Source organism: Stenotrophomonas sp. SAM-B (genome assembly GCF_013387485.1).
In the GTDB taxonomy this organism is placed as follows: Bacteria; Pseudomonadota; Gammaproteobacteria; order Xanthomonadales; family Xanthomonadaceae; genus Stenotrophomonas; species Stenotrophomonas maltophilia_AA.
In genome coordinates, this window is sequence record NZ_JABBXB010000015.1 from 1 (window position 1) to 56,228 (window position 56,228).

Sequence of the window (56,228 nt, forward strand, 5' to 3'; positions counted from 1 at the left end):
CCGTGTGGTAGTGCCGGCCGCTGGCCGGCAACCGGGCGGCCCTTCCCGGGCGGGCAACCGGAGGAGCCGGCCAGCGGCCGGCACTACCTGCGACCCGGGCGCGCGTGCATCGCTTGAGGCACACATGGTGTGGCTCTACCCGTCACGCACCGCACACAAAAAAGCCCCGGCTCGCGCCGGGGCTTTTGCATTTCAGTGTGACCACCAACGGTGGTCACCTACCGATCAGCGTGACCACCCACGATGGTCACCTGGCGGGGCGGGGCAGCCGTGGCTGCCCCTGTGCATCAACGATCCGGACGGTGGGCCGTATTGGCTTCGCCCTGGCGCTCCAGGAACTCCTTGGACGGTTCGTCCAGCTTGTCGCCCAGCATGCGGCGGACCACCACGAAGAACACCGGGATCATCAGCAGGCCCAGGAAGGTGGCGAACACCATGCCGCCGATCACGCCGGTACCGATCGCGTGGCGCGCGTTGGCGCCGGCACCGGTGGAGATGGCCATCGGCACCACGCCCATGATGAAGGCGAACGAGGTCATCAGGATCGGACGGAAGCGCAGGCGCGAGGCTTCGATGGTTGCTTCGCGCAGGTTCTTGCCCGCGGCCCGCTGTTCCACCGCGAACTCCACGATCAGGATCGCGTTCTTCGCGGCCAGGCCGATCACCGTGATCAGGCCGATCTTGAAGTACAGATCGTTCGGCAGGCCACGTGCCAGCGAGAAGGCCAGGGCGCCGAGGACGCCCAGCGGCACCACCAGCAGCACCGCCACCGGGATCGACCAGCTTTCATACAGCGCGGCCAGGCAGAGGAACACCACCACGATGGACAGCACCAGCAGCAGGGTCGCGGCGTTGCCGGCCAGGATTTCCTGGTAGGACATGCCCGACCAGTCGTAGCCGAAGCCTGCCGGCAGGTCGTCGTTGACGATCCGCTCCATCGCCTGCATCGCCTCGCCCGAGCTGCGCCCGGCCGCCTGCGAACCGACGATGTTGACCGCCGAGTAGCCGTTGTAGCGGCTCAGCGATGGCGGTGCGGACACCCATTCGGACTTCACCACGGTGCTCAGCGGAATCATCGCCTGCGTGCCGTCGGGATTGGTCTGCAGCGTGCTCGGCGTGTAGAAGCTGTTCAACGACTCCGCGCCGGTGCGGTACGGGCCATCGGCCTGCAGGGTCACGCGCTTGATGCGGCCTTCATAGAAGAAGTCGTTGACGTACACCGGGGCCAGCATCAGCTGAATGGTGCTGTACACGTCCGAGACCGACAGGCCCATGGTCTGCGCCTGCACGCGATCCACGTGCAACTGCAGCTGCGGCGCGTTTTCCAGGCCGTTCGGGCGTACGCCGGTCAGCAGATCGCTTTCCTGCGCGGCCTTGCCGAGCAGGATGTTGCGCGCCTGCGTCAGCTGCTCATAGCCCACGCCGCCACGGTCCTGCAGCCACATGTCGAAGCCGCCGAACTGACCCAGGCCCTGCACGGTCGGCAGGTTGACCACGAAGATCTGCGCCTCCTTGATGCCGAAGAACGCGCCGTTCATGTTGTTGATGAACTCGGGCACCGTGATGTCGCGGTCCGCCCAGGGCTTGAGGCGGATGAAGCCCATGCCCACGTTTTCACCGGAACCGACGAAGCTGAAACCGGCGACCTGCAGCATGCCTTCGAAGCCATCCTGCTTTTCCAGGATGCCGCGCATCTGGGCGAACGCGTGGTTGGTCTGCGACTTGGTCGAGCCCGGCGGCAGCTGCACGATCGCCAGCGCATAGCCCTGGTCTTCTTCCGGCAGGAAGCTGCCCGGCATGCGCGTGAACAGGAAACCGCACAGCGCGGTCAGCACCACGAACAGGATCATCCAGCGCGGGGCATGCTTCACCGCCGAGGTGATGTGGCCCACGTAGGTGTTGCTGACCTTGTCGTAGTACTTGTTGAAGGTGCGGTAGACGATGTTCGGCTTGTCGTTGTGCGTCGGTTTGAGGAACGTCGCGCACAGCGCCGGGGTGAAGCCCAGTGCCAGGAACGCCGAGAAGGCCATCGCGATGGCGATGGTCAGCGCGAACTGCTTGTAGATCTCACCGGCGGCACCGCCCTGCAGGGCCGACGGAATGAACACCGCGGCCAGCACGACCGTGATCGCGACCACCGCACCGGTGATCTGGGTCATGGCCTTCTGGGTGGCGGCCTTGGGCGGCAGCTTCTCCTCGGTCATGATGCGTTCGACGTTCTCGATGACCACGATGGCGTCATCGACCACGATGCCGATCGCCAGCACCATCGCAAACAGCGTCAGCTGGTTGATGGTGAAGCCGATGATGCTCATGCCCAGGAACGTACCCAGCAGCGCGACCGGGATGACCAGGGTCGGGATCAGGGTGGCGCGGAAGTTCTGCAGGAAGATCAGCATCACCAGGAAGACCAGCGCGACCGCTTCGATCAGGGTCTTGACCACTTCCTCGATCGAGATCTTCACGAAGGTGGTGCTGTCGTACGGCGAGAACCAGCTGACACCGGCCGGGAAGCTCGGCGACAGCTCGTCCATCTTGGCGGTGACCGCGTTGGCCACGTTCAGGGCGTTGGCACCCGGCAGCAGCTGGATCGCGAAGGCGCCGGTCGGCTTGCCGTTGTACTGCGTGTCAAAGCCGTAGTTGTTCGCACCGAAGGCGATCCGGGCGATGTCCTTGAGCAGCACGCGCGAGCCGTCGGTGTTGGCGCGCAGGATGATGTTCTCGAACTCTTCCGGCGAGCTGAAGCGGCCTTCGGCCGAGACCGTCGCGGTGAAGTAATGCCCTTCCGGCGAGGGATCCGAGCCCAGCGAACCAGCCGCGAACTGCACGTTCTGGTCCTTGATCGCGGCCAGCACCTGCGTGGCGGACAGGCCATAACCCTGCATCTTTTCCGGGTTGAGCCAGATGTTCATGGCGTACTCGGAACCGAACTGCTGGGTGCTGCCCACGCCAGGGATGCGCGAGATCTGGTCGAGCACGCGCGAACCGACGATGTCGTTGAGGGCATCGCGGTCGATTGAGGCGCTGTCGGACTGCAGGGCCACCACCATCAGGAAGCCGGCGTTGGCCTTGGCCACCACCACACCCTGCTGGGTCACTTCGGTCGGCAGGCGAGGGGTCGCCAGCGAGACCTTGTTCTGCACCTGCACCTGGGCGATATCGGCATCGGTGCCGGTCTCGAAGGTCAGGGTGATGGTGACGCGGCCGTTGGAGGCCGAGGAGGAGCTGAAGTACAGCAGGTGATCGATACCGGTCAGCTGCTGCTCGATCACCTGGGTGACCGACTTTTCGGCGGTGTCGGCGCTGGCGCCGGGGTAGGTGGCGCTCACCGTCACCTGGGGAGGTGCGATGCTCGGGTAGGACTCCACGCCCAGACCCAGGATCGAGATCACGCCTGCAAGCGAGATCAGGATCGCGACCACCCAGGCGAATACCGGGTGTTCAATGAAAAATTTAGGCATGACGGAGGATTCCCGTTATTGCTTGTTCGGTTCGGCAGCCGGAGCGGCGTCGGAGGTGTCGGCGGCGGCGTCGGCCGGCGCGGCAGCGGCATCGGGCTTGGCGGCCGCCGCCGGAGCGGCCCCTGCCGGAGCGGCCCCTGCCGGAGCAGCACCCGCCGGGGCCTGGCCATTGCCGTTGCCGGCGGCGGGATTCCACGGGGCGGCCTTGGCGGGCGCGCCTTCCTTGACCTTCTGCACGCCGGCCACGATCACCTGGTCGCCGGCATCCAGCCCGCCACTGACCAGCCAGTTGCTGCCCTGCTGGCCTTCACTCTTCACGTTCTTGCGGATGACCTTGCCGTCCTTGCCCACGACCAGCACATAGCCGCCGGTGGTGTCGCGCTGCAGCGCCTGCAGCGGCACCAGGTAGGCGTTGTTGCGCTCACCCAGGGTCGCCTGGAAGCTGACGAAGGCGCCCGGCAGCAGGATCTGCTGCGGGTTCGGCAGCACCGCGCGCAGCGAGACCGCGCCGGTGGCCGGATCGACCGTGGTCGAGGAGAAGTCCAGCGTTCCCGGCTGGTCGTAGACCGTGCCGTCGGCCAGCTTCACCTGCACGGTGGATTTGCCGTCCCCGCTCAGGGCCAGTGCGCCCTTGGCCTGGGCCGCGCGCATCTGGGTCAGCTCATCCACGCTCATCGAGAAGTTCACGTACAGCGGGTCGAGCTGGTCCACGGTGGTCAGCAGGGTCACATCGCCCTGGCCGACCAGCGCGCCTTCGGTGACCTGCTGCTTGCCGGCGCGGCCGCTGATCGGCGAACGCACTTCGGCATACCCGAGGTTGATCCGCGCGCTGGCCAGCGAGGCCTGGGCCTGCTGCACGGCGGCGGCTGCGGTGCGCTCGGTGGCTTCGGCCGCATCCAGGTCGGACTTGGAGACGTAGGCCTGCGGCGCCAGCGAGCGGGCGCGGTTGGCGGCGGCCTTGGCATTGGCGGCGGTGGCCTGCGCCGAAGCCAGTTCGGCCTGCGAGGCATTGAGGGCAGCCTGCAGCGGTGCCGGGTCGATCAGGAACAGCACCTGGCCTTCCTTCACGTCCGAGCCTTCCTGATACACGCGCTTGAGCAGCACGCCCGGGACGCGGGCACGCACGTCGGCGCTGCGGAACGGCGACAGGCGGCCGACCAGCTCGCGCTGCAGCGGCAGGGTCTGCGGCTTGGCCTCGATCACGCCCACCTCCGGCGGCGGCGGGGCCTGCTGCTCTTCCTTCTTGCAGGCGGTCAACGCAAAGGCGACTGCGCACGTCAGGGCAAGGGTGCGGAGTGGGGCGATCATCAGGAGAAGCTCCGGTGTTGGTTTGAATGCGAAGCCGTGGCGGCTTCGGGCGCAGCGAAGGCGCGCAGGAAGCTGTCGACGGAGAATTCTGCCCAGCGGCGGCGCACGGCGGCGTCATCGCGGTGGGGGATGTGGAAACGCTGTTTCTCGAAATCCAATCCGGCGATCATGCTCAATAGCAGTTCAGCCATGAAGTGCGGGTCGTCATGCCTCAATTGGCCCCGGGCGGCCCGTGTTGCCAGCCATTCAGAAACATGAAGCGCCAGTGCCCCGGCGCCGTCCTGGTAAAGGGTACGGGCTTCCTGGGGGAACTGGCTGGATTCGGTTGCGATCAGCCGCCGGGCCTGGACCACGTGCGGTTGATTGAAATGGTCCAGGTAGTCGTTGGCGAACTGCAGCAGGCTGCCACGCAGGTCATCACCGTCGAGTGAGCGCAGCCCGGCGGTGGCGCGGCAGACATGCCGCTGCATCACCCGCTTGAGCAGTTCCTGCTTGCTGCCGTAGCGGCTGTAGAGCGTCTGCTTGGAGCAGCCCGCATGCTGGGCCACCGCGTCCATGCTCAATTGCATGCCCTGGCTGGCCAGCAGTTCGCGCACGGCATCGAACACGCGGTGATCGCGCGCGTCCAGGGTGCTGGCGGCGGGGTGTGGGGGAGTCACGGGGTGGACTATACCGTCCAGTTCAGAATTGTAGAAGCCTTGTTTTTCCGCGGCGTTTGATACCCGACGTCACGTTGCAATGGAAGCGGTCGATGCTGCGCTACACCAGACGCCGACCCACATGTCCGTACCCGGCCGAATTGGCATCGCCGATGTAAACGCCACCCAACCCGAAAGACCTTATTCCGTCCTGCAGCAAGGTATTTCTGTGCGGTAGGCCTACAATTTCATTTTCCCAACTGAGCATCACGCACCGCTCCGTCATGAAACCGCAAAAACCAGCAGCCAAGACCGTGAAAAACAAATCCAAACCAGCCGATACGCAGACTGTTTCGCCAGTGGGCTTCTCGCTGGAGCCGGTGTACACGGCCTTGCGCAAGCGCTACCCGTCGGCCGGGCAGGCCGAGGCAGTGGCTTTTGCCGCCGACTTCTACAAGCGCATGGAGGCGGACGAGTTCCCGCACCACAGCGCGGAGGAGTGGGCCGCACTGGCAGCGGACACGCTGGAATTCGCGCGTGTGCGCAAGTCCGGCAAGGCCAACGTCCGCGTGTTCAACCCGACGCTGAAGAGCAACGGGTGGGAGTCGCCGCATACGGTGCTGCAGATCGTCAACGACGATATGCCGTTCCTGGTGGACACCGTCACGATGTCGCTGGCCGAGCATGGCGTCGGCGTGCACGTGCTGGGTCACCCGGTGATCCGCTTCGCGCGTGACAAGGCCGGCAAGCTGACCGGCGTCAGCGACGGCACCGCCGAATCGGTGATGCTGCTGGAGATCGACCGCCAGCCGGCCGAAGCCATGGCCGACGTCGAGAAGGCGATCATCAAGGCGCTGGACGAGGTGCGTGCCATCGTCCGCGATTGGGACGCGATGCGTGCCAAGGCGCAGAGCCTGGCCGACGACCTGGGCAGCCGCCAGCTGCCGGTCGACGCCGCGTCGCGGGCCGAAGCACAGGAGTTCCTGCGCTGGGCCGCCGACAACCACTTCACCTTCTTCGGCTACCGCGAATACCGCGTGGAGAAGCAGGGCAAGGAAGACGTGCTGGCGCCGCTCAACGACACCGGCCTGGGCCTGATGCGCGGGCAGGACAAGTCCGCCGCGCGCCCGGTCAAGACGCTCGCCGCGCAGGGCCTCAATGCCACCACCGGCTTGAAGGACGCGCTGATCCTGACCAAGACCAATGCCCGTTCGCGCGTGCATCGCTCCGGTTACATGGATTACATCGGCGTGCTGGAATTCGACGCCAAGGGCAAGATCATCGGTGAGCAGCGCTTCCTGGGCCTGTTCACCTCCAGCGCCTACAATCGCCGCCCGTGGGAAATCCCGCTGGTGCGTCAGCGCCACGAATACGTGATGAGCAAGTCCGGCCTCGCGCCGAGCAGCCACAGCGGCAAGGCCCTGCGCCACATCCTGGAAACCCTGCCGCGCGAAGAACTGTTCCAGTCCAGCGAGGACGAACTGTTCCGCACCGCCATGGGCGTGCTGGGCCTGCAGGAGCGCGTGCGCAGCCGCCTGTTCCTGCGCCGCGACAAGTACAGCCGTTTCATCTCCGCGTTGGTGTACCTGCCGCGCGAACGCTTCAACACCGATGTGCGCCTGCGCATCGAAGCAATGCTCAAGGACGCCCTGCAGGGCGAGTATGTGGACAGCTCGGTGGTGCTCGGTGAGTCGCCGCTGGCCCAGGTGCACCTGATCGTGCGTCCGAAAGCAGGCCAGACCCTGGAAGTGGACACCAGCGAACTGGAGCAGAAGCTCGCCCAGGTGCTGCGCAACTGGCAGGACGATCTGCGCGAAGCGCTGGTCGCCCGCCACGGTGAAGCCGAAGGCCTGCGCATCGCCGCGCGTATCGGCAAGGCGCTGCCGGCCGGTTACATCGAAGACTCCAGCACCGAGATCGCCGCCAACGACGTCAGCCAGCTGGATGCGCTGACCGGTCCGGACGATCTGCGCCTGAGCCTGCAGGCCGTGCATCGCGAAGAAGGCGATGGCCTGCGCCTGAAGCTGTATCGCCAGCTGGACGACATTCCGTTGTCCGATGCGCTGCCGATGATGGAGAACATGGGCCTGCGCGTGATCTCCGAGCGTCCGTACCGTCTCACGGTCGATAACGCCCCGGTGTACGTGCAGGACTTCGAAGCGGAATCGGTGGCCGGTGCGATCGATGCGCCGAGCGTCGATGCCGCCTTCGGTGAAACCTTCGCCCGCGTGTGGCACGGCGATGCCGAGAACGATGGCTTCAACCGCCTCGTGCTCGCCGCCGGCCTGCACTGGCGCCAGGTCGCGATGCTGCGTGGCTACTGCAAGTACCTGCTGCAGACCGGCGTGCCGTTCTCGCAGGCCTACGTGGAAGGCACCTTCACCCGCTACCCACTGCTGGCCCGCCTGCTGGTGGAGCTGTTCGAAGCCCGCTTCGATCCGGCCACCGGCCATGAGAGCAAGGACGCGATCGCCGAGGGCCAGGCCCAGCTGCGCGCGCACCTGACCGTGCTCGCCGGCGGCGACGAAGCCACCCTGAAAGTGCTCAAGACCGTGGTCGATGCGCGCAAGGGCGACCGTACCGTGCAGATGGATGCCGCGCGCGATGCGCTGCTGAAGCTGATGGACCGCGTCTCCAGCCTCGATGAGGACCGCATCCTGCGCAGCTTCATGGGCGTGATCGATGCGACCCTGCGCACCAGCTACTACCAGACCGATGCCGAGGGCCGTCCGGGCCACGTCATCAGCTTCAAGTTTGATTCGGCGCTGGTGCCGGACCTGCCCAAGCCGCGCCCGTACCGCGAAATCTTCGTGTACGGCCCGCGCGTGGAAGGTACTCACCTGCGCTTCGGTGCCGTCGCCCGTGGCGGCCTGCGCTGGTCGGACCGTCGCGAAGACTTCCGTACCGAGGTGCTGGGCCTGGTCAAGGCACAGATGGTCAAGAACACCGTGATCGTGCCGGTCGGTGCGAAGGGCGGCTTCTTCGCCAAGATGCCGCCGGTCAACGGCGACCGTGATGCGGTGTTCGCCAACGGCGTGGCCTGCTACAAGCTGTTCATCCAGGGCCTGCTGGACATCACCGACAACATCGTCAACAACAAGATCGTGCCGCCGGTGGACGTGGTCCGCCACGACATGGACGACCCGTACCTGGTGGTGGCGGCCGACAAGGGCACCGCGACGTTCTCCGACATCGCCAACGGCCTGGCCGTGGCGCACGGCTTCTGGATGGGCGATGCGTTCGCCTCCGGTGGCTCGGTCGGTTACGACCACAAGGGCATGGGCATCACCGCCCGCGGTGCGTGGGAGTCGGTCAAGCGCCACTTCCGTGCGCTGGGCCGTGACAGCCAGAGCCAGGATTTCACCGCGGTCGGCGTGGGCGACATGTCCGGCGACGTGTTCGGCAACGGCATGCTGCTGTCGCGCCACATCCGCCTGGTTGCTGCGTTCGATCACCGCCACATCTTCCTGGACCCGAACCCGGATGCGGCCACGACCTTCGTCGAGCGCGAGCGTCTGTTCACCGTGCCGCGTTCCAGCTGGGCCGATTACGATGCCAAGCTGATCAGCAAGGGCGGCGGCGTGTACCCGCGTACGCTGAAGTCGATCGAGATCACCCCGCAGGTCCGTGAGGTACTCGGCCTGGACGAGGGCATCAAGTCGATGACCCCGAACGACCTGATGAGCGCGATCCTGAAGTCGCCGGTGGACCTGCTGTGGAACGGCGGCATCGGCACCTACGTCAAGGCGGCCAGCGAGCAGCACAGCGATGTCGGCGATCGCGCCAACAATGCGCTGCGCGTCAATGGCGGCGAGCTGCGCTGCAAGGTGGTGGGCGAGGGCGGCAACCTGGGCATGACCCAGCTGGGCCGCATCGAAGCCGCCCAGGCCGGCGTGCTGCTCAACACCGACTTCATCGACAACTCGGCCGGTGTGGACACCTCCGATCACGAAGTCAACATCAAGATCCTGCTCAACGATGTGGTGCGGGCCAAGAAGTTGACTGTCGAACAGCGCAACAAGCTGCTGGCCTCGATGACCGACGAAGTGGCCGCGCTGGTGCTGATGGACAACTACCGTCAGAACCAGGCGCTGAGCCTGATGGAACGCATGGCGGTCAAGCGCCTGGGGTCCAAGCAGCACTTCATCCGCACGCTGGAACAGCAGGGCCTGCTGGACCGCCAGATCGAGTACCTGCCCTCCGATGCGGAACTGTCCGCACGCAAGGCGCGTGGCCAGGGCCTGACCCGTCCGGAACTCTCGGTGCTGTTGTCCTACTCCAAGCTGGTGGCCTTCCAGCAGCTGCTCGAGTCGGACATTCCGGAAGATCCGTACCTGTCCAAGGAACTGCAGCGCTACTTCCCGACGCCGCTGCAGAAGAAGTACGCCGATGCGATGGAGCGTCACCGCCTGAAGCGCGAGATCATCGCCACGGCCGTGACCAACCAGACCATCAACCGTATGGGCGCTACCTTCCTGATGCGCATGCAGGAAGACACCGGCCGCACCGTGGCCGAGGTCGCCAAGGCGTACACGATCAGCCGTGAAACGCTGGACGCACGCGCGCTGTGGGCACAGATCGACGCCCTCGACGGCACCCTGCCGGAGTCGGTGCAGATCGACGCGCTGGAAGTGATCTGGAAGCTGCAGCGTTCGTTCGTACGTTGGCTGCTCTCGCGTCCGGGCGTCATGCCGGGCATCACGGAGGCCGTCAACCGCTACCAGGCCGCGTTCAACGACATCCGCGACGCCTCGGGCGTGCTGCCGGATTCGCAGCGCCCGGCCTACGAGGCAAGCGTGCAGGAGTGGAAGGACAAGGGCCTGCCGCCGGCGTTGTCGCAGCAGCTCTCGGAACTGCAGTTCCTGGAGCCGGCGTTCGACATCATCGAACTGGCCCGGACCCGGAAGCTCAAGCCGGTGGACGTCTCCAAGGTCCACTTCCGCCTGGGCGACGCCCTGCAGCTGCCGTGGCTGTTCGAGCAGATCGACGCGCTGGAGGTCAACGGCCGCTGGCACGCCGTGGCCCGTGGCGTGCTGCGCGACGAGCTGGCCGCCCACCATCGCAACCTGGCTGCCCAGGTCCTGTCGATGAAGGGCAGCAGCGCCGAAGCCAAGGTCGCCGCCTGGATGGGCCGCGACGACAGCAGCCTGCGCTTCACCCTGGCGATGCTGGCCGAGCTGGCCGAACAGAAGACCCTGGACTACCCGACCGTCTCGGTCGCGGTCCAGCGCCTCGGTCAGCTGGCCTCGCACGGCGCGTAAGCATGGTGCGTGAGCGCATTCGCGCTGACGCCCCACGGTTTGCCCTGCAAACCGTGGGCCCCATGCAAACGATGCCTCCAGACCCCCGCGCCTTCGGCGCGCCCCCCTGACTCAGGGGGCTTTGCTCCAGAGGGATGGGCGGGGTCTGGTAACTGCATTGCATGAGAAACACACGGCTCCGCTTCGGCGGGGCCGTTTCTTTATGACGGTTGCCGGCATGTCGGTTGCCGGTATCCGGTAGGAACCGACCGTTGGTCGGTGCGGACGCCGACATGACCGGCGCCCCACGCCACGACCAACGGTCGTGGCCTACCGGGGACGTGGCGGGTATGCTCTGGCGAACCCGCCCCACCGGATGTTTGATGAGCGCTTCCCCCCGTATCGCCTTCCTGGCCAGTTCCACCGAAGCGGCGCAGCTCGCCCTGGCACAGATGCGGGCCCGCTATGGCGACTACACGCCCGAGCAGGCCGAGGTGCTGTGCCCGCTGGGGGGCGATGGCTTCCTGCTGCAGGCGCTGCATCGCTACGGCGCGCTGGGCAAGCCGGTGTTCGGGATGAAGCTGGGCACGGTGGGGTTCCTGATGAACCAGTTCCGTGATGACGACCTGCCGGCGCGCCTGGCCGCGGCCGAGCCGGCCAACCTGCGCCCGCTGGAGATGCTGGCGCTGACCGAATCCGGCACGACCACCGGCTCGCTGGCCTACAACGACGTCTCGCTGCTGCGCCAGACCCGCCAGGCCGCGCACATCGGCATCGACCTCAATGGACAGGAACGCGTGGCCGAGCTGATCGGTGACGGCGTGCTGGTCGCCACCCCGGCCGGCAGCACCGCCTACAACTACTCCGCACACGGCCCGATCCTGCCGCTGGGCTCGCACACCATCGCGCTGACCCCGTTGGCTCCGTACCGTCCGCGCCGCTGGCGCGGGGCGATCCTCAAGGCCGACACCGAAGTGCGGTTCCGCGTGCTCGACCCCTACAAGCGCCCGGTCAGTGTCACCGCCGATTCGCATGAAACCCGCGATGTGGTGGAAGTGACCATCCGCGAATCGCGCGAGCGCCGCGTCACCATGCTGTTCGACCCGGAGCACAATCTGGAAGACCGGATCCTGAGCGAGCAGTTCATGTTCTGACGGGGCACGGCCGTGGTGGCCATGCTCTGTGGGAGAATGGCTGGCCGGCCGCTGCGGCCGCATTGGATTGCTGATTGCCATGGGCGACAACACCCCCCGCTTGCTGACCGTTGCCGTGACTTCGCGGGCCCTGTTCGATCTGGAAGAGGGCCACGCGCTGTTCGAGGCCGAAGGCGTCGATGCCTATGCCGAGTACCAGCGCAAGCACGAAGACGATGTGCTGCGCCCCGGCGTGGCCTTCCCGGTGGTGCGCAAGCTGCTCGCGCTCAACCAGGGCCAGTCGCCGGAACAGCCGCGGGTGGAAGTGATCCTGCTCTCGCGCAATTCGGCCGATACCGGCCTGCGCATCTTCAATTCGATCCAGCACTACGACCTGGGCATCATCCGCGCGACGTTCACCGCGGGCGAGCCGACCTGGCCGTATGTGAAGCCGTTCGGCACCGATCTGTTCCTGTCGGCCAACCCGGAGTCGGTGCGCCGCGCGCTGCTGCACGGCATCGCCGCCGCGACCATCCTGCCCAAGCCACCGGGCGAGACCATCGCTGCGGCCGAACAGGTCGATCTGGGCCGTCCGCTGGGCCAGCTGCGCATCGCCTTCGATGGTGATGCGGTGATCTTTGGTGACGAGAGCGAGCGCATTTCGCGCGAGCAGGGGGTGGAAGCGTTCGGGCGCCATGAGCGCGAGAACGCCCGCGAACCGCTGAGCGGCGGTCCTTTCCGCAACTTCCTCTCGGCCCTGCACACCCTGCAGGCGGTGTTCCCGTCGGGCGAGGATGCGCCGATCCGCACCGCTCTGGTGACCGCGCGCTCGGCGCCGGCACACGAGCGCGTGATCCGCACCCTGCGCGAATGGGGCGTGCGCCTGGATGAAGCGCTGTTCCTCGGCGGCCGCCACAAGGGGCCGTTCCTGGAAGCTTTCGGCGCGGACATCTTCTTTGACGATTCGCAGCACAACATCGACAGCGCGCTGCAGCACCAGAGCGTGGCGGCCGGACATGTGCCGCATGGCGTCGCCAACGACGGTTGATGCGCCACCCGGAGGTGCGTGGGCCCATGTCCCACCAACGGTGGCGCCCATGTACCCACCAACGGTGGCGCCGATGTACCCACCAACGGTGGGTACCTACCGGATCGGCAGGACCGACGGGGCGGTGGTGTCGGGGTTCAATGGCAGCCGGATGTCGACGAGTCGCCAGCGCAGGCCCGAACGCTGCAGGACGAACACCACTGGCGCGCCCTGCGGGGTGTGGGTGGTAGCGGTAAAGCGCGACAGCGACTCGAAACGATGGGTGGCACCGTTCAGCGGCCGCGCCGGTCGTGGCGCCGCGTAGGCATCGTTGCTGGGGCTGTCCAGGTCGTTGCTGGCGCGCTTCCACAGGGTGTGGCCCTCGAGCAGGGCGCCGATGCCGGTCGGGGTCACCAGTGCATCCACGGCGGTCGCGCTGAGGCGGTCACCGGCCGAGAGCAGCAGCGCACCGAACAGGCTGGACTGCAGGTCCGGCCCGGCGCGGCGCACCACGTAGTCGCTCAGCTGCGCGCGCAGGTTGGCGCGCAGCATCGGGAAGTCCACGTAGCGGTCGAGCGTGGCGGTATCGCGCTGTTCGATCGCGCGGCTGAGGCCATGCACGGTCACATAGGGGCCGCTGAACACGATGCCCGCCAGCACCACCAGCAGGATGACCGTCAGCCAGAGCAGTTTCTTCATCGGATCTGCCTTGCAGTGTTGGCGCCCAGCTTGCCGCAGCCGGCGTCAGCGCACGTGAAGCTCAGAATTCCAGGTCCAGCGCCGCGCACAGGTAATCCACGAACGGGGCCAGCGTGACCAGGTCGGCTGCGATCGTCTGGCGCAGTCGCGGCCCGGTCATCGTGGCGTCGTCCAGCGAGCGCCAGAACACCCAGTTGCGGTGCTTGAGATCGTCGATGAACTCGAAATCCGGTTCGAACCCGCGCGGGGCGCGCACCAGCTTCTCGCTTTCCTCGAAATCGAATTTCTTCCGCAGCACCGGCGAATGCGCGGCGGCCTTCCAGCTGCCCGGGTTGTCGACGATGAAATGCCGCACCTTGCGCTGCGTGGCCGGCTCGGGATGCCACAGGCCGGCACCCACGAAGCTCTCGCCCGGCTGCAGGTGGATGTAGAACGACGGCGCCGGCACCTGCTTGCGCCGCTCATGGAACAGGCGTGCACCCTGCCAGCTCTTGTAGGGCGACTTGTCGTTGGAGAAGCGCGCATCGCGGTAGATGCGGAACAGCGAGCCGCCCACGGTGCGCGGATCGGCACGGAAGTGCTCGCTGACCGCGGCCAGGTCCGGCTGCAGATCGGTGATCAGGCGCAGGAACGGCTGGCGGACGTGCTCTTCGTACTTCGGCTTGTGCTCGTTGAACCAGGTCTTGTCGTTGTTGCGGGCCAGGCCACGCAGGAAGGTGAAGGTGGCCGGGCTGAAATACGTGCTCATAGGCTGCTCTGCAGGTGGGTGCCCCAGTCACGCAGCTGCTGGAGCAGGGCGAGCTTGCCGGCATCGTCGGCGTGCTCCGCGGCCAGTGCATCCAGCTGCGCGGTGAACTGCGGCAGGGTCTGTTCGCCCAGCGATGCATCGCCGAGCAGGCGCTGGCGACGATAATCGTTCCAGCGTGAGCGCTCGGTGGTGTCCAGGGTGTCGAGGTAGTTTCGGGCGCGGTAGCGGAACAACAGCTCGGGCATGCGCGGGTCGCGCAGGCGCTCGGCGAAGCTGGCCAGTTCCGCGGGCGGGCTGGTGCGGATGCGCGACATCAGGGATTTGTCGCCGTCGGCGAGGAAGCCGTCGTACAGCGAGGCGTCCACATCGCTGGGGGCCAGCGTGCGCTCGCCCGAGTACACCTGGCGGGCCTTCTCGGCCAGCGCGGGGCCGATCTGGCGCAGACGCTCGGCCTTGGCCTCGATCGCGGCCGGGTCGATGCCCAGGCGGGCATGGTCCGCCGGGCGCAGGTGGTTCCAGGCGACCAACGCCGGCACCTTGTTGAGGTGCACTTCCTTGAGGGGCACGCGCTGCTCGCCTTCGGCCATGTCGGCGGCACGGGTGTACAGGCGCGCGGCGATGGTTTCCGGGGGCAGATCGAGCAGCGGCTCGATATCGCCGTCCAGGTCCAGCGCGATGATGCGGTTGTTGATGAAGGGATGGCGCGCCAGTGGCAGCACCGGCGCGGCGCACATGCGCTGTGCCGGGTAGCGCATCGAGATGTGCAGTACCGGCTGCATCGCGTCCGCATCCAGCAGGCTGCCGACGAATCGCTTGTCGCGCAGTTTCAGCGCGTAGTCCCACAGGCGTGGCTGGGCCTGCTTGAACAGCTTCGCCAGACCGATCGTCGCGTACACGTCGGACAACGCTTCATGCGCATCGCCTTGGCGGACGTTGTTAGCCGTGGCCAGGTGCTCGAGCTTGAACGAGGTCGCGCCGTCCTCACGCTGCGGCCAGACAATGCCGTCCGGGCGCAGCGCGTGGAGCAGCCGCATCATGTCCAGCAGGTCCCAGCGTGAGTTGCCGTTGCGCCACTCGCGCTCGTACGGATCGTAGAAGTTGCGGAACAGCCCGTGGCGGACGAACTCATCGTCGAAGCGCAGCGTGTTGTAGCCCAGCGAGCAGGTGCCCGGCCGCGCCATCAGATCGTTGATGCGCGAGAACGCCTCGGCTTCGGTGACGCCGGCGCTGAGTGCGTGCTGCGGGGTGATCCCGGTGATCAGGGTGGCGATCGGCGAGGGCAGCAGGTCGTCGGCCGGTTTGACGTAGAAGCTGACCGGCTCATCGATGATGTTCAGATCGGCATCGGTGCGGATACCGGCGAACTGCGCGATGCGCGTGCGGCGCGGGTCCTGGCCGAAGGTCTCCAGGTCATAGAACAGGAAGCTGTCGGCCATCAGTGCGCACCCTCCAGGACGGGCAGTTGTTCATGGACCAGGCGCTCGAGCGCGGCCCAGTCGATATGCGCCAGGCTGTCGTGCCCGGCGGTGGCGTCTTCGAGCATGCGTCGCTGCAGCTCGGTGCGCGCCAGCGCAACGGCATACGGCGTACGCAGGAAGGTGACCATCGTGTAATGCGGCACGAAGCGGGTTGGCCAGCGCGCCTGCAGCGCCTGTTCCAGTTCGCGCTGCAGCAGGAACTGCGGATCGGCCACGCGGTCGCGCATCTCCAGGTAGTTCTCCAGCGCCATCTGCTGGATCGCTTCGGCATTCGGCTTGCGGTCGGCCTCGAATGCGGCGAACGCCTCGCCCAGCGAGTCCTGCTCCAGCAGGTGCGCGGCCAGGGCGATGCAGTCTTCGAACGCGCAGTTCATGCCTTGGCCGTGGAACGGCACCATCGCGTGCGCGGCATCGCCGATCAGGACCGCGCGGCCCTTCATGTGCCAATGCTTGAGGTGCAGCGTGCCGAGCAGGCCGGGCGGGTGCTGCTCCCAATCGCGGCGCAGGTTCGGGATCAGCGCCAGCGCATCGGGGAAGTCGCGCGCGAACAGCGCTTCGGCCTCGGCGCCACTGTTGGTGGTGGCAAAACTCGGGTCGCCCTCGTTCGGCAGGAACAGCGTGACCGTGAACGTGCCTTCGTCGTTCGGCAGCGCGATGCACATGTAGTGCCCACGCGGCCAGATGTGCAGTGCATTGGCCTCGATCCGGAAACCACCGTCATCGGTCGGCGGGATTTCCAGTTCCTTGTAAGAGTGGTCCAGGAAGTCGATGCGCTCATCCAGCGGCTGCTTGCGGTTCATCGCCGCGCGCAGCGCCGAGCCGGCCCCGTCGGCACCGATCAGGGTATCGAAGCGGATGTCGTGCGGCTGGTCGTCGCGGTCATCGATGAAACGCGCGTAGCCGGCATCGAAATCCACGGTGTGCAGGCGGCGGTGGAAGTGCACGGTCGCGCCTGCATCCTCGGCCAGCTGCAGCAGGGTGGTGTTGAGGTCCTTGCGGTGGATCGACCAGATCACTTCGCTGTCATCGCGCCCGTAGCGCTGCAGCTGCGGTTCGCCCTCGCGCGGGTGGATCATGCGCCCGCGCATCATCACCGCCTTGGCCATGACCGCGTCTTCGACACCGGCCTGGCGCAGCGCGTGGCGGCCACGCTCGGCCAGGGCCAGATTGATCGAACGGCCGGACTCGTAATCGCTCACGCGCGGGTCGCCGCGGCGCTCATACAAGGTGATCTGCCAGCCCTGGCGGGACAGCAGGATGGCCAGCAGTGAACCGGCCAGACCTGCGCCGATGATGCTGAGCGAGCGGGAGGGGGTAGCGATCAAGGCGATATCCGTGGGGGCGGGGAGGGCGGTCGGATCAGAGACCGGCCCAGGCTTCCACTTCCTCGACGAAGTGGTGCAGGTCGAGGTAGCGGTTGTACAGCGGTGTCGGCGAGATGCGGATCACGTCGGGCTCGCGCCAGTCACCGAGCACGCCCACGGTCTGCAGGTACTCGAACAGGCTGCGGCCACGTTCGCGGCCACCGGCCACGCGCAGCGAGAGCTGGCAGCCACGGCGCTCGGGTTCGGACGGGGTCAGCACCTCGAGCACGCCGGACAGGCGGGCACGCACGAGGGCATCGAGCATGCCGGTCAGGCGCAGCGACTTGGTGCGCAGCGCCTCGATGCCGCCGGCTTTGTCGACGACGTCCAGCGCGGCGCGCAACGGTGCCAGGCCCAGCACCGGCGGATTGCTGAGCTGCCAGCCTTCGGCACCGACGGCGGGCACGAACTGCGGCGCCATCTTGAAGCGGGTGGCTTCCTCATGGCCCCACCAGCCGGCGAAACGCGGCAGCGTGGCATCGCGATGATGGCGTTCGTGCACGAAGCAGCCGGCGACGGCGCCTGGGCCGGCGTTGAGATATTTGTAATGGCACCACACGGCGAAATCCGGAGCGATGTCGTGCAGCGCGAGCGGCACGTTGCCGACGGAGTGCGCAAGATCGAAACCGATCCGTGCACCCTGCAGGCGGGCCATGCGGGTGATGGCCTCCAGATCGAAGACCTGGCCGCTGCGGTACTGCACGCCGGGCCACAGCACCAGCGCCAGACGCGGACCGTGTTCGGTGATGGCGCGTTCGATGGCCTGCAGCGAGATCGTGCCGTTGGGCTCGTCGGGCTGCACTTCGATCAGGTCGGTATCCGGATTAAAGCCGTGGAAGCGGATCTGCGATTCCACCGCGTGCCGATCGGTCGGGAAGGCGCCGGCTTCCATGAGGATGGCGGGGCGTTCGGACGTAGGCCGGTAGAAACTGACCATCATCAGGTGCAGGTTGACGCTGAGGGTGTTCATCGCCACGACTTCGCTGGGCAGGGCACCGACGACGCGGGCGAGCTGTTCGCTGACCAGGCGGTGGTAGTGCAGCCACTGGGTGTCGCCGGTGAAGTGGCCTTCCACGGCCAGCGCGGCCCATTTGTCCATGACTTCCTGGACGGCAGTCCGGGCGCCGCGCGGCTGCAGGCCCAGCGAGTTGCCGACGAAGTAGGTCTGGTCGCGGTGGTTGTGCTGCGGGAAGACGAATTCATTGCGCAGGGCGCGCAGCGGATCGGCGGCGTCCAGGGCAACGGCATGGGTGCGGCTGAGGATCTCGGACATGGTGCAACCGGCGGTGTCAGTGAGCCGACAGTTTATCCGGGTGGTGGGGGTGTGGGCTGAATCTGGCTTGCGGTGCTGCTTTGGCTGGGTCTGGAAACCCACCCCCGCCGGCCCACTTCCAGGCAATTCAAGCGCCGCTTGGCTTTCAGTTCGCAGGCAACGGATCCACATGCCCACACGCATCGCACGTGCGCAGCTCCAGCGAAGAGTGATAGCGATCGAACACCGTCGGCAGATCCGTCTCGATGTTCTCCAGCGCGAAAAACTCCTCATACAACTTGTGATTGCACCGCTCGCAGAACCACATCAACCCATCGCGCTCATGCGCCAGCCGCTTGCGCTCCACCACCAGGCCGACACCGCCCGGTGGACGGCGTGGCGAATGCGGCACGCCACCCGGCAACAGGAAAATCTCGCCCGCGCGGATCGGAATGTCGCGTACCGCGCCATCCTCCTGCACCTTCAGCGTCATCTCCCCTTCCAGCTGATAGAACCACTCCGGGCCCTCGTCGTAATGGAAGTCCGTCCGGCTGTTCGGGCCGCCGACCACCATCACGATGAAATCGCCGTTCTCGATCATCTTGTTGCCCACCGGCGGCTTCAACAGATGCCGGTGTTCCTCGATCCAGCCGAGCAGATTGATGGGGGAGGCAAGCATGGTCGCTGTCCGAAGAAAGGAAGGATCAGTCGCGCCGACCGTGGCGCGGAACGTAGGACAGTGCCTTCTCGTAGGCCGGCTGCAGGTCTTCCGGCGCGCCTACGTCGATGCCCATCTCGCGCACGCGGCCGTCCTTCAGGCTGTATACCCAGCCGTGCACCATCAGCTTTTGGCCGCGTGCCCATGCGTCCTGCACGATCGTCGAACGGCAGGCGTTGACCACCTGCTCGATGACGTTCAACTCGCACAGGCGGGCATGCTTCAGCTCCGGCTCCTCGATCGCTTCCATGATCGCCGCATGCTTCTGCGCCACATCGCCTACGTGGCGCAGCCAGTTGTCGGCCAGGCCGACGCGCGTGTTGTTCAAGCTGGCGTGCACGCCGCCGCAGCCGTAGTGGCCCACGATCAGGATGTGCTTCACCTTCAGCTGGTCCACGGCGTACTGGATCACGCTCAGGCAGTTCAGGTCGGTGTGCACCACCACATTGGCCACGTTGCGGTGCACGAACACCTCACCCGGTGCCATGCCGATGATCTGGTTGGCCGGCACGCGCGAGTCGGAACAACCGATCCACAGGTATTCCGGGTGCTGCTGCTTGGCCAGCTGGTGGAAGAAATCCGGGTCTTCTTTCTCGATCCGGTCCGCCCATTCGCGGTTGTTCTGCAGCAGCTTGTGGATGTCTTTCATCGTGCGGGGTCCCTGACGTCGGGTGGGGGCAAGGCGTGGCCATCATGGCCGCGTCGTCGCAGGAGTGGGGAAGGTCAGTCGGCGGCGGTGCCGCCCTCGCGGCGCGAGCGCATCCACTGCGCCAGCTCGCGGGATGCCGGGGCGCCCAGTGCCGACAGCGCGTCGATCACGCTGGACTGGTTGGCTTCGGGGTGGTTCTGGCTGAGCTTGAGTTTGATCTGCACCTGCGCCGGCCGGAACCGGAAACCGACGATGCCGCCGAGCATGCGCTGCTGGCGGGGCTCGATCGGCAGCAGGTCCCAGTCGCCGCCGACCTGCGCCTCGTAGTGCGCGCTCAGGCCGTCGAGCATGGCGATCAAGGCATCGGGATCGGTCACCGGCTCCAGCACGCCACGCAGTTCCGCAGCGGCGTAGTTCCAGGTCGGGACGCGCGCCTGCGCGGCTTTATCCGGATACCAGCTTGGCGATATGTAGGCGTGCGGGCCATGCACCAGCATCAACGCAGGGCCGGCGTGTCCCGCCTGCGGATTGGGCCTGGCCCAGTGGCCTTCGATCAGGATGCCGTCGGCATCGCGCTTGTACAGCACCGGCAGGCGGGTGGCCTGCGGCAGACCGTCGGCCCCGGTGGTGACCAGGGTGACGAATGCATCACGCGCCAGCAGCCGGTCCAGCCAGATCAGGTCGGTCTCGACGAAGGCGGACGGGATGAACATCGGCGGTTACGCGCGGGCGCCCAGGCTCTGGACCATGCGGCCGTGGAGGGCGTCGTCACTGTCGGCCTGCGGCGGCTGCACTTCATGCAGCGAGAAGCCGCGGACCAGGGCGTCCTCTTCGTCCAGACCATCGTAGGCGACGAACTCGGCGTCGAACAGCTGCGAGCGCGCGGTGTCTTCACTGTCGTAGCTCAGCGTGTTGCCGTCGCTGTCCAGCACCTCGGCGGTGCCGGCCGGGCGGACCCGCAGGCGGGCCCAGATCAGCGTGTTGCCAAGGCTGGCCAGGAACCACTCGTCGTGGTGGGAAGTGTCGTCGTTCATGTCAGTACCATCGAAAGCAGCCAGAGCAGGGCAGCCATGCCCAGTCCGGCAAGAAGAGTAAGCAGCGAGAGCCAGGCCGGCGTGGCCAGGCCGGTCAGCGAGCGGTCACTGCTCTGGCGATAGTCGCGGCCGAGCAGCCAGCGCAGCGCATCCGGGCGCAGGAATGCGCCCGTACCGAAGCGATCCGCCAGCGCCGGATGGCGGTCGCGGATGTGGACCAGGGTCAGCGGCCAGAAGATCACGAAGGCACTGAACCCGGCGATCGCCACGCCGACGAAGCACAGCGCGAAGAACAGGGTCATGGGCTTGGTGCCTCCGTGGTCGGGATCAGAATTCGGCGCTGCCCGGTGCGCGCGGGTAGGGGATCGCGTCGCGGATGTTGCTCAGCCCGCAGACGTAGACCACCAGGCGCTCGAAGCCCAGGCCGAAACCGGCGTGCGGCACCGAACCGTAGCGGCGGAAATCCCGGTACCAGCCGTAATGCTCCGGGTCCAGACCGAACTGCGCCATGCGCGCATCGAGCACGTCCAGGCGCTCTTCACGCTGGCTGCCGCCGATGATCTCGCCAATGCCCGGGGCCAGCACGTCCATCGCGGCGACGGTCTTGCCGTCGTCGTTCAGGCGCATGTAGAAGGCCTTGATGTGCTCGGGGTAGTTGGTCACCACCACCGGGCGGCCGATGTGTTCTTCGGTCAGCCAGCGCTCGTGCTCGGTCTGCAGGTCCAGGCCCCATTCGACCGGGAAGTCGAACTTCTTGTCGGCCTTCTGCAGCAGCTTCACCGCTTCGGTGTAGTCGATCTGCTCGAACGGGGCATTGATGAAGCCTTCCAGCTTGGTGATCGCGTTCTTGTCCACGCGCTCGGCCAGGAAGGCCAGGTCATCGCCGCGCTCATCGAGCACCGCGCGGAACAGGTACTTCAGGAACTGCTCGGCCAGGCGCGCGTCTTCGGCCAGATCGGCGAAGGCGATTTCCGGCTCGATCATCCAGAACTCCGCCAGGTGGCGGGTGGTGTTGGAGTTCTCGGCACGGAAGGTCGGGCCGAAGGTGTAGACCTTGCTCAGCGCCAGGCAGTACGCCTCGACGTTCAGCTGGCCGGACACGGTCAGGAAGGTTTCCTTGCCGAAGAAGTCGCGGCTGAAATCCACCTCGCCCTTCTCGTTGCGCGGCAGGTTGGCCATGTCCAGGGTCGAGACCCGGAACATCTGGCCGGCACCTTCGGCGTCGGACGTGGTCACGATCGGGGTGCTGATCCAGTTGAAGCCGTTCTGGTGGAAGAACCGGTGCACGGCCTGGGCCAGGCAGTTGCGGATGCGGGTGACCGCACCGAACAGGTTCGTGCGCGGGCGCAGGTGCGCCACTTCGCGCAGGAACTCCGGGCTCATCGGCTTGGGCTGGATCGGGTAGGTCAGCGGATCTTCGACCAGGCCGACGATCTCGATGTCGCTGGCCTGGATCTCGAAGGACTGGCCCTTGCCCTGGGACTTGACCAGGGTGCCGCGGGCGATCACCGAGCAGCCCGGGGTCAGGCTCTTGATGTCGTCGAAATTGGCCAGGGTGTCATTGGCCACCACCTGGATCGGGGCGAAGCAGGAGCCATCGGTGACATTGACGAAGGCAAGCGCCGCAGAGCCGCGCACCGTGCGGACCCATCCGCGTACTGTTGCCTCGCCGCCTTCCGGGATCTTCCCGGCAAGCGCATGTTCAACGCTGACCACCGTCATGACTTGAATCCTCTGTTGATCGACTCGATCTCTGAACACGGAGTTTAACGGGTGCGGTGTTCGGCTTGCGAGGCATTTCTTGCGGGCTTCGGGGCCGCCGGCCGTGTGAACCGCAGCTGCGGCCGCCGAGGCCGGGCCGCGCCATACCCTCTATACTGATCACGATCCGCTGGAGTTGCCTGTCATGTCCGTAAGCCTTACCCCTGTTGCCTTTGCCCGTGTGCAGAAGTTCGTCGAACAGACCCCCGGCGCGCTGGGCCTGCGTTTCGGCGTGACCCGCACCGGCTGTTCCGGCTGGGGCCACATCACCGATCTGGCCCGCGATGAGCGCGAGGGCGACACCGTCTTCGAGCAGGACGGGGTCCGCATCTATGTGGATGCCACCAGCCTGGACCTGGTCGACGGCACTGAAATCGACTTCGGCAAGCATGGGCTGAGCGAGACCTTCACGTTCAGGAACCCGAACGCGACCGCCGAATGTGGCTGCGGCGAGAGCTTCACGACCGAGTCCGACAAGGCCTGATCGCCCGCGCGCCGGGCCTGTTGCGCCCTCCTGGCTTGCCTGAAACCCCTTCTGCTGCCACAATGCGCGGCTTCCTGCCTGATTCCGGGCAGGACCCTTGCCCCACCGCGTTCACCTGCGGGGGGCTGTCCGGCCCTCAAAGGGCCACATCCGAAAGGTAAAAACACATGAGTCGTCATTACGAAGTCGTGTTCCTGGTCCATCCGGACCAGAGCGAACAGGTCCCGGCCATGATCGAGCGCTACAAGGCGCTGGTCGAGAACGGCAATGGCACCATCCACCGTCTGGAAGATTGGGGCCGTCGTCAGCTGGCTTACCCGATCCAGAACCTGGTGAAGGCCCACTACGTCATGCTCAACATCGAGTGCGACCAGGCCGTGCTGAGCGAGCTGGTGGAAAGCTTCCGCTTCAACGACGCCGTTCTGCGCAACCTCGTCATCAAGCGTGACGAAGCTGACACCGAGCAGTCGCTGATCATGAAGAGCAAGGACGAGAAGGGTGACAAGCCCGAGCGTGGCGAGCGTCGTCGTCGTGATGACGAAGAAGGTGAAACCACCCCCGCCGCCGCTGACACCGATGCCGGCGAAGACGCCGCTTCGGCCGCTTAAGGAGCACTGACATGTCCAAGTTCTTCCGTCGTCGCAAGTTCTGCAAGTTCACGGCCGAAGGTGTCAAGGAGATCGATTACAAGGATCTCAACACCCTGCGCCAGTACCTCACCGAGAACGGCAAGATCGTGCCGAGCCGCGTGACCGGTACCAAGTCGAAGTACCAGCGCCAGCTGGCAACGGCCGTCAAGCGCGCCCGTTTCCTGGCCCTGATTCCGTACACCGACAACCACGACGTCTGATGAAGGCAGGCGGCCTTGCGGTCGCCGCTTTCGCGGATCTGGCCGCCCGCGCTGCATGGCGTCGGGCGGTTTCCAGGTCTGCCGTTCGGATATTCGGACAGCCATCCGCTGCGGGGCCTGAGCCTCGCTAACGAATACATATTTGGAGCTACACCATGAAGCTGATTCTTCTTCAGAAGGTCACCAACCTCGGCGGTCTGGGCGATCTGGTCGACGTGAAGCCGGGCTACGGCCGCAACTTCCTCGTCCCGACCGGCAAGGCCGTTCCGGCCACCGCGACCAACGTGGCGGAGTTCGAAGCCAAGCGCGCTGATTACGAAGCCAAGGCCCAGTCGATCCACGCTGACGCCGAAGCCCGCAAGGCGCAGCTGGAAGGCAAGAGCGTCACGATCGCTGCGAACGCTTCGACCGAAGGCAAGCTGTACGGTTCGGTTGGCCCGCGCGATATCGCCGAAGCCTTCACCGCTGCCGGCCTGCCGCTGGAAAAGAGCGAAGTGATCCTGGGCGAAGGCGCGTTCCGCAACGTGGGCGAGTACGAGGTGACTGTTCACCTGCACGCCGACGTCGAAACCACCGTCAAGGTGGTTGTGGAAGCCGAAAAGGCCTGATCCCTGCCGAAAGGCTGGAGTCACTGAAACGGGCGCCCGCGAGGGTGCCCGTTTTTGTTTGTGGCAACGGCAACGGCTTGGCGCCTTGGTTGCCTCGGTGGGAGGGCAGGGAAGGGCAACCTCAGCGTTCCAGGGCGCGCGGGGTCTGCGCCATTGGAGGGATGGCGTGGGTGGGGTTGGCGGGACCGTAAGGCGCCATGGATGGCGCATTACGAGCCCCCATGGACGGGTTCACGGCGGGTCCCGCGACCCCACCCACGCCGTCCCGCCTCGCGCCACCCTGAAATGCGGGCTTTGGCTTTGGCTCCGCCCCGCAGCCCGCTGAACACCCGCCCCGTTATACTCAGGCTATCGCGTCGCCCCCGGGGCCATTGAAACCCTGCAACATCAATGGCTTGAAGGGTAAATCCGCTCCGTAATCCACCATGGTGGGGGTCGCTTCAGGCCTTCGCCCGGAAAACCATCACGCCATGCGTCTGTCCACGATCAAGCTGTCCGGATTCAAATCCTTCGTCGATCCGACCACGCTGCACCTGCCGACCAACATGACCGGCGTGGTGGGCCCCAATGGCTGTGGCAAATCGAACATCATCGACGCCGTGCGCTGGGTCATGGGCGAAAGCTCCGCCAGCCGCCTCCGCGGCGACTCGCTGACCGACGTCATCTTCTCCGGCTCCTCCGCCCGCAAGCCCGTCTCGCAGGCCGTCGTCGAACTGATCTTCGACAACACCGACCACACCATCACCGGCGAGTACGCCTCGTTCAACGAGATTTCGGTCAAGCGTACCGTCAGCCGCGACGGCAGCAGCAACTACTACCTCAACGGCACCAAGTGCCGCCGGCGCGACATCACCGATCTGTTCCTGGGTACCGGCCTGGGGCCGCGCAGCTACTCGATCATCGAGCAGGGCATGATCAGCAAGATCATCGAGGCCCGCCCCGAAGACCTGCGTGTGTACCTCGAAGAAGCTGCCGGCATCTCCAAGTACAAAGAACGCCGCAAGGAAACCGAGACCCGCATCCGGCATACCCGCGAGAACCTGGATCGTCTCGGCGACCTGCGCGAGGAAATCGGCAAGCAGCTCGAGCACCTCAAGCGCCAGGCCCGCCAGGCCGAGCAGTACCAGGCGCTGCAGGAAGAGCGCAAGGTCAAGGATGCCGAGTGGAAGGCGCTGGAATACCGCGGTCTGGACGGCCGCCTCGGCGGACTGCGCGAAGCGCTGTCGCGCGAAGAAACCCGCCTGCAGCAGCTGATCGCCGAGCAGCGCGATGCCGAGGCACGGATCGAAACCAGCCGGCTGCGCCGCGAAGAAGCGTCCGATGCGCTCAACACCGCGCAGGCCGAGGTCTACCAGGTCGGCAGCACGCTGGCGCGCCTGGAGCAGCAGATCCAGCACCAGCGCGAAATGTCGCAGCGACTCAACAAGGCGCGCGATGAAGCACAGCAGGCGCTGGCCGATCTGGGTCAGCACATCAGCGGCGATGAGGCCAAGCTGATGGTGCTGCGCGAGGCGGTGGACGATGCCGAGCCGCGCCTGGAGCAGCTGCAGGAAGAAAACGAAATCAAGCAGGAAGCCCTGCGCGATGCCGAGGCCCGTCTGGCCGATTGGCAGCAGCGGTGGGAAAGCCATACCCGCAGCACCTCCGAGGCCTCGCGTGCCGGCGAAGTCGAACGCACCCGCGTGGACTATCTGGACCGCCAGGTGCTTGAGGCGGACCGTCGCCGCGAATCGCTGCAGGCCGAACGCGCCGGGCTGGACCTGGACGCGCTCGCCGAGGTGTTCGAGGAGCTGCATATCCAGCACGAGACCCAGAAAGCCTCGCTGGATGTGCTCAACGAGCAGGTCGAAGAACGAAAAATTGCCGTGGCCGGGCTGCAGGATCGCCAGCGCACCGGGCAGACCGAGCTGGCCGAGATCCGCAAGCAGGCCCAGGCCGCACGCGGCCGGCTGTCGTCGCTGGAAACCCTGCAGCAGGCCGCACTCGGCCAGGAGCAGGGCGCTGCCGTGGCGTGGCTGAAGGCACGCGGGCTGGATTCGGGCGCGCGCGTCGGCGAACGTCTGACCGTGGAAAGTGGGTGGGAAAACGCCGTGGAAAGCGCGCTCGGTCAGCTGATCGAAGGCGTGCTGGTCGATGCCCCCGAATCGCTGGTGGACGCGCTGGGCGAACTCGGCGAAGGCCGTATCGCGCTGGTCTCGGCCGAGCAGGACGCGCTGACCGTCGCGCCGACCTCGCTGGCCGCGAAAGTGCAGGGCCCGACCGCGATCCGTCGCCTGCTCGCGCGCCTGCATGCCGCTGAGGATCTCGAGGCGGCGCGTGCGCTGCAGGCAACGCTGGGCGAAGGCGATTCGGTGATCACCCGTGGCGGTGAGCGCCTGGGCGAGGGCTGGGTGCGGGTGTCGCGCTCCGGCGCGGCCAAGCAGGGCGCGCTGCTGCGTGAGCGCGAGATCGTCACCCTGCGCGAGCAGATTGAAACCCTGCAGGACCGCGAAGCCGCGCTGGAGCAGCAGTTGGCCGGCTTCCGCGACCAGTTGCTGGCCGGCGAGCAGCAGCGCGAAGACGCGCAGCGCCAGTTGTATCTGGCCCACCGCAGCGTCTCCGAACTGGGTGGGCAGCTGCAGAGCCAGCAGGGCAAGGTGGAAGCCGCGCGCACCCGCATTGATCGCATCGAAGGCGAACTGGTGCAGCTGCTGGAAACACTGGATGCCGGTCGTGAGCAGGTGCGCGAAGCACGCTCGCGCCTGGACGACGCGGTCACCAGCATGGGCGATCTGGAATCGGTCCGGGCCGCGCTGGAAGGCGAGCGGCGCCAGCTCACCGATGCCCGCGACCAGGCCCGCGACCAGGCGCGCAACGTGCGCGAAGCGGCGCATTCGCTGGCCCTGACCCTGGAATCGCAACGCGCGCAGATGGCCTCGCTCGGCCAGGCGCTGGAGCGCATGAGCACGCAGCGCGGGCAGCTGGATACCCGCCTGGGCGAACTGCATTCGCAGCTCGACGAAGGCGATTCCCCGGTCAAGACGCTGGAAGCCGAACACCAGAACGCACTGGGCGAGCGCGTGCGCGCCGACCGCGTGCTCGGTGAGGCCCGCACCCTGCTGGACGGCATCGATGCCGAACTGCGTACGTTCGAACAGACCCGTCACCAGCGCGACGAACAGGCGCTGGCGCAGCGCGAGCGGATTTCCCAGCGCAAGCTGGACCAGCAGGCGCTGGTGCTCAGTGCCGACCAGCTGTCGGCCTCGGTGGAGAAAGCCGGCTTCGTGCTGCAGGACGTGATCAACGGCCTCCCTGAGGATGCGCGCGTCACTGACTGGGAGCAGGCCGTGCACCAGATCGATGGCCGCATGCGCCGCCTGGAGCCGGTCAACCTGGCCGCCATCCAGGAATACGGCGAGGCCTCGCAGCGTTCGGAGTATCTGGACGCGCAGAACACAGACCTCACCACCGCGCTGGAAACGCTGGAAGACGCGATCCGCAAGATCGACCGCGAGACCCGCGGCCGCTTCAAGGACACCTTCGATCGCGTCAACGCCGGCGTGCAGCAGCTGTATCCGCGCCTGTTCGGTGGTGGCCACGCGTACCTGGAACTGACAGGTGAAGACCTGCTCGACACCGGTGTTGCGATCATGGCGCGGCCGCCGGGCAAGCGGGTTTCGAGCATCTCGCTGCTGTCCGGTGGCGAGAAGGCGATGACCGCGGTGGCGCTGGTGTTTGCGATCTTCCAGCTCAACCCGGCCCCGTTCTGCCTGCTGGACGAGGTGGACGCGCCGTTGGACGAAGCCAACGTCGGTCGCCTGGCCAACATGGTCAAAGAAATGAGCGAGAAGGTTCAGTTCCTGTTTGTGAGCCACAACAAGGCCACGATGGAAGCTGCGCACCAGCTGTCCGGCGTGACCATGCGCGAACCGGGCGTCAGCCGACTGGTCAGTGTCGACCTGGAGGAAGCCGCACGATTGGCGGGCGCGGCGTGACGTGCCATCCTTAAGTACCTGAATGATTTAGCCGGAGAACCTCCCGAATGTCCGACATGGCACTGCTCCGCATCGGCATCCTGGCCGCCGGCCTGCTGTTGATCGCTGCGATCTTCCTGTTTGGCCGTCCGAAAAAGAAAGTGCAGGGCCGCCGCGTCGAGGGTGCCGAAGGCGCCAACGGCCAGCGCCGCGAGCCCGTGCTGGGTGACGGCGAGAGCCCGGTCGACGGCGCTGCGCCCGTGGTGGGCGAAGACGGCGTGACCCAGCCCGAACTCGGCCTGCCCGAGGTGGATGCCGGTCCGGCCAGCGACCTGGGCAAGCGCACCACCCAGGATTTCGACAAGATCGTCTCGCTGTTCGTTGCCGCCCGCGCAGGCGAGCAGCTGCGGGGCGAAGACATCGTGGTCGCGGCCGAAAAGACCGGCCTGGTATTCGGCCATATGAATGTCTTCCACCGCCTGGTCGAAGGCCACCCCGAGCGCGGCCCGATCTTCTCGATGGCCAGCATCATGAAGCCGGGCAGTTTCGACATGGCCAACATCCGCGAGATGGAAACGCCGGCGATCGCCTTCTTCCTGACCCTGCCGGCGCCGCTGACCGCGCTGGATGCCTGGGAAAAGATGCTGCCGACCGTGCAGCGCATGGGCGAACTGCTCGATGGCGTGGTGCTCGATGACAGCCGCAACGCCTTGGGCCGCCAGCGCATCGCGCACATCCGCGACGAGCTGCGTGCCTACGACCGCCAGCACCAGGCCCCGCCGCTGACCAAAGCCCCGCGTTGGTGAACCCAGCGCGGTTTGGCGGGGACGTGGAACAACACGGGTAGGTATCGACCGTTGGTCGATACGCACACGCCGGCCGCCGGCCGCCGGCCGACCAACGGTCGGCTCTAGCCGTTCTCGCTGACCACCGCCTCGAACGCCTCACGGAACCGCGCCATCTCGGCCTCGGTCCCCACCGTCACCCGCACCCGCTGCGGCCAGATCGGCCAGCTGCGCCCGATCACCACGCCGCGCGCGGCCATGGCAGCGGAGAACGCGGCGCCGTCGCGCTGCACGTCGACCACGAAACAGTTCGCCTCCGAAGGCACGCATGCGAAGCCGCGCTGGCCCAGCCAGCCGACGGTGTTATGCCGCACCCGCGCATTGTCCGCCTTGCGCTGCGCGACCAGCACGGGATCGCGCAGGCTCGCCAGCCCTGCCGCCATCGCGGTCACCGGCAGCGGGTTGTCGCCCAGGCTGGCCAGTTCCTTCAAGCGGTCCGGATGCGCCGCGGCCACGCCCAGGCGCAGGCCGGCCATGCCGTAGAGCTTGGAGAAGGTGCGCAGCACGATCACATCGTCGCGCTGCATCACCTGGTCGATCACCGAGCGCTGCTCGCTGTACTGCAGGTAGGCCTCATCCACCAGCACCCGGGTCTTCGCCGGCTTGTGGGCGAGCAGCCAGGCGATGTCGGCCGCCGGAGTGATCGAGCCGGTGGGATTGTTGGGGTTGCACAGGTACAGCAGGCCGGCATCGACCTTCGCGGCTGCCGCCGCCATCGCCCGCACATCGTGTGCACCATCGGCGCGCAACGGAACCTTGGCCACGGTCGCGCCCCGCGCGGCGGCGAGATCGCCCAGTGCCTCGAAGGTGGGATCGGCAACGACCAGCCCCGCAGCGGGCGAGGTCCACAGCACCGCCGCCCGGTTCAGCGGCTCGCTCGAGCCCGGATACAGCCGCACGTGATCCTTGCCAAGGCCTTCCTGCTGGGCGAACAGGTCGCGCAGTTCGCCGGCCAGGCCGAACAGATAGCGCCCGCTGCTGGCGACGATGTCGCGTGCCGCTGCCTGCGCGGCAGGCGATGGCCCGTACGGGTATTCGTTGAAGTTGAGCAGCACCGGTCCGCCGGCGTGCGGAAGGGCGCGCGCAGGTGCGGCCGACGTGGGCGCCATGCCGAGGCCGGACAACGCCAGGCCGGTACCGGCCAGCTGCAGGAAGGAGCGACGGGACGCGGCGAGGGCAGGGGTCACGGGACACCGGAAACGAGGGGTTCGGCGCACGCTAGCGCCCCTGCGGAGCGGCGGCAAGCGTTCTTCACCGCGCGCAGGCGCGGGGGGAGGGGTAAAATTGAATGCCCCACCAGGATCGCCTTCCGCATGACCCCCAGTCCCGCCGCACGTGCCGACGTCCTGCGCCGCCAGATCGAGGATGCCGGCAAGGCATACCACGAGCGCGACGAGCAGCTGATCCCCGACGTCGAGTACGACCTGATGGTGCGTGAGCTGGAAGCGATCGAGCAGGCCCACCCGGAACTCGCCCGCGCCGATTCTCCGACCCGGCAGGTCGGTGGCAAGGCGTCCTCGCGCTTCGCCGAGGTCCGCCATGCGGTGCCGATGCTGTCGCTGGGCAACGCCTTCAGCGATGAGGAGGTGCAGGATTTCGTGCGCCGCATCGGCGAGCGCCTGCGCCGCAGCACGCTGTATTTCTCCGCCGAACCCAAACTCGACGGCCTGGCGATCAGCCTGCGCTACGAGAACGGCCGGTTCGTGCAGGGCGCGACGCGGGGCGATGGCGCCACCGGCGAAGACGTCAGTGCGAACCTGCGCCAGATCGCCGTGATCCCGCAGACCTTGAAAGGCGCCGGTTGGCCCGACGTGCTGGAAGTGCGTGGCGAGGTCTACATGGCCCGTGCCGATTTCGAGGCCTACAACGCCGATGCACGCCTGCATGACGGCAAGGTGCTGGCCAATCCGCGCAACGCCGCTGCCGGGTCGCTGCGCCAGCTTGATCCGAAGATGAGCGCCAAGCGGAAGCTCAGTTTCTACGCCTATGGCATCGGCCAGGTCGACGGCGGGGAACTGCCGGCCACGCATTCGGCCACGCTGGCCCAGCTGCGCGAGTGGGGCTTCCCGGTCAGCGATCTGTGCCAGGTGGTGGAAGGCGCGGACGGACTGCTCGCCTATTACCGTGACATCGGTGAGCGCCGCGATGGGTTGGCGTTCGATATCGACGGCGTGGTCTACAAGCTCGACGATCGCGCCGGCCAGGAACAGATGGGCTTCGTCGCCCGTGCGCCGCGCTGGGCGATCGCGCACAAGTTCCCGGCGCAGGAACAGACCACCACGGTGGAGGCGATTGAAATCCAGATCGGGCGCACCGGCGCGGCGACGCCGGTCGCGCGCCTCGCGCCGGTCGCGGTGGCGGGCGTGATCGTCTCCAACGCGACGCTGCACAATGCCGACCAGATCGCGCGCCTGGATGTCCGCGTGGGCGACACGGTGATCGTGCGTCGCGCCGGCGATGTGATCCCCGAAGTGGTCAGCGTGATCGCCGACCGCCGCCCTGCCGGGACCCGGCCGTGGCAGATGCCGTCGCAGTGCCCGGTGTGCGGTTCGGAGATCGTCCGCGAAGAGGGCGAGGCTGCCTGGCGCTGCTCGGGTGAGCTGAGCTGCCCGGCGCAGCGCAAGGAAGCCATCGCGCACTTTGCCTCGCGCCGCGCGATGGATATCGACGGCCTGGGCGGCAAGTACATCGAGACGCTGGTCGACGCCGGCATCGTGCGCGGTGTGGCCGATCTGTATCGTCTGCAGCGCGACCAGCTGCTGCAGCTCAAGCTGGTGCTGGATGCCGAGTCGCCCGAGGCGCTGGCCAGCCAGGTCGGCCTGCACCTGCCGCCGGAAGGCAGTGGCGAATACCTCCGCAGCCTGCTCAAGCTGGACGGCAGCGACGAGGCGTGGCGCGCGCAGGCGCTGGCGATGCCGGCCACGTTCACCTGGAACACGAAGAAGATCGCGACCAAGTGGGCCGACAACCTGATCGCCGCGATCGATGCCAGCCGCACCACCACGCTGGAACGCCTGCTGTTCGCGCTGGGCATCGAGCACGTCGGCGAGAGCACCGCCAAGGCCCTGGCGACCTGGTTCGGTGATCTCGAGCTGATCCGCCATCTGCCGTGGCCGCTGTTCAAGCGCGTGCCGGACATCGGCGGCGAAGTTGCGCGCTCGCTCGGCCACTTCTTCGAGCAGGCCGGCAACCAGGAGGCGATCGATGCGCTGCTGCAGGTCGGTCAGGTCCGCATCAGCGATGTGCATCCGCCGATCGCCAAGCTGCGCGAGGGGCTGGATTTCGCGCAGCTGCTGGTCGAAGCCGAGATTCCGGGCATAACCCGCCTGCGCGCCGAGAAGCTGGTCGCCATGCTGCCGGATGCGGCCTCGGTGCTGGATGCCGAGCCGGTGCGTTTCGTGGCGGCCGGATTGCCCAACGAGGTGGCGCTCGGCCTGGCCGACTGGTTGGACAGCGACGGCCATGGCCCGATGCTGCTCAAGGCCGAGGACTACCGCCGGAAGCTGCTGGCCCTGGCGCCGGAACAGGCCGAGCAGGACGCGGGCCCGCTGGAGGGTCAGACCGCCGTGCTGACCGGCACGCTGGCGCAGATGAATCGCGATGAGGCCAAGGCGCGCCTGGAAGCGCTGGGCGCCAAGGTGGCCGGCAGTGTGTCGAAGAAGACCTCCTTCGTGGTCGCCGGTGCCGAGGCGGGCTCCAAACTGACCAAGGCGCAGGAACTGGGCGTGCCGGTCTGGGACGAAGACCAGCTGGTGGCCTTCCTCGCGCAGCACTGAATCTGTCGCGGGGCCGTCGTGCCCCGCGATCCGTCCTTCAAAGAGAACCCGCATGCATACCGTCCCCCTCGATTTCCGCCTGGCCACCGTGGCCGACACCGAGCTGCTGATCGGGCTGATGCGTGATTTCTACGCGGAAGACAGACTCGATTTCGACGACACCCGCGTGCGCAGGGCCCTGGCGTCGCTGCTGGAAGATCCGCGCAACGGCGAAGTGCTGTTGTGGCTGGACGAGGCGGGCAGCGTGGTCGGCTACGGCGCGCTGGCGATGGGCTTCAGCCTGGAGCAGGGCGGCCACTTCGCGCTGCTGGACGAGCTGTACCTGAGCCATGCGGCACGCGGCCGCGGCCGCGGCAAGCAGGCGCTGGCCATCCTGGAACAGCGTGCGAACGCACGTGGCGTGGAGCGCATGCGGCTGGAAGTGAACCACCACAACGAACTCGCGCGCCGGTTGTACCTTGCGACCGGGTATGTCGATGACACCCGCGACCTGCTGACCCTGCCGCTTGCGCAGCGCCTGAAGGACGCGCGCGCATGATCGCTGCGCTGCGCCAGCGTGCCGCGCTCAACGCGCTGATCCGCAGCTTCTTCGCCTCGCGTGACGTACTGGAGGTGGAAACGCCGATCCTCTCCGCCGCCGGCAACACCGAGCCGAACATCGACAGCTTCCATACCCGTTTCAGCGGGCATGTCGATGCAGGCACGCCGCAGCGCTGGCTGCGCACTTCGCCGGAGTTCCCGCTCAAGCGCCTGCTCGCCGCCGGGGTGGGCGACTGCTACGAACTGGGCCGCGTGTTCCGCAACGGCGAGGCCGGTGGTCGCCACAATCCCGAGTTCACCATGCTGGAGTGGTATCGGGTGGGCTGGAACCATCACCGTCTGATCGACGAGACCGCCACCCTGGTACGCGACGCACTCCGGCTGGTCCAGCGCGAGGCCACGCTGCACGTGATCGATTACCGTGCGCTCTACCAGCAACATGTCGGGCTGGACCCGTTCGAGGCGACGCTGGAACAGCTGCAGGCGCCCTTGTCCGCCGTGCGCATCGACGCCGAGGGATTGACCCGCGATGACTGGCTCGATCTGCTGATGACCCACTGCATCCAGCCGCACTTCCGTGACGACACAATGACGGTGGTCCATGACTGGCCGGCGACCCAGGCGGCGTTGGCGAGGATCCGCCCGGGCACGCCGCCGCTGGCGGAACGCTTCGAGCTCTACCTGGGCAGCGTGGAGCTGGCCAACGGCTATCACGAGCTGAACGATGCGGCTGAACAACGTGCCCGCTTCGAGCGCGACCATGCGATCCGCACGGCACGTGGCGATGTACTGCCGCCGCTGGATGAACACCTGCTGGCGGCCTTGCCGGCACTGCCCGATTGCGCGGGCGTCGCGGTCGGCGTGGATCGTCTGTTGATGGCGATGAACCGCACCGGCCGGATCGCCGATGTGCTGGCCTTCGATTTCGCCCGGGCCTGAGGTGTATTTGACGCATCCGCGTCTTGCACGGGGTGCATGATGATGCTCTGATCACACGGGATGTCCGAAGGTGGTCATGTGATCGTTCAGGCGTGGCGGGGATCGTGTTGATGAAGCTGTTGGTAGGCGCGGGCATGCCCCTGTGGCCGGTGTTGCTGTGGACTGCGCTGATGCCCGAAACGGCCTTGGCGCAGGCGGGCGGGTATGCCGGCCAGGTCGTGCGTTGCGAATCCCGTGACATGGAGTGGGTGCATTGCGATGTGCCGACCGAAGGGGGCGTGGATCTGATCCGCCAGCTGTCCGACAACAGCTGCGTGCGTGGCTCGGAGTGGGGCACCGATCGCTCCGGCGTGTGGGTCACCCTGGGCTGCCGTGCCGAGTTCCGCGCGCGGACCGCGGCGTCTGCGCCGCGCGCCGACGGCGAACGCCGCACCCGCCGCGTGGTCCGCTGCGAATCCAATGGCCGTCCGCAGAACTGTCCGGTCGTGCTGCAGGGGGCGCCGGTCCGACTGCTTCGCCAGCTCACCTCGTTGCCCTGCCGCGAAGGCCACAGCTGGGGCTACCGCCGCAACGAAATCTGGGTGACCCGTGGCTGCCAGGGCGAGTTCGAAGTCGGCGCCGCCGATGGCACTGGCTTCCTCAACGTGCCGCGCATCCTCGTCTGTGAATCCAAGTCGCGCCAGCGACGCTTCTGCGGAGCAGGCATCACCCACGGCGTCACCCTCAACAAGCAGCTCTCCGGCACCCCGTGCGAGCAGGGCAGCAGCTGGGGTTGGGACAGCCGCGGCGTGTGGGTGGACAAGGGCTGCCGCGCCGAATTCGCGGTCAACTGAGCGCCCGATTCCGCGTGCAATGGTGCGCCGTTACAATGGCCGCATGAACGCATCCACCGACATCGATTACGCCCGCTACGACCATATCCGTCCGATCCTGTGGACCGGCGAGAGCCTGCAGCTGCTCGACCAGCGAAAACTGCCGTTCATCGTCGAACACGTGGAGTGCCGCGACAGCGACGCGGTCGCCGAGGCCATCCACGCGCTGACCGTGCGCGGCGCGCCCGCGATCGGCATTGCTGCCGCCTGGGGCGTGGTGCTGGCGGCCAACGAGGTCCAGGCCGATGACGGTACCGAGGCCCTGCTGAAGCTCGAGCCGGCCCTGCAGCGCCTCAATGCCTCCCGCCCGACCGCGGTGAACCTGGCCTGGGCGCTGGCCCGCATGCGCCGCGCACTGGCCCCGGCCGGTGCCGACTGGCGCCAGGTGCTGGCCGCCGAGGCCCAGGCCATCGCCGAAGAAGACCTTGCCGCCAACCGCCACATGGGCGCACTGGGCGCCGGCCTGATCGACGCAGGCAGCGGGGTGCTCACCCATTGCAACACCGGCTCGCTGGCCACGGCCGGTTTCGGTACCGCCCTGGGCGTGATCCGCGCGGGCATGGCCCAGCACCGCATCGCGCGCGTGTTCGCCGGCGAGACCCGGCCGTGGCTGCAGGGCGCGCGCCTGACCGTCTGGGAGCTGCAGCAGGACGGCATCGACGCCACCCTGATCGCCGACTCGGCGGCCTCGCACCTGATGAAGACCGGGGCGGTGCAGTGGGTCATCGTCGGTGCGGATCGCATCTGCGCCAACGGCGATACCGCCAACAAGATCGGCACCTACCAGCTGGCCATCGCCGCCCGCCACCACGGGGTGAAGTTCATGGTCGTGGCGCCGTCCTCGACGGTGGACATGGACACCGCCGATGGCGAGCAGATCGAGATCGAACAGCGCGACCCGGGCGAGCTCTACGGCGTGGGCGGCACCCGCACCGTCGCCGAGGGCATCGCGGCCTGGAACCCGGTCTTCGACGTCACCCCGGGCAGCCTGATCGATGCCATCGTGACCGAGCGCGGGGTGATCCTGAACCCGACGGTGGCCAATATGCAGGCCGCGTTCGGCTGAGGCCTGGCGCGTCGCGTGCCACGACCAACGGTCGTGGCCTACCCGGCGTGCGTCGCGCGGGTCGCCTCCCGGCAACGCCCCCGTAAGTTCCTGATTCTTGCCGGTAAAACCCCCGTAAAAGCAGGCGGAGAACGGCCCGCTGTGGTAGAATCCAACGGTTAATCGAGATTCCGGCGCAACCGCCCCGAAAGGGCGGCCGCGACGGACTGGACCGCTACCAGACAACGGAACCCGAATGGCAGAAACCGCCAAGGAAATCATCCAGGTCAACCTGGAAGACGAGATGCGCAAGAGTTACCTCGATTACGCGATGAGCGTGATCGTGGGGCGCGCACTCCCGGATGCGCGCGATGGCCTCAAGCCGGTGCATCGCCGCGTGCTGTTCGCGATGAGTGAGTTGAACGCGCACAGCAACAAGCCTTACTTCAAGTCGGCCCGTATCGTCGGTGACGTCATCGGTAAGTACCACCCGCATGGCGATCAGTCGGTGTACGACACGCTGGTGCGTCTGGCGCAGCCGTTCTCGCTGCGCTACATGCTGGTCGATGGCCAGGGTAACTTCGGCTCGGTCGACGGCGATTCCGCCGCTGCGATGCGATACACCGAAGCGCGCATGTCGCGGCTCACCCATGAGCTGATGGCGGACATCGACAAGGAAACCGTCGATTTCCAGCCGAACTACGACGAAAAGGAACTGGAGCCGACGGTCATGCCGACCCGGTTCCCGAACCTGCTGGTCAACGGTTCGGCCGGTATCGCGGTGGGCATGGCGACCAACATCCCGCCGCACAACCTGACCGAGTCGATCAACGCCTGCATCGCGCTGATCGACAACCCCGAGATCGACGTCGACGGCCTGATGGAGTACATCCCGGGTCCGGACTTCCCGACCGCGGGCATCATCAACGGCACCGCCGGCATCGTCGCCGGGTACCGGACCGGGCGTGGCCGTGTGCGCATCCGCGCCAAGGCCGAGGTCGAAGTGGCTGACAACGGTCGCGAATCGATCATCGTCACCGAGATCCCGTACCAGGTGAACAAGGCCCGGTTGATCGAGAAGATCGCCGAGCTGGTCAAGGAAAAGAAGCTCGAAGGCATCAGCGAGCTGCGCGATGAGTCCGACAAGGACGGCATGCGCATCTTCATCGAGATCAAGCGTGGCGAGTCGGCGGAAGTTGTGTTGAACAACCTCTACCAGCAGACCCAGATGGAGTCGGTGTTCGGCATCAACATGGTGGCGCTGGTCGATGGCCGCCCGCAGTTGATGAACCTCAAGCAGATGCTCGAGGCCTTCGTGCGCCACCGCCGCGAAGTGGTCACCCGCCGCACCGTGTTCGAGCTGCGCAAGGCGCGTGCGCGTGCGCACGTGCTGGAAGGCCTGACCGTCGCGCTGGCCAACATCGACGAGATGATCGAACTGATCAAGACCTCGCCGAACCCCACCGAAGCGCGCGAACGCATGCTCGCCCGCCTGTGGGAGCCGGGCCTGGTCGGCTCGATGCTGGGCGCCGCCGGCGCCGAAGCCTCGCGTCCGGATGATCTGCCCAAGGGTGTGGGCCTGCTCGAGGGCGGCTACCAGCTGACCGAGATCCAGGCGACCCAGATCCTGGAAATGCGCCTGCACCGCCTGACCGGGCTGGAGCAGGACCGCCTGACCGACGAGTACAAGCAGCTGCTGGAAGTGATCGCCGGGCTGATCGAAATCCTGGAAGATCCCGACCGTCTGCTGCAGGTCATCCGCGAAGAGCTGATCAACGTGCGCACCGAGTTCGGCGACGACCGCCGTACCGAGATCCGCCACAGCGAAGAAGACCTGGACATCCTCGACCTGATCGCCCCGGAAGACGTGGTGGTCACCCTGTCGCACGCCGGCTATGCCAAGCGCCAGCCGGTCAGCGCCTACCGGGCCCAGCGCCGCGGTGGCCGTGGCCGCAGCGCGGCGTCGACCAAGGAAGAGGATTTCATCGAGCAGCTGTGGCTGGTCAACACGCACGATACGCTGCTGACCTTCACCAGCGCCGGCAAGGTGTTCTGGCTGCCGGTGCATCAACTGCCGGAAGCCGGGTCCAACGCCCGTGGCCGCCCGATCATCAACTGGATTCCGCTGGAAGCCGGTGAGCGGGTGCAGGCGGTACTGCCGGTACGCGAGTATGCCGAAGGCCAGTTCGTGTTCTTCGCCACCCGCAACGGTACGGTCAAGAAGACCCCGCTCAGCGAGTTCGCCTTCCGCCTGGCGCGTGGCAAGATCGCGATCAACCTCGACGAGGGCGATGCGCTGGTCGGCGTCGGCCTGACCGACGGTGAGCGCGACATCCTGCTGTTCGCCTCCAACGGCAAGACCGTGCGCTTCGGTGAGGACAAGGTCCGCTCGATGGGCCGTACCGCTACTGGCGTGCGCGGCATCAAGATGCCCAAGGGCGAGGAAGTGGTCAGCCTGATCGTGGCTGAGAGTGCCGGCGGCAGCGAAGACGAGAACGAGGATGAGGGCCTGGTCGACGAGACCGTGATCGACAGCGGCGATGCCGTGATCGAGAACGGGGCTGACGACGACAACGCGCTCTACATCCTGACCGCGACCGAGAACGGCTACGGCAAGCGCACCCCGCTGCCGGATTACCCGCGCAAGGGCCGTGGTACGCAGGGCGTGATCGGCATCCAGACCACCGAGCGCAACGGCAAGCTGGTGCGTGCGGTGCTGATGGGGCCGCGCGACGAAGTGCTGCTGATTTCCGACGGTGGCACCCTGGTGCGTACCCGTGGTTCGGAAATCTCGCGCGTCGGCCGCAACACCCAGGGCGTGACCCTGATCCGTCTGTCCAAGGAAGAGAAGCTCCAGGCGGTCGAACGCATGGATGCCTCGCTGGACGAGGGTGTGGAAGAAGAGGCACCGGCGGCCGTCGAGGCCAGCCCGGTGGTGGCACCGCCGGAGGCGTAAGCCACCCCGCGGGAGTCACACGGAGAACGCCGGCACACGCCGGCGTTTTTCGTTGGAGGGCAGGGACTTGCCGGGTTTCATCGTCGGCTGTGCCGACGTTGGCGACCGCTGCAAAGAACGCGCAACGTTCACGACCCCGGTGGGATAAGGGCCGCGGGGCCGGCAGCAACGTCGGCGATCTTCGCGCTTCAGGAGAAACCGATGTCCACCACGACGCAGACCCGCCACCCCCGCCATTGGCTGGTGGCTGTGCTGGCGATTGTCATTCTGTTGCTGGGCGTTGTATTCACCGCAGGGGGCGCTTGGCTCGCCAGCCTCGGTGGTTCCTGGTACTACGTCCTGGCCGGTGTCGGGCTGTTGATCTCCGGCGTGCAGCTGTGGCGGGGCCGCTACAGCGGTGCGCTGTGGTTCGCGCTGGTGTTCGTCGGCACGCTGCTGTGGGCGTGGTGGGAGTCGGGCAGCAACTACTGGCGCTGGGTGCCGCGCCTGGGCCTGATCGTGGTGATCGGCTTCGTGCTGTCGCTGCTGCTGCCGACACTGGATCGTCCGGTCTCGCGCAAGGTCTCGCGCGGGATCGCCGGCGTGCTGGCCCTGGTGTTCGTCGCCGCCTTCACCCTGGCCTTCGTGCCGCACGGCGTCACGGCCGCCGAGGGCGCGTTCCCCGAACCGATGACCAGCACCGGCCTGACACCGACCGCCGATGCCCCGCTGCAGCCGGCCGACCGCCCGGTCGACGGCGACTGGGCCGCCTATGGCCGCAACAATGCCGCCATGCGCTTCTCGCCACTGCAGCAGATCACCCCGGACAACGTGGGCAAGCTTGAGCAGGCCTGGTTGTTCCGCACCGGTGACCTGCCCGAGAAGCGCTGGGGCGCGGAAACCACGCCGCTGAAAGTAGGCGACAGCCTGTACCTGTGCACCGCCCGCAACCAGCTGGTCGCGCTCAACGCCGCCGACGGCACCGAGCGCTGGCGCTACAACCCGAAGATCAAGGACAAGTCCATTCCGTACACCGCGGCCTGCCGTGGGGTCTCTTATTACGAAGTGCCTGCCACCGCGCAGGATGCCGCATTCAATGACGTCGCAGCGGATCTCGCCGTCCCGAGTGGCGTGCCGGTGCTGACCCAGGTGCCGCGTGGCGCCTGCGCTGCCCGCATCATCGAAGGCACCTTGGATGGCCGCCTGATCGCGGTCGACGCCGCGACCGGCAAGCCGTGTGCAGGCTTCGGCAACAACGGCCAGGTCGACATCACCGTCGGCATGGGCGACAGCCCGGCCGGCTATGTCTCCATCACCTCGCCGCCGGCGATCGTGCAGGGCGTGATCGTCACCGGCCACCAGGTGCTGGATGGCCAGCGCCGCGACGCGCCCTCCGGCGTGATCCAGGCCTACGATGCCGTCACCGGCAAGCTGCGCTGGGCCTGGGACATGGTCCGCCCGGAACGCAATGGCGCACCGCCGGCGGGTGAGACCTATACCCGCGGCACCCCGAACATGTGGACCACCGCGACCGGGGACGACGAACTCGGCCTGGTCTACCTGCCGATGGGCAACTCGGCCGGCGATTACTGGAGTGGCTCGCGCACCGAGAACGAAAACAGATACGCCACGTCGCTGGTCGCCATCGACGTCAACACCGGCAAGCCGGCCTGGCACTTCCAGGCCGTGCGCAAGGACGTCTGGGATTACGACATGGGCTCGCAGGCCACACTGATCGACTACCCGACCGCCGCCGGCAAAGTCCCGGCGCTGCTGCTGCCGACCAAGCAGGGCGACATGTACATCCTCGACCGCCGCACCGGCAAGCTGCTGACCCCGGCCGAAGAGCGCAAGGTTCCGACCGGCGGCGTCGAGCCGGAGCAGCGTTCCCCGACCCAGCTGTTCTCGCTGTATCACACGCTGCGCAAGCCGGACCTCACCGAGCGCGACATGTGGGGCATGACCCCGATCGATCAGCTGGTCTGCCGTATCCAGTTCCGCAAGGCCAGTTACGAAGGTTTCTACACTCCGCCGACCGCGGACCGTCATTCCATCGAGTATCCCGGTTACAACGGCGGCTCGGACTGGGGCAGCGTGGCCGTGGATCCGCGTCGCGGCGTGATCGTGGCCAACTACAACGACATGCCCAATTACAACCGGCTGGTGCCGCGTGAGAAGGCGGACAAGCTGGGCTGGCTGCCGCGCGAGGACGTGACCGCCGACAAGGGCGGCGCGGAAGGTGCGGGCGATCCGCAGGTGGGCACGCCGTACGCCATCGACGTCAACGCCGGCTGGCGCCTGCCGTTCACCAAACTGCTGTGCAAGGAACCGCCGTACGGTGGCATCCGTGCCGTCGACCTGCGTACCGGCAAGACCCTGTGGGACCGCCCGTTCGGCAGCGCCCGAGGCAACGGCCCGTTCGGCATCCGCTCCGGCCTGCCGATCGAAATCGGCACGCCCAACAACGGCGGCTCGGTGGTCACTGCCAGCGGCCTGATCTTCATCGCCGCGGCGACCGATGATCTGCTGCGTGCGATCGACCTGAAAACCGGCAGGGAACTCTGGCACGCCAAGCTGCCGGCCGGCGGCCAGGCCAACCCGATGATCTATGAGTTCGGCGGGCGCCAGTACGTGGTCATCATGGCCGGCGGCCACCACTTCATGGAAACCCCGGCGGGCGATTACGTGATCGCCTACGCGCTGCCGAAGTGACATGCGATGCGCCTGCTGGATCGAATAGGATGACGCTCCGTTGTTGACGTCCGCCGAATCCGATCATGAGCAAACCAACACGCGGGCGGACACAGGGCATCCTCCTTTGCATGCTGTTGCCGCTGGCCGCCATTGCTCACTCCGAGGTAAAGGCGCCGCTCGGCGCCATGGCCGAGTGGGAGGCCCACGGCCGCGCTGAAGGCTTGGCGCGACCGGACACCCCGTGCCAGGATTTCCTGGCGGCCCTGGGCCGCAAGCCGGACAGCCTTCACTACCTGGGCTGTGACAAGGACGACGATTCCTACCTCAAGCCGATGACCGCCCGCTACGCCGTGAGCGGCGCTGCCGCCGCGGAGGTGGAAGTCTATCTGCGGCAGCGCTTCGACATGCCGTCACTGGTGTACGTCTGTTGCGGTTGGGGCAGCGAACCCCACGCCTGGCGCGAAGGTCCGGACGGCGTGAGGTATGACATCGGCATGGGCGTGGAGTCACCGTCCTTCCCGCGCGAACACTGGGACCGGATACCGTCGTTCGGCGTCACCGTCGGCGTGCTCAGGCAAAGCCCGTAGTGCGGCACCGCCCAGGGTGGCTACCGCGGAACGCGCACCATCCGGTTGAGCAGATGCTCGACCACACGCTGCGGCTCCGCCGTGCGCCCGACATGCGTGCTCGACATCTGCACCACCGAGCTGCGCTTGGCGGTGAGGAAATGGAAGCGGGCGCGCGCAGGCAATTGCGCGATCGGCCCGGCGGTCGCATCACCGCGGCAGATCGCCACGATCGCGTCCAGCCACGGCTGCAGGCCTTCGATATCCAGTGACGGGGCAAAGGCACGCAGCCGCTCCAGGTCCAGCTCGATCGCCGCTTCGAGATGCTTGGCGCCCGGGCACGACACGATCACCCCGACGTTGATGAACTCCTCGCGCTCGACGCGGGGCACCACGCGGATCACCGCATAGTCATACGTGTGCAGTGTGGGCACGGACGGCCTCCTGGACAAAGGCGGCGCGGACGCGAAGACGGTGTTGCAGGTAATCGATGTAGGCCTGGCGGTAGGCGGTCGGGCTGTCGAAGGTGGGTTCGTCCACCAGCCAGCTGTCCGGCACCAGGCCGACGATGCGCTCGATTTCCGCATCCGGCAGCATCACCGCGAGACCGGGATCCACCTCGGCAATCTGCGTGGCGAACGGCAGCAGCACATGATCGCGGATCAGCACGAACGGCTTCTTGCAGGCCTCGCCGGCACTGGCCCAATCGTGATGGAAATACATCGCTGCGCCATGGTCGATCAGGTACAGCTTGCGATGCCAGACCATCAGGTTGGGATTGCGGGCGGTGCGGTCCACGTTGCTGGTGAACGCATCGAACCACACGATCTTCGAGGCAAGCTCCGCATCGGGCTGCATCGCGGCCGGGTCGTAGTTGATCGCGCCGGGTAGGTAATCGCTGCCCAGGTTCAGGCCTTCGCTGGCGCGGATCAGGTCCTGGATCTCCGGGTCCGGTTCGGTCCGGGCGAACTCGCGGTCCAGCTCGACGAACAGGATCTCCGGAATCGGCAGGCCGAGCGTGCGGGCGATTTCGCCGGCGATCAGTTCGGCGATCAGCGCCTTCGGTCCCTGGCCGGCGCCCCGGAACTTGAGCACGACCATGCCGTCGTCGTCGGTCTCGACCACGGCGGGCAGGGAGCCGCCTTCGCGCAGCGGGGTGACATATCGGAGGGCGTGCACGGTTCGCATGGGGCATTCTAGCCGGGCTTTGCGGTGTCGGGCGGTTAGCCCTTCCGGCCCATTCCCATCGGCCCAAGCGGTGCTAGATTCGGGCCATGCCCCTGTGCGGGCACTCGTCGACACTGCAAGGGGATAAGGATGCTGATTAATCGTACCTCGTTGGCTGTGGCCGTTGCCGTCGCCACCTTCGGCCTGCTGCCAGCCGCACCGGCCTTTGCCGGTTATGCCACGCCGCCGGAACACCTGCTCAAGGTGCTCAAGGCACCGCCGCCGCCGACGCCCAGCGTCGACCCCACCGGCCAGCGCCTGTTGCTGACGACGGTGCAGACCTATCCGTCGATCACCCGTGTCGCCCAGCCGTACCTGAAGCTGGCCGGCGTGCGCCTGGAGCCGAAGAACCGCAGCCGCCACGACACCCCGGGTGGTTACGGCATTCCACCGTGCGTCGGTGACTTCACCGTGGTGGAGACCACCACCGGCAGCTCCACCAAGGTGGCGCTGCCCAACGGGTGCGCCGGCATGGCGCTGTGGTCGGCCGACGGCCAGCGCTTCGCGTTCCAGAACGTGGCCGATGACAGCGTGCAGCTGTGGATCGGCGATGCGACGACCGGCCAGGTCCGCCAGGTGCCCAACGTCGCGTTGAACCCGATCTTCGGCAGCACCGTCCAGTGGCTCGGCGGCAGCCAGCAGCTGCTGGTCAAGCTGGTGCCTGCAAAGCAAGGTCCGGCGCCGAGCGCAGAGGGTGCGATCGGCCCGGACATCCAGGAGTCGCTGGGGACGGCGGGCGAAAGCAGTACTTACGAAGCCCGCGATACGCTGACCAGTGCCTACGACGAGGCGCTGTTCGCCTATTACGGCCAGTCGCAGCTGGCGGTGGTGGATACCGCGGCCAACACCGTACGCACCGTCGGCACACCGGCGCTGCTGGACAGCGTCGGGGCCGCACCGGATGGCGTGCACGTGCTCACCAGGACGCTCAAGGCGCCGTTCTCGCATGCGGTGACCTACCAGCGTTTCGCCAATGACGTGGCGGTGCTGGATGTCTCCAGCGGCCGCAGTACGCCGATCGCGAGCCTGCCGCTGGCCGACCGCGTGCCGGTGCATGGCGTGCCGGAAGGTCCGCGTGATTTCGATTGGCGCGCCACCGATCCAGCCACGCTGGTCTACGCCGAGGCGCTGGACAAGGGCGACTGGAAAGTCACCGTCCCGCACCGCGACCGCGTGCTGATGCTCAAGGCCCCGTTCACCGCCAAGCCCACCGAGATCGCCCGCACCGCGCAGCGCTTCGAAGGCCTGGCCTGGACGGCGCAGCCCGACGTCGCCTTCCTCGACGAGAACGATGAGAACCGGCACTGGCGCCAGACCCGCATCGTCAACGTGGACAACCCGAAGCAGGAAGGTCGCCTGCTGTGGGATCTTTCCAGCGATGAACTGTACGAAGACCCGGGCAATTTCGTCTACCAGCGCCTGCCCAACGGCGCCTACGTGGTGCGTCAGGAAGGCAACACGGTCTTCCTGCGCGGGCAGGGTGCTTCGCCGCAGGGCGATCGTCCGTTCCTGGACGCGCTCAGCCTCCGCAGCCTGAAGACAGAGCGTCTTTTCCGCAGCGATGCCGATGCCTACGAGCAGTTCATCGGCTTCAGCGCCCTCCCGGGCCACCTCCTCACGTGGCACCAGTCGGTGACCGATGCGCCGAATGCGTTCGTGCGCCTGCTGGGCGAGAAGGTCGCCGACGCCAAGCCGGGCGAAGCGCAGTTCATGTCCAAGCCGGACGCACTGACCCATCTGGTCGACCCCACCCCGGAGGTGCGTCAGATCAAGAAGCGCCTGGTCACCTACACGCGTGCCGACGGCGTGGACCTGTCGTTCACCCTGTACACCCCGCCGGGCTACAAGGAAGGCCAGCGCGTGCCGGCGATCCTGTACGCCTACCCGGCCGATTTCGCCAACGCCGCGCAGGCGGGGCAGGTGTCCGGTTCGCAGCAGACCTTCACCCGCCTGGCACCGTACCGGCTGATGCTGCTGGCCGGTTACGCGATCATCGACAACGCCTCGTTCCCGATCGTGGGCGACCCGAAAACCGCCTACAACACGTATCTGGAACAGCTTGAGGCCGATGCCAAGGCTGCAGTGGACAAGGCGGTGGACCTGGGTGTGGTCGACCGCAACCGGATCGGTGTCACCGGTCACAGCCATGGGGGTCTGATGACCGCCAACCTGATCGCGCATACCGATCTGTTCAAGGCCGGTGTCGCCACCAGCGGCTCCTACAACAAGACCTTCACCCCGTTCGGTTTCCAGAATGAGCGCCGCTCGGTCTGGCAGGCGCAGGACGTGTACCTGAAGGCCTCGCCGTTCTTCTACGCCGACAAGATCAAGCTGCCGCTGCTGCTGGTCCACGGCGAGGACGATGCGAACCCGGGCACCGAGCCGTTCCAGTCGCGCAAGCTGTTCCAGGCGATCCGCGGCAACGGGGGCACCACGCGCCTGGTGATGCTGCCGCACGAACCGCATTGGTACACCGCGCTGGAATCGAATGAACAGCTGGTGTCGGAAATGCTGAACTGGTTCGATACGTATGTGAAGAATGCGCCGCCTGCCAAGCGCTGAGGCGGGGCATCGGTAGCATCCGCCGTCCTTCGGCTGCGGTGCGCAACAGACCAACGGCCGCCCGTCATGGGCGGCCGTTCGTGCATGCGCGACCGGCCGCGGCCTTACACTGCCGGAAAGGCACAGGGACGTAAGCATGGAGATACCACCTTGGGGACGGGCGGTCAGCGGTGTCGTCGGCGGCATCATCGCAACGGGGTTGGTGGCGTATTGGGCGAGGGGATTGCAGACGCACTACCGTGGCTGGTCCCGGGCCGCGCTGCGGCGCCGTCACCGCACCACGATCCGGGTCGCCAACACTCTTTTCTTCGCGGGATTACTGGGGGGCGTGGCCCTGTACCCGCTGGGCGGATTTGCCAGCAATGATCACCGGCCCGCGTTCCTCGGCTTCGGGTTCGCCTCGCTGTTGCCCCTGCTGGCGCTGATCGTCATTCCGCTTCTGACCGGCCGAAACATACGGGAGGCGTTTGTCGCTTTCGCGGTTGGCCAGGGGGCACCGGTGTGGGCCACCTATCTGCCGCTGGCTGGCGGCCTCGTCTGTCTGGCCGTGGCGCTCGTGGGCTTTCTTCCCAGCGGCAGTTGAGATGCAGGCCCCAGGCCCGATGGGTGGACCTCGTCGGGCCCGGCAGGCAAAGTGCGCTTCAAGGGGATGACGGGTAGCGGGGAGCGAGGGATCGAATGCGGCAGACACAGACACAAACCACCGACAGGGCCACGCGGCGTGCTTGCAGCCGCTGGCTGTTTGTCCTGGCGGCGCTGGCGTGCGCCCCACTGTTGGCGGCTGCGCAGACCGTGCCAGCGTCCGTTGATTCCGCACCGCAGGATTCCGACCGTCCCCGCACCTGCCTGGTGCTCGGCGGTGGCGGTGCCCGCGGCGCGGCCCACATCGGTGTGCTCAAAGTGCTGGAGCGCGAGCGCGTGCCGATCGACTGCATCGTCGGCACCTCGATGGGCGCGGTGGTCGGCGGCCTGTATGCCTCCGGCTACACCGCCGATGAGATCGAGGCGGTGCTGGACCGGATCGACTGGGCCGAGGTGCTGCGCGACAAACCGCCACGCGATGAGCGCAGCATGCGCCGCAAGGAAGATGACCTGCGCCTCCTGGGCGGCGTCGAAGTCGGCCTGAGCAACGGCAAGATCGCGTTCCCGCAGGGCCTGATCCAGGGCCAGAAGCTGGAGATGCTGCTGCGCCGTCTGTTGCTGCCGACCTGGCAGGTGCGCGATTTCGACCAGCTGCCGATCCCGTTCCGGGCGATCGCCACGGACATCGTCAGCGGCGAGAAAGTCGTGTTCGCGCAGGGCGACCTGGCCTTGGCGATCCGCGCGAGCATGTCGGTGCCGGGCGTGTTCGCGCCGGTCCGTTACGAGGACCATCTGCTGGTCGATGGCGGCGTGGTCGACAACGTACCGATCGATGAAGCGCGCCGGCTGGGCGCGCAGCGGCTGATCGTCTCGCGGGTCGGCTCGCCGCTGATGACCGAGGCGCAACTGGATTCGCCGCTGGCGATCAGCCACCAGATGGCCAGCGTGCTGATGCAGCGTGAAGTACTGGCGCAGCTGGCCACGCTGGGGCCGCAGGATCTGCTGATCACACCACCGCTGGGCGATATGGGCAGCCAGGATTTCAACCGCTCGCCGCAGGCGGTCGGCGTCGGTGAGCAGGCCGCGCAGGCCGAGGTAGCCTCCGTCCGGCGCTTCCAGGTGGACGACACCCGCTACGTCGCGTTCCAGCGCCAGCATCGCCCGCCGGCCTACGAGACGCCGATCGTGGCCTTCATCGATGTGCTGCACGACAGGACGCGTACTGCGCGCTACATCGAGCAGCGCCTGCAGCCCGAAGTGGGCCAGCCGCTGGAACCGGACCGCGTCGAGCAGAAGGTGGCCACTGCGTACGGCGAAGGCCGCTACCAGCAGGTGCAGTGGCGGCTGGAGGAGCGCGACGGGCAGCAGGGCCTGGTGCTCGCACCGCAGGACAAACGCTGGGGCCCGGATTTCCTGCATTTCGCCCTGCGCCTGTCCGATGATTTCGATGGCAGCAGCAACTACCAGCTCATCACCGAGCTGACCCGCACCGGCCTCAGCGAGCAGGGCGCCGAGCTCAAACTGCGCGTCGGGCTGGGCGAAGTGGAAGAGGCGTTCGCGGAGTACTACCGGCCGTTCGGCAGCAGTGGCCGGCATGCGCTGTCGACCTATGCCAAGTACCGCGCCACTGATCTGGACCTGGCGCTGATGCGCGGGGGCGCACTCGCCGAGTTCCGTTACAGCCAGTGGCTGGGTGGACTGCGCTGGGCGTACTCGCCACATCCGGACTGGGAAATCGCGCTGTTCGGCGAGCGCGGCCGTGAGCGCCTGCGCCTGGACGTCGGCAACCCGACCGAGCTGGGCAATTACCGCGCGGACATGGGCAGCGTCGGCTGGCAGCTGCGCCACGATTCGATCGACAGCTCGGCCTTCCCCAGCCGCGGCCAGCGCCTGTCGCTCACGCGGCAGCACTATCTCGATGCACTGGGCACCGACAACTCGGCGGCGGTCACCCGGGTGCAGTGGGATGGCGCGTGGGCGCAGGGCCACAACCGCTGGCTGGGCGGCGTGCGCGCCACCTCGGCACACGGCGGCGATGATCTGCTGGCCACCTACGGCTTCCTGGGCGGGCTGGGCAATCTGTCCGGCTATCCAGAGGAGGCCATCTTCGCGCCGCAGACCGCGCTGGCACGGGTGGTGTATTACCGCCGCGTCGCGCATGCCGACTCCCTGCTGACGATTCCGCTGTACGTCGGCGGCAGCGTGGAGTGGGGCGGATTCTGGCAGCGCCGCGAGGACGTCAACATCGATGGCATGCAGACGGCGGGCAGCGTGTTCGTCGGTGCCGATACGTTCCTGGGGCCGGTGTTCCTGGGGTATGGGCGCGCGCAGGGCGGACACGACTCGTTCTATTTGACCTTCGGCTCACTGCTGCGGACGCTGGATGGGTTCTGAGCTGACAGGCGCAATGACGTCCCGCAGCGCGCCCCGCGCTTTATCCTGTGCAGCCGCACCCATGATGTGATGCCGATGAAACCGATGTTCCTGTCATTGCTGCTGCTGTTCGCCGGCCACGCGCATGCCACTGATGCACCGTCGCTGCCCGCGGCCTGGACGGAGATCGGCATCACCGTCGGCATGCCCTACGCGCAGGCCAAGGCCGCGCTCATCAAGGCCGGCTGGGTTGCATCCGCGCCCGACAACGACGGCGACCCCGTCTTCCCCGCGCATCCCGAGGTGGATTGCGGGCAGGGCTGGGACGCGATCTGCTCGGCAGGATACGGCCGCGGGAACGAGACTTACGGTCTGGTGCTTGCGCCTACCGACGATGGAAAACTGCTGGTGCAGGGCGTTTTCTGAAAGGAGCTGATACGGATGTCAGACCGCACTGTGGTGGTATTCGATTTCGACTTGACGTTGACCCGATGGGAGACGGCAAGCCGGTTCTTCAAAGGCCTGCTGCGACGCCAGCCGTGGCGGCTCGCGGTCGTAGCGCTCGTGCTGCCGGTGCTGGTCCCACTCTGGGTGGTGCCGCAGACGCGACAGAGGCCGATCCGCTTTGCAGTCTGGATGGCCACGTTCGGACGCAGCCGACAGGCACTTGCTGCCCTCGCGGTTGCGCATGCCGATGCGGTGTTCGGCGGACCGGAGCCCGTGTTCCTGGCGCAGGGCGTGGAACGACTGCGCCAACATCTGGCCCAAGGCGACGAGGTCGTCATCGCCACCGGCTGCTGGGAGCCGCTCGCACGTGCGCTGCTTGAGCGCGAAGGTCTGCAGCACGTGCCGCTGGTCGCTTCGACATTGCGGCCGTTCCTGGGCGGATGGATCAGCGAGCGCCATTGCCTGGGCGAGAACAAGATTCCGATGCTGACCGAACGTGGCTATCCGCCGCCGTGGCGCATCGCCTATACCGATCATCGCGCCGACCTGCCGCTGCTGCGCAACAGCGAGCAGTGGTATCTGGTCAGCCCGGGGGAAACGTGCCTGCGCGTGATCGAGCAGGCGATGATGACGAAGGCGGAAATCCTGCCGTGGCGCGCAGCGTGACCGCTGGGATGCCCGGTCGGGCTGCGCCGCCTCAGTCCTCTTTCATCGCCAGTTCCGCGGCAAGCAGCGCCTGCGCCGCCTTGCTCAGCTCAGGCGAGGGCACCACCGGCGCACCGATGGCCTCCATCATCTGATCGGTGGAGACGAACCGGCGATGCCGGCGGTCGTAGATGCCGGTGATCAGCAGGGCACGCGTGGCGACCTTTTCCTCGTCGCCGATCAGCACCCGCTGCTCCATGATGATGCGCGTGCCGACCCAGCCGGCCAGCCGCGTTTCCAGCACGAAGCGCTGGAACGGCTTGAGCTCGCGCCGGAACTGGATGCTGCCGCCACTGACGATCGGGGCCCACTTCGAGCGCCATGCCACCCGGCCCAGGCCCATGCGGAACACGAGATCGAGCCGGCCCAGGTCGAAGATCGTCCAATAGCGGCCGTTGGTCATGTGCAGGTTGCTGTCGATGTCGTTGGGCAGCACCCGGAAGTTCAAGCGCGACACCGCGAACGGCGCGCTCAGCTTCGGGCGGAATGGCGAGGACAGCAGCAGGAACAGGAGGCGGAACCAGAGATTCATGGGCAGGGGGGCTCATCTATAACAGGTGTCATAATGGAAATACGCTAATCTATGACACTCGTCTTAGCAAGGAGTCCGGCTCATGAGTGCACGTCATTCCGATGCGCCGCAGCGCGTCGTGGCTGCGGCCGCGGAAATGCTGGCCACCTACGGACTCAATGCCTCCAGCGTCCGTGAGGTCGCCAAGCGCGCGCAGGCGCCGTTCGGCTCCACCTACCACCACTTTCCCGGCGGCAAGCAGCAGGTCCTGGCCGAAGCCACGACCTTGGCGGGCACCAAGGTAGATGCGCTGCTCGATACCTGCCTGCAGGGAGCGGCCCCCGACGGGCTGTCCTTGTTCCTGGCGGCGTGGCGCGAGCGCCTGATCCGCTCGGCGTTCCATGTCGGCTGCCCGGTGCTCGCGGCGGCGGTCGAAGAGCCGATCGACGATGCACCCGATGATGCACGGCGGGCCGCGGCCGAGGTATTCGCGCGCTGGGAAGCCCGTCTGACCGAAGCGTTGAGTCGCGGTGGCCGCTCGCCCGAGCAGGCCAACGGCATGGCCACCATGATCATCGCCAGCATCGAGGGCGCGGTGGCGATGAGCCGGGCCACGCGCGACATCGGCCCGTTCGATCGCGTCGCAGCGCAGCTTGTTTCCCTGGTCGCTGATCGCTGAGACTGTCGGCCTGCTTCAACCGGAGTGCCGCGCTTTGACCGCCTTGATCCGTTCCACCGTGTTCGCCGCGACGCTCGCCGCGTGCGTCCTGCATCCGAGTGCGCACGCGCAGGAATCGCCTGCGACCAATCCGCTGTATCGGGTGCCTGCCGACCAGGCGACGCCCACGCAGATCGCGGAGATGCAGCAGCGCCTGCTGGACTGGCCGCAGCTGCAGCGTTACCACGCCGAGAACGCCGCATTGGCGCCCGTCGCGCCGGGGACGAAGCGCGTGGTGTTCTACGGTGACTCGATCACCGAAGGTTGGGGATCGACCGGCAGCGAGCGTTTCTTCCCGGGCAAGCCCTACGTCAACCGGGGTATTTCCGGGCAGACCACGGCACAGATGCTGCTGCGCTTCCAGCAGGACGTCATCGCACTGAAGCCGGCGCTGGTCGTGATCCTCGCCGGCACCAACGATATCGCCGGCAATACCGGGCCGACCACGCAGGCGATGATCGAAGACAACCTGCATGCGATGGTGGAACTGGCGCAGGCGCACAACATCCGCATCGTGCTGGCCTCGGTGCTGCCGGTGAGCGATTACCCGTGGCAACCCGGCGTGCAGCCCGCGGGCAAAGTGACGGCGCTCAATCGGGCGCTGCGTGCTTACGCGGAGGAGCAGGGTCTGGTCTATCTGGATTACCACACGGCCATGACCAACAAAGACGGCGGGCTCGACCCGGAACTGGCCGCCGATGGCGTGCATCCCACGCCGGCCGGTTACGCGAAGATGATGCCGTTGGCCGAGAGCGCTATCGCCAAGGCACTGACGCGCTGATTCCGGGTTTCAGCCCACGCGTCCAGCCCCGGTGCAACGACGTCGACGTCAGTCAAAGCGCCAGCGCACCCCGGCATACACACCGCGCCCATCACCCGGCGTCGATCGCGCGACATCCTTGCCCGCATCGTCGTAGCCCGGGGTCACCGTGGCGGCATAGTGGCGGTCGCTCAGGTTGCGCAGTTCCGCCCAGGCCTGCCAGCGGCCACCGGGGGCGTCGTAGCCGATGCGGGTGCCGAAGATCACGTGGCTGTCGGCGGCCATGCTGTTGGCATAGTCGACGAACATTTTCGACGCGTACTCGGTGTTCAGCCCGGCGTAGAAGCCGGCCGGGTGGTCGTAGCGCAGCTCGGCCTGGTAGTAGTGGCGCGGCAGGCCGGGCAGGCGATTGCTACCGAAGCGTGCATCATCGCGGTAGCGGAAGTCGCTGAAGGTGTAGGCCTGGCGCAATGACAGCCGCCCGCCGACGCCCTGCCACAGCGCACTGTCCAGGCCCGCTTCGATGCCACGGTGCACGGTCGGGCTGGCGTTGGATTCGGCGATGAACAGGTTCGGCACCGGCTGCACTTCCACGGTGAGCAGTTCGTGGTTGAGGCGCGCGTAGTAGCCGGTCAGCTCCCAGCGGCCGAGTGCGCTGTCGCCGCGCGCGCCGAGTTCCAGCGTGGTTGCGGTCTGGTTGTCCAGGTTCACCGGCGCGCGTTGGCGGTCGGTGGAGGCGCCATTGCCGGCGGCGAAGTACTGGTTCGATCCCCAGATCATCGACCACGGATGCGCCGGTTCCACCGAGCGGCTGAGGTTGCCGAACCATTGCGTCTGCGGCGTCTGCTGCCAGGTGAAGCCCAGCCGCGGCGCGTAATCCCACTGGCGCTCGGATAGTTTCTCCGCCGTCGCCGGCCAGGTGACCTGCACATCGCGGCGGGTGTGGATCAACGCCAGCCCGGTCTGCAGGCGCAGCGTGTCGCTCAGCGCCAGATCATTGCCGACGTGCAGCACGCTGTCGGTGCCGTAATGCTCAAAGTCGCGGGTGTGCGTGCCGGCCGCGTACCCGTTGCTGGCGAAGCGCAGGGTCTCGCGCACGTTGGCATCCAGATCGTGGGTGACGCGCAGGCCGATCGTGGTCACGCTGTCATGCCCGAACAGCGCGTGCCGGCGGCGGTAGTCGAGCGTGCCGTTGAGGTTGGCGTAGTCCAGCTGCTGGCGGTACAGACTCTCGTTCAAGTCCATCGGGTACGTGTGATAGACGAGGCCGGCCTGCAGCGACGAATCGTCATCGATGGTGTAGGTCGTGGTGTTGCCGATCCAGGTGCTGCCCGGCTGCGGGCGGCGCGCGTCGATCGCCAGGTTGGCTGGATTCGCCGCGCGTGGATCGTTGCGGATCTGCGCGCGGGTCAGGCGCCCCGGGGTTTCGTGATCGGTTTCGCGGTAGCGCAGGAAGAAGCGCGTTTCGAGATCCGGGGTGAGCTGCCAGCCGAGGTTGGCCACCGCACCTTTGCCCTTGCCGGCCGCGTGCTGCTGATAGCCGTCGTACTCGGTATCGGTGTAGGCCAGGAAATAGTCGACAGCGTCGTGCACGCCGCCGACGCTGATGCCGCGCTTCTGGTAACCGCGTGCGCCGGCTTCGTAGTGCAGCTCCAGCCCGGGTGTATCGCGCCCGCTGCGGGTGGTGTAGTTGATCGCACCGCCCAGCGCCAGGGCACCGCGCTCGAACCCGTTGGCACCGCGCAGGACCTCGACGCGGCTCAGCCACAGCGGCTCCAGCAGTTCGTACGGCGTGCCACCCGGGCCGGTCAGCGGCAGGCCATCCAGCGAGACCGACAGGCCGGAGGCATGCGCACCCGGCGCGCGGTTGAGGCCCGAGCCGCGGACGGAAACCTTGACGCCTTCATTGCCGGCGCTCTGCGCGCTGATGCCGGGCTGGTAGGCCAGCACATCGGCGGTACCGGCGACGCGGCCCTGGCCGACCTGGGTCATATCGACGACGTTGCCTGCGCCGGGCACCCGGTCGAGTGCGCGGCGCGCAGCCTCGGTGGCATCGGCGGCGGTGACGTTGACCGCGTCCAGGGTGACGGCCTGGCCAGCAGGGGCGGCGCGGGCGGTGTCGGTGACGGCAAGGCTGGCCAGCAAGGCGGCGGCGAGCAGGGACAGGGCAGGGGCGGTGGAGCGATTCGGGAGGACAGTCATTCGTGCGCGCTATCAGTGTCGACAGGGCGCGTGTTGGCGCGACACCCTGTCAACTTCATGTGGGGCGCGCAAGTTAACAGGATGTGGGGGTGTTCGTCACCCTTGTGGGGCGTATGGGGAGGCTTGGGGGTCTTTCAGAGAAAGAAAAGGCGGTGCGATTCGCCACTTACATAGCAGAAGAACGGCGGCCAACATTTAGTCCTTACGCCGATCTCAAAGTGCTTTGGCAATGGATGTATGCAACTCATTCCTTACTTCTTGCGCGCTCTTTTTTAACCTGAGGCGCAGCTATGAATTGGCGGTGGTTCGAATCCCCGTATGCTTCAATTCTCGCTTTTACGACCTGTAGCTCGAGCAGCTCATCATGGAGGGGTTGAAGTTTTCTCCAGCGCTCAAAACCTGTCCAAGCCATCACCCAGCCAACGGCTAAAGGCAAAGTCAACAAGAAGAGGTAAAAGACCCTGTTGCTTGCCAAGATGTCGATCCTCTTTTCCAGCAGTTCCTTCATCTCCTGAACACTTTTGCCAGTCTTGTCCTCTAGGGCCAAGTACGTTTCGGCAATTGAAATGAGCTCTCTGTGCGCACTGTTGTAAGCAAAGATCATGGCGCCGACCGAAAAAACAATAAGTACTAGCCCGAAGGTCGCCATGAATTTGTGCAGATTGTCAGTTGGAACAGGAATGCTTGGCTGCATTGAGGTCCTCTTCAATTTGCTGTGGAACCAAGACCTTAACGGAAGTAGAGGTGGCTTGCGCGCGAGTCGTGAGTTCGGTGGCATTTAGCCGCGACTACCTTGATGGCTAGGGACGGCGATTGCCCACCTAGAGCGGGACCGGTGTCAAACACCTCTTTCATCAAGCAGAGAGTAGGGGAGGCAATCCCTCCGCTCGAGATGCTCGCCCGCCAGTCGCAGTGACGGGAGAGGAGGGCGAGCACCGCGCTGTTGCTGATTACTTGATCTTTACGTCTTTACCTTCGCTTTCCATCAACTCGGCAAACTTAGCCCAGCTCAGGCGCTTCTTATTGACGGAATTTTTGGCGGGGACCCATTCGATGTTGCCCTTGCTGATCAACGCGGTCCCGAGCTTTCGTCCGTCCTTCTTGATCTCCAGTTCGACATCCTTGTGAAGCACAAACTTGGTCGAAAGATCCATGGTTACTTCATGAGCCATCTTTGGCATTCCTTAGCAATTGAGTGCAGAAGAACAAAAGTCCTGACCAACATGTCGGGCCTGGACATGAGTGAAACGAGCTCTAGATATCGGCACGGCGTGGCTCGAACTTGAGCCTTACGTTGTGGGACTACGGCCTTGAAGCAAGCTATCCGTAAATACGCTTGGGTAACTGAGGTGACATTTCTGATGGCGCGTAGGGAGTCTGAGGTAGACCACTTGAAAGACAGTAGGTTGCTTGCCGAAGACCGCCTTCAGTGTTGATCACAAGCCGCTTTCTAGGGTCACATAGTCCGCTTACTCGGGATCAACGACGGCCCGATTGCCAGCCAGACGTCAGCCACGACAAGAA

44 protein-coding genes and 1 pseudogene are annotated in these 56,228 nt (G+C 66.6%); 24 read left to right on the forward strand and 21 right to left on the reverse strand.

Going from position 1 to position 56,228, the window contains the following annotated elements; all coding sequences use genetic code 11:
• Nucleotides 1-287: 287 nt before the first annotated feature.
• The 3 genes from HH110_RS17910 to HH110_RS17920 are packed head-to-tail and all read right to left on the reverse strand — an operon-like array spanning nt 288 to nt 5,428.
• On the reverse strand, nt 288-3,461 hold the full coding sequence (locus tag HH110_RS17910; protein WP_176990882.1) for a multidrug efflux RND transporter permease subunit: 3,174 nt from the start codon (nt 3,459-3,461) through the stop codon (nt 288-290).
• A 15-nt stretch (nt 3,462-3,476) separates the two neighbouring features.
• On the reverse strand, nt 3,477-4,769 hold the full coding sequence (locus tag HH110_RS17915) for an efflux RND transporter periplasmic adaptor subunit (protein ID WP_176990883.1): 1,293 nt from the start codon (nt 4,767-4,769) through the stop codon (nt 3,477-3,479).
• Nucleotides 4,769-5,428 (reverse strand): TetR/AcrR family transcriptional regulator C-terminal domain-containing protein, encoded by a 660-nt coding sequence (locus HH110_RS17920; RefSeq protein WP_176990884.1) that lies wholly within the window; start codon nt 5,426-5,428, stop codon nt 4,769-4,771. The genes HH110_RS17915 and HH110_RS17920 overlap by 1 nt, the downstream gene beginning before the upstream one ends.
• 347 nt (nt 5,429-5,775) lie before the next feature.
• On the opposite strand from HH110_RS17920, the pseudogene HH110_RS17925 reads away from it, so the two are divergent.
• The 3 genes and pseudogenes from HH110_RS17925 to HH110_RS17935 all read left to right on the forward strand — a co-directional run.
• Nucleotides 5,776-10,668 (forward strand): annotated as a pseudogene (locus tag HH110_RS17925) (NAD-glutamate dehydrogenase); the annotation flags it as partial.
• 362 nt (nt 10,669-11,030) lie between these two features.
• On the forward strand, nt 11,031-11,801 hold the full coding sequence (locus HH110_RS17930) for an NAD kinase (RefSeq protein ID WP_176990886.1): 771 nt from the start codon (nt 11,031-11,033) through the stop codon (nt 11,799-11,801).
• Between the two features lie 79 nt (nt 11,802-11,880).
• Nucleotides 11,881-12,828, forward strand: coding sequence for a 5'-nucleotidase (locus HH110_RS17935; RefSeq protein ID WP_088434636.1), 948 nt, complete (start codon nt 11,881-11,883; stop codon nt 12,826-12,828).
• 96 nt (nt 12,829-12,924) lie between these two features.
• Here HH110_RS17935 and HH110_RS17940 read toward each other — a convergent pair whose 3' ends face one another.
• From HH110_RS17940 to asnS, 11 genes are all read right to left on the reverse strand, one after another.
• Nucleotides 12,925-13,506: a DUF2939 domain-containing protein gene (locus HH110_RS17940; protein WP_176990887.1), complete on the reverse strand. Its 582-nt coding sequence runs from the start codon at nt 13,504-13,506 to the stop codon at nt 12,925-12,927.
• 61 nt (nt 13,507-13,567) lie between these two features.
• A complete protein-coding gene (locus HH110_RS17945; protein ID WP_019184359.1) occupies nt 13,568-14,254 on the reverse strand; it encodes a DUF2461 domain-containing protein in 687 nt (228 codons plus the stop codon).
• Nucleotides 14,251-15,690, reverse strand: a complete 1,440-nt coding sequence (sbcB, locus tag HH110_RS17950) for an exodeoxyribonuclease I (protein WP_176990888.1) — start codon at nt 15,688-15,690, stop codon at nt 14,251-14,253. Before sbcB ends, HH110_RS17945 begins: the two co-directional genes overlap by 4 nt.
• Entirely contained in the window at nt 15,690-17,057 is a 1,368-nt protein-coding gene (locus HH110_RS17955) for an NAD(P)/FAD-dependent oxidoreductase (protein WP_176990889.1), read from the reverse strand. The genes sbcB and HH110_RS17955 overlap by 1 nt, the downstream gene beginning before the upstream one ends.
• 34 nt (nt 17,058-17,091) lie before the next feature.
• On the reverse strand, nt 17,092-18,369 hold the full coding sequence (kynU, locus tag HH110_RS17960; RefSeq protein ID WP_176990890.1) for a kynureninase: 1,278 nt from the start codon (nt 18,367-18,369) through the stop codon (nt 17,092-17,094).
• A gap of 145 nt (nt 18,370-18,514) precedes the next feature.
• Nucleotides 18,515-19,027 (reverse strand): 3-hydroxyanthranilate 3,4-dioxygenase, encoded by a 513-nt coding sequence (locus HH110_RS17965; RefSeq protein WP_176990891.1) that lies wholly within the window; start codon nt 19,025-19,027, stop codon nt 18,515-18,517.
• Between the two features lie 25 nt (nt 19,028-19,052).
• Nucleotides 19,053-19,715 carry a carbonate dehydratase gene (can, locus tag HH110_RS17970; protein ID WP_176990892.1) on the reverse strand — a complete coding sequence of 221 codons (663 nt, stop codon included), beginning with the start codon at nt 19,713-19,715 and terminating at the stop codon, nt 19,053-19,055.
• A 74-nt stretch (nt 19,716-19,789) separates the two neighbouring features.
• Nucleotides 19,790-20,428: an FMN-binding negative transcriptional regulator gene (locus HH110_RS17975; RefSeq protein WP_176990893.1), complete on the reverse strand. Its 639-nt coding sequence runs from the start codon at nt 20,426-20,428 to the stop codon at nt 19,790-19,792.
• Between the two features lie 6 nt (nt 20,429-20,434).
• On the reverse strand, nt 20,435-20,749 hold the full coding sequence (locus tag HH110_RS17980; RefSeq protein ID WP_121037851.1) for a hypothetical protein: 315 nt from the start codon (nt 20,747-20,749) through the stop codon (nt 20,435-20,437).
• Entirely contained in the window at nt 20,746-21,051 is a 306-nt protein-coding gene (locus HH110_RS17985; RefSeq protein WP_176990894.1) for a hypothetical protein, read from the reverse strand. Before HH110_RS17985 ends, HH110_RS17980 begins: the two co-directional genes overlap by 4 nt.
• Before the next feature lie 25 nt (nt 21,052-21,076).
• Nucleotides 21,077-22,471, reverse strand: a complete 1,395-nt coding sequence (asnS, locus tag HH110_RS17990; protein ID WP_176990895.1) for an asparagine--tRNA ligase — start codon at nt 22,469-22,471, stop codon at nt 21,077-21,079.
• 184 nt (nt 22,472-22,655) lie between these two features.
• Between asnS and HH110_RS17995 the strand changes: the two genes are divergently transcribed.
• The 6 genes from HH110_RS17995 to zipA all read left to right on the forward strand — a co-directional run bounded on the left by HH110_RS17995 (nt 22,656) and on the right by zipA (nt 29,211).
• On the forward strand, nt 22,656-22,994 hold the full coding sequence (locus HH110_RS17995) for an iron-sulfur cluster assembly accessory protein (RefSeq protein ID WP_176990896.1): 339 nt from the start codon (nt 22,656-22,658) through the stop codon (nt 22,992-22,994).
• 167 nt (nt 22,995-23,161) lie between these two features.
• On the forward strand, nt 23,162-23,602 hold the full coding sequence (gene rpsF, locus HH110_RS18000) for a 30S ribosomal protein S6 (protein ID WP_019184348.1): 441 nt from the start codon (nt 23,162-23,164) through the stop codon (nt 23,600-23,602).
• 11 nt (nt 23,603-23,613) lie between these two features.
• Nucleotides 23,614-23,844 (forward strand): 30S ribosomal protein S18, encoded by a 231-nt coding sequence (rpsR, locus tag HH110_RS18005; protein ID WP_002804494.1) that lies wholly within the window; start codon nt 23,614-23,616, stop codon nt 23,842-23,844.
• Between the two features lie 155 nt (nt 23,845-23,999).
• A complete protein-coding gene (gene rplI / locus HH110_RS18010; RefSeq protein WP_019184347.1) occupies nt 24,000-24,452 on the forward strand; it encodes a 50S ribosomal protein L9 in 453 nt (150 codons plus the stop codon).
• A 470-nt stretch (nt 24,453-24,922) separates the two neighbouring features.
• Nucleotides 24,923-28,426: a chromosome segregation protein SMC gene (smc, locus tag HH110_RS18015; protein WP_176990897.1), complete on the forward strand. Its 3,504-nt coding sequence runs from the start codon at nt 24,923-24,925 to the stop codon at nt 28,424-28,426.
• 47 nt (nt 28,427-28,473) lie between these two features.
• Nucleotides 28,474-29,211, forward strand: a complete 738-nt coding sequence (zipA, locus tag HH110_RS18020) for a cell division protein ZipA (RefSeq protein ID WP_176990898.1) — start codon at nt 28,474-28,476, stop codon at nt 29,209-29,211.
• 104 nt (nt 29,212-29,315) lie between these two features.
• On the opposite strand, the gene HH110_RS18025 is transcribed toward zipA, so the two are convergent.
• The gene (locus tag HH110_RS18025; RefSeq protein WP_176990899.1) at nt 29,316-30,437 is read right to left on the reverse strand and encodes a pyridoxal phosphate-dependent aminotransferase; all 1,122 of its coding nucleotides are present in this window, start codon (nt 30,435-30,437) and stop codon (nt 29,316-29,318) included.
• A gap of 126 nt (nt 30,438-30,563) precedes the next feature.
• Between HH110_RS18025 and ligA the strand changes: the two genes are divergently transcribed.
• From ligA to HH110_RS18065, 8 genes are all read left to right on the forward strand, one after another.
• A complete protein-coding gene (gene ligA / locus HH110_RS18030; RefSeq protein WP_176990900.1) occupies nt 30,564-33,026 on the forward strand; it encodes an NAD-dependent DNA ligase LigA in 2,463 nt (820 codons plus the stop codon).
• A 52-nt stretch (nt 33,027-33,078) separates the two neighbouring features.
• On the forward strand, nt 33,079-33,564 hold the full coding sequence (locus HH110_RS18035) for a GNAT family N-acetyltransferase (protein ID WP_176990901.1): 486 nt from the start codon (nt 33,079-33,081) through the stop codon (nt 33,562-33,564).
• Complete coding sequence (epmA, locus tag HH110_RS18040; RefSeq protein WP_176990902.1) at nt 33,561-34,505, forward strand: EF-P lysine aminoacylase EpmA; 945 nt, start codon at nt 33,561-33,563, stop codon at nt 34,503-34,505. The genes HH110_RS18035 and epmA overlap by 4 nt, the downstream gene beginning before the upstream one ends.
• A gap of 110 nt (nt 34,506-34,615) precedes the next feature.
• Complete coding sequence (locus tag HH110_RS18045) at nt 34,616-35,338, forward strand: DUF3011 domain-containing protein (RefSeq protein WP_176990903.1); 723 nt, start codon at nt 34,616-34,618, stop codon at nt 35,336-35,338.
• Nucleotides 35,339-35,381: 43 nt separating this feature from the next.
• The gene (mtnA, locus tag HH110_RS18050; RefSeq protein ID WP_176990904.1) at nt 35,382-36,443 is read left to right on the forward strand and encodes an S-methyl-5-thioribose-1-phosphate isomerase; all 1,062 of its coding nucleotides are present in this window, start codon (nt 35,382-35,384) and stop codon (nt 36,441-36,443) included.
• Nucleotides 36,444-36,678: 235 nt separating this feature from the next.
• The gene (gene gyrA, locus HH110_RS18055; protein WP_176990905.1) at nt 36,679-39,378 is read left to right on the forward strand and encodes a DNA gyrase subunit A; all 2,700 of its coding nucleotides are present in this window, start codon (nt 36,679-36,681) and stop codon (nt 39,376-39,378) included.
• Nucleotides 39,379-39,579: 201 nt separating this feature from the next.
• On the forward strand, nt 39,580-42,069 hold the full coding sequence (locus tag HH110_RS18060) for a membrane-bound PQQ-dependent dehydrogenase, glucose/quinate/shikimate family (RefSeq protein WP_176990906.1): 2,490 nt from the start codon (nt 39,580-39,582) through the stop codon (nt 42,067-42,069).
• 65 nt (nt 42,070-42,134) lie between these two features.
• Nucleotides 42,135-42,638, forward strand: coding sequence for a DUF4952 domain-containing protein (locus HH110_RS18065; RefSeq protein WP_241696625.1), 504 nt, complete (start codon nt 42,135-42,137; stop codon nt 42,636-42,638).
• Between the two features lie 20 nt (nt 42,639-42,658).
• Here the strand turns inward: HH110_RS18065 and HH110_RS18070 are convergent, their stop codons facing one another.
• Both HH110_RS18070 and HH110_RS18075 read right to left on the reverse strand, forming a co-directional pair.
• Nucleotides 42,659-43,051, reverse strand: coding sequence for a DUF3037 domain-containing protein (locus HH110_RS18070; RefSeq protein ID WP_176990907.1), 393 nt, complete (start codon nt 43,049-43,051; stop codon nt 42,659-42,661).
• A complete protein-coding gene (locus tag HH110_RS18075; protein WP_176990908.1) occupies nt 43,029-43,805 on the reverse strand; it encodes a HipA family kinase in 777 nt (258 codons plus the stop codon). Before HH110_RS18075 ends, HH110_RS18070 begins: the two co-directional genes overlap by 23 nt.
• Nucleotides 43,806-43,934: 129 nt before the next feature.
• Here HH110_RS18075 and HH110_RS18080 point away from each other — a divergent pair, with 129 nt between their 5' ends.
• The 5 genes from HH110_RS18080 to HH110_RS18100 all read left to right on the forward strand — a co-directional run bounded on the left by HH110_RS18080 (nt 43,935) and on the right by HH110_RS18100 (nt 50,474).
• Nucleotides 43,935-46,406 (forward strand): prolyl oligopeptidase family serine peptidase, encoded by a 2,472-nt coding sequence (locus tag HH110_RS18080; protein WP_176990909.1) that lies wholly within the window; start codon nt 43,935-43,937, stop codon nt 46,404-46,406.
• Nucleotides 46,407-46,542: 136 nt separating this feature from the next.
• Nucleotides 46,543-46,989 carry a hypothetical protein gene (locus tag HH110_RS18085; RefSeq protein ID WP_176990910.1) on the forward strand — a complete coding sequence of 149 codons (447 nt, stop codon included), beginning with the start codon at nt 46,543-46,545 and terminating at the stop codon, nt 46,987-46,989.
• A 209-nt stretch (nt 46,990-47,198) separates the two neighbouring features.
• Nucleotides 47,199-49,382: a patatin-like phospholipase family protein gene (locus HH110_RS18090; protein WP_176990911.1), complete on the forward strand. Its 2,184-nt coding sequence runs from the start codon at nt 47,199-47,201 to the stop codon at nt 49,380-49,382.
• 75 nt (nt 49,383-49,457) lie between these two features.
• Nucleotides 49,458-49,787, forward strand: coding sequence for a hypothetical protein (locus HH110_RS18095; protein ID WP_176990912.1), 330 nt, complete (start codon nt 49,458-49,460; stop codon nt 49,785-49,787).
• Nucleotides 49,788-49,820: 33 nt separating this feature from the next.
• The gene (locus tag HH110_RS18100) at nt 49,821-50,474 is read left to right on the forward strand and encodes an HAD family hydrolase (RefSeq protein ID WP_342589252.1); all 654 of its coding nucleotides are present in this window, start codon (nt 49,821-49,823) and stop codon (nt 50,472-50,474) included.
• Nucleotides 50,475-50,505: 31 nt separating this feature from the next.
• Here the strand turns inward: HH110_RS18100 and HH110_RS18105 are convergent, their stop codons facing one another.
• On the reverse strand, nt 50,506-51,045 hold the full coding sequence (locus HH110_RS18105) for an acyl-CoA thioesterase (protein WP_046273341.1): 540 nt from the start codon (nt 51,043-51,045) through the stop codon (nt 50,506-50,508).
• Between the two features lie 82 nt (nt 51,046-51,127).
• On the opposite strand from HH110_RS18105, the gene HH110_RS18110 reads away from it, so the two are divergent.
• Together HH110_RS18110 and HH110_RS18115 are read left to right on the forward strand one after the other, a co-directional pair.
• Nucleotides 51,128-51,703, forward strand: coding sequence for a TetR/AcrR family transcriptional regulator (locus tag HH110_RS18110; RefSeq protein WP_176990914.1), 576 nt, complete (start codon nt 51,128-51,130; stop codon nt 51,701-51,703).
• Nucleotides 51,704-51,836: 133 nt separating this feature from the next.
• Nucleotides 51,837-52,523 (forward strand): SGNH/GDSL hydrolase family protein, encoded by a 687-nt coding sequence (locus HH110_RS18115; RefSeq protein ID WP_241696630.1) that lies wholly within the window; start codon nt 51,837-51,839, stop codon nt 52,521-52,523.
• A gap of 48 nt (nt 52,524-52,571) precedes the next feature.
• Here the strand turns inward: HH110_RS18115 and HH110_RS18120 are convergent, their stop codons facing one another.
• From HH110_RS18120 to HH110_RS18130, 3 genes are all read right to left on the reverse strand, one after another.
• On the reverse strand, nt 52,572-54,704 hold the full coding sequence (locus tag HH110_RS18120; RefSeq protein WP_176990915.1) for a TonB-dependent receptor: 2,133 nt from the start codon (nt 54,702-54,704) through the stop codon (nt 52,572-52,574).
• Between the two features lie 244 nt (nt 54,705-54,948).
• Nucleotides 54,949-55,398, reverse strand: a complete 450-nt coding sequence (locus tag HH110_RS18125; RefSeq protein ID WP_176990916.1) for a hypothetical protein — start codon at nt 55,396-55,398, stop codon at nt 54,949-54,951.
• Between the two features lie 256 nt (nt 55,399-55,654).
• Nucleotides 55,655-55,876 (reverse strand): hypothetical protein, encoded by a 222-nt coding sequence (locus HH110_RS18130; protein ID WP_176990917.1) that lies wholly within the window; start codon nt 55,874-55,876, stop codon nt 55,655-55,657.
• Between the last annotated feature and the right edge of the window lie 352 nt (nt 55,877-56,228).

Excerpts from the sequence above, each read along its gene's own strand:
- can (WP_176990892.1), bottom strand. The coding sequence starts at position 19,715 with ATGAAAGACATCCACAAGCTGCTGCAGAACAACCGCGAATGGGCGGAC.
- HH110_RS17930 (WP_176990886.1), top strand. The coding sequence starts at position 11,031 with ATGAGCGCTTCCCCCCGTATCGCCTTCCTGGCCAGTTCCACCGAAGCG.
- HH110_RS18125 (WP_176990916.1), bottom strand. The coding sequence starts at position 55,398 with ATGCAGCCAAGCATTCCTGTTCCAACTGACAATCTGCACAAATTCATG.
- HH110_RS17965 (WP_176990891.1), bottom strand. The coding sequence starts at position 19,027 with ATGCTTGCCTCCCCCATCAATCTGCTCGGCTGGATCGAGGAACACCGG.
- HH110_RS17980 (WP_121037851.1), bottom strand. The coding sequence starts at position 20,749 with ATGAACGACGACACTTCCCACCACGACGAGTGGTTCCTGGCCAGCCTT.
- HH110_RS18045 (WP_176990903.1), top strand. The coding sequence starts at position 34,616 with ATGAAGCTGTTGGTAGGCGCGGGCATGCCCCTGTGGCCGGTGTTGCTG.
- rpsF (WP_019184348.1), top strand. The coding sequence starts at position 23,162 with ATGAGTCGTCATTACGAAGTCGTGTTCCTGGTCCATCCGGACCAGAGC.
- HH110_RS17935 (WP_088434636.1), top strand. The coding sequence starts at position 11,881 with ATGGGCGACAACACCCCCCGCTTGCTGACCGTTGCCGTGACTTCGCGG.
- ligA (WP_176990900.1), top strand. The coding sequence starts at position 30,564 with ATGACCCCCAGTCCCGCCGCACGTGCCGACGTCCTGCGCCGCCAGATC.
- asnS (WP_176990895.1), bottom strand. The coding sequence starts at position 22,471 with ATGACGGTGGTCAGCGTTGAACATGCGCTTGCCGGGAAGATCCCGGAA.
- kynU (WP_176990890.1), bottom strand. The coding sequence starts at position 18,369 with ATGTCCGAGATCCTCAGCCGCACCCATGCCGTTGCCCTGGACGCCGCC.
- HH110_RS17915 (WP_176990883.1), bottom strand. The coding sequence starts at position 4,769 with ATGATCGCCCCACTCCGCACCCTTGCCCTGACGTGCGCAGTCGCCTTT.
- rplI (WP_019184347.1), top strand. The coding sequence starts at position 24,000 with ATGAAGCTGATTCTTCTTCAGAAGGTCACCAACCTCGGCGGTCTGGGC.
- rpsR (WP_002804494.1), top strand. The coding sequence starts at position 23,614 with ATGTCCAAGTTCTTCCGTCGTCGCAAGTTCTGCAAGTTCACGGCCGAA.
- HH110_RS18065 (WP_241696625.1), top strand. The coding sequence starts at position 42,135 with ATGAGCAAACCAACACGCGGGCGGACACAGGGCATCCTCCTTTGCATG.
- HH110_RS17910 (WP_176990882.1), bottom strand. The coding sequence starts at position 3,461 with ATGCCTAAATTTTTCATTGAACACCCGGTATTCGCCTGGGTGGTCGCG.
- mtnA (WP_176990904.1), top strand. The coding sequence starts at position 35,382 with ATGAACGCATCCACCGACATCGATTACGCCCGCTACGACCATATCCGT.
- epmA (WP_176990902.1), top strand. The coding sequence starts at position 33,561 with ATGATCGCTGCGCTGCGCCAGCGTGCCGCGCTCAACGCGCTGATCCGC.
- HH110_RS18035 (WP_176990901.1), top strand. The coding sequence starts at position 33,079 with ATGCATACCGTCCCCCTCGATTTCCGCCTGGCCACCGTGGCCGACACC.
- HH110_RS18130 (WP_176990917.1), bottom strand. The coding sequence starts at position 55,876 with ATGGCTCATGAAGTAACCATGGATCTTTCGACCAAGTTTGTGCTTCAC.
- HH110_RS17975 (WP_176990893.1), bottom strand. The coding sequence starts at position 20,428 with ATGTTCATCCCGTCCGCCTTCGTCGAGACCGACCTGATCTGGCTGGAC.
- HH110_RS17940 (WP_176990887.1), bottom strand. The coding sequence starts at position 13,506 with ATGAAGAAACTGCTCTGGCTGACGGTCATCCTGCTGGTGGTGCTGGCG.
- HH110_RS18105 (WP_046273341.1), bottom strand. The coding sequence starts at position 51,045 with ATGAATCTCTGGTTCCGCCTCCTGTTCCTGCTGCTGTCCTCGCCATTC.
- HH110_RS18080 (WP_176990909.1), top strand. The coding sequence starts at position 43,935 with ATGCTGATTAATCGTACCTCGTTGGCTGTGGCCGTTGCCGTCGCCACC.
- HH110_RS18120 (WP_176990915.1), bottom strand. The coding sequence starts at position 54,704 with ATGACTGTCCTCCCGAATCGCTCCACCGCCCCTGCCCTGTCCCTGCTC.
- HH110_RS18060 (WP_176990906.1), top strand. The coding sequence starts at position 39,580 with ATGTCCACCACGACGCAGACCCGCCACCCCCGCCATTGGCTGGTGGCT.
- HH110_RS17995 (WP_176990896.1), top strand. The coding sequence starts at position 22,656 with ATGTCCGTAAGCCTTACCCCTGTTGCCTTTGCCCGTGTGCAGAAGTTC.
- HH110_RS18085 (WP_176990910.1), top strand. The coding sequence starts at position 46,543 with ATGGAGATACCACCTTGGGGACGGGCGGTCAGCGGTGTCGTCGGCGGC.
- sbcB (WP_176990888.1), bottom strand. The coding sequence starts at position 15,690 with ATGGCCGACAGCTTCCTGTTCTATGACCTGGAGACCTTCGGCCAGGAC.
- zipA (WP_176990898.1), top strand. The coding sequence starts at position 28,474 with ATGTCCGACATGGCACTGCTCCGCATCGGCATCCTGGCCGCCGGCCTG.
- HH110_RS17945 (WP_019184359.1), bottom strand. The coding sequence starts at position 14,254 with ATGAGCACGTATTTCAGCCCGGCCACCTTCACCTTCCTGCGTGGCCTG.
- HH110_RS18110 (WP_176990914.1), top strand. The coding sequence starts at position 51,128 with ATGAGTGCACGTCATTCCGATGCGCCGCAGCGCGTCGTGGCTGCGGCC.
- HH110_RS17985 (WP_176990894.1), bottom strand. The coding sequence starts at position 21,051 with ATGACCCTGTTCTTCGCGCTGTGCTTCGTCGGCGTGGCGATCGCCGGG.
- gyrA (WP_176990905.1), top strand. The coding sequence starts at position 36,679 with ATGGCAGAAACCGCCAAGGAAATCATCCAGGTCAACCTGGAAGACGAG.
- HH110_RS18075 (WP_176990908.1), bottom strand. The coding sequence starts at position 43,805 with ATGCGAACCGTGCACGCCCTCCGATATGTCACCCCGCTGCGCGAAGGC.
- smc (WP_176990897.1), top strand. The coding sequence starts at position 24,923 with ATGCGTCTGTCCACGATCAAGCTGTCCGGATTCAAATCCTTCGTCGAT.
- HH110_RS18095 (WP_176990912.1), top strand. The coding sequence starts at position 49,458 with ATGAAACCGATGTTCCTGTCATTGCTGCTGCTGTTCGCCGGCCACGCG.